General features: G+C 38.9%; 48 protein-coding genes and 1 pseudogene (1 of these 49 running past the window's edge). 37 read left to right on the top strand and 12 right to left on the bottom strand.

Going from position 1 to position 57,671, the window contains the following annotated elements; translation table 11 throughout:
* The 3 genes from FHK89_RS06125 to FHK89_RS06115 form a co-directional block, all read left to right on the top strand.
* A protein-coding gene (locus FHK89_RS06125) for an Hpt domain-containing protein (RefSeq protein WP_230658008.1) crosses the window boundary here: on the top strand, window positions 1–4,320 show its 3' portion. The gene continues 2,961 nt to the left of window position 1, outside the view; 4,320 of the gene's 7,281 nt are visible here — the last part of the coding sequence; the start codon falls outside the window, past its left edge; its stop codon occupies window positions 4,318–4,320.
* Between the two features lie 35 nt (window positions 4,321–4,355).
* The gene (locus FHK89_RS06120; RefSeq protein ID WP_230658006.1) at window positions 4,356–4,820 is read left to right on the top strand and encodes a hypothetical protein; all 465 of its coding nucleotides are present in this window, start codon (window positions 4,356–4,358) and stop codon (window positions 4,818–4,820) included.
* A gap of 78 nt (window positions 4,821–4,898) precedes the next feature.
* Window positions 4,899–5,489 (top strand): cytochrome b, encoded by a 591-nt coding sequence (locus FHK89_RS06115; protein ID WP_230658003.1) that lies wholly within the window; start codon window positions 4,899–4,901, stop codon window positions 5,487–5,489.
* A 99-nt stretch (window positions 5,490–5,588) separates the two neighbouring features.
* Here FHK89_RS06115 and minE read toward each other — a convergent pair whose 3' ends face one another.
* From minE to FHK89_RS06090, 5 genes are all read right to left on the bottom strand, one after another.
* Window positions 5,589–5,876 carry a cell division topological specificity factor MinE gene (gene minE / locus FHK89_RS06110; RefSeq protein ID WP_230658000.1) on the bottom strand — a complete coding sequence of 96 codons (288 nt, stop codon included), beginning with the start codon at window positions 5,874–5,876 and terminating at the stop codon, window positions 5,589–5,591.
* A gap of 3 nt (window positions 5,877–5,879) precedes the next feature.
* Complete coding sequence (gene minD, locus FHK89_RS06105) at window positions 5,880–6,692, bottom strand: septum site-determining protein MinD (protein WP_230657997.1); 813 nt, start codon at window positions 6,690–6,692, stop codon at window positions 5,880–5,882.
* A gap of 370 nt (window positions 6,693–7,062) precedes the next feature.
* The gene (gene minC, locus FHK89_RS06100; RefSeq protein ID WP_230657995.1) at window positions 7,063–7,818 is read right to left on the bottom strand and encodes a septum site-determining protein MinC; all 756 of its coding nucleotides are present in this window, start codon (window positions 7,816–7,818) and stop codon (window positions 7,063–7,065) included.
* Window positions 7,819–8,166: 348 nt separating this feature from the next.
* Complete coding sequence (locus tag FHK89_RS06095) at window positions 8,167–9,225, bottom strand: hypothetical protein (RefSeq protein ID WP_230657993.1); 1,059 nt, start codon at window positions 9,223–9,225, stop codon at window positions 8,167–8,169.
* A gap of 161 nt (window positions 9,226–9,386) precedes the next feature.
* Window positions 9,387–10,340: an acyltransferase gene (locus FHK89_RS06090; protein ID WP_230657990.1), complete on the bottom strand. Its 954-nt coding sequence runs from the start codon at window positions 10,338–10,340 to the stop codon at window positions 9,387–9,389.
* A 649-nt stretch (window positions 10,341–10,989) separates the two neighbouring features.
* Between FHK89_RS06090 and FHK89_RS06085 the strand changes: the two genes are divergently transcribed.
* The 9 genes and pseudogenes from FHK89_RS06085 (at window position 10,990) to topA (ending at window position 24,618) form a co-directional block, all read left to right on the top strand.
* Window positions 10,990–11,643 carry an OmpA family protein gene (locus tag FHK89_RS06085; protein ID WP_230657987.1) on the top strand — a complete coding sequence of 218 codons (654 nt, stop codon included), beginning with the start codon at window positions 10,990–10,992 and terminating at the stop codon, window positions 11,641–11,643.
* Between the two features lie 382 nt (window positions 11,644–12,025).
* A complete protein-coding gene (locus tag FHK89_RS06080) occupies window positions 12,026–13,480 on the top strand; it encodes an imelysin family protein (RefSeq protein ID WP_230657984.1) in 1,455 nt (484 codons plus the stop codon).
* A 225-nt stretch (window positions 13,481–13,705) separates the two neighbouring features.
* Window positions 13,706–15,424: a di-heme oxidoreductase family protein gene (locus FHK89_RS06075; protein WP_230657981.1), complete on the top strand. Its 1,719-nt coding sequence runs from the start codon at window positions 13,706–13,708 to the stop codon at window positions 15,422–15,424.
* Window positions 15,425–15,919: 495 nt separating this feature from the next.
* The gene (locus FHK89_RS06070) at window positions 15,920–17,089 is read left to right on the top strand and encodes an imelysin family protein (protein ID WP_230657978.1); all 1,170 of its coding nucleotides are present in this window, start codon (window positions 15,920–15,922) and stop codon (window positions 17,087–17,089) included.
* A gap of 59 nt (window positions 17,090–17,148) precedes the next feature.
* Window positions 17,149–18,846, top strand: a complete 1,698-nt coding sequence (locus tag FHK89_RS06065) for a DUF1513 domain-containing protein (RefSeq protein ID WP_230657975.1) — start codon at window positions 17,149–17,151, stop codon at window positions 18,844–18,846.
* Window positions 18,847–18,884: 38 nt separating this feature from the next.
* Complete coding sequence (locus FHK89_RS06060; RefSeq protein WP_329958691.1) at window positions 18,885–19,541, top strand: M48 family metallopeptidase; 657 nt, start codon at window positions 18,885–18,887, stop codon at window positions 19,539–19,541.
* A 799-nt stretch (window positions 19,542–20,340) separates the two neighbouring features.
* Window positions 20,341–20,997 (top strand): annotated as a pseudogene (locus FHK89_RS06055) (AAA family ATPase); the annotation flags it as partial.
* Window positions 20,998–21,195: 198 nt separating this feature from the next.
* On the top strand, window positions 21,196–21,717 hold the full coding sequence (locus tag FHK89_RS06050; protein WP_230657969.1) for a hypothetical protein: 522 nt from the start codon (window positions 21,196–21,198) through the stop codon (window positions 21,715–21,717).
* A 252-nt stretch (window positions 21,718–21,969) separates the two neighbouring features.
* Window positions 21,970–24,618: a type I DNA topoisomerase gene (topA, locus tag FHK89_RS06045; protein ID WP_230657967.1), complete on the top strand. Its 2,649-nt coding sequence runs from the start codon at window positions 21,970–21,972 to the stop codon at window positions 24,616–24,618.
* Window positions 24,619–25,015: 397 nt separating this feature from the next.
* Here topA and FHK89_RS06040 read toward each other — a convergent pair whose 3' ends face one another.
* From FHK89_RS06040 to coaD, 3 genes are all read right to left on the bottom strand, one after another.
* A complete protein-coding gene (locus tag FHK89_RS06040) occupies window positions 25,016–25,582 on the bottom strand; it encodes a superoxide dismutase family protein (RefSeq protein WP_230657965.1) in 567 nt (188 codons plus the stop codon).
* Between the two features lie 66 nt (window positions 25,583–25,648).
* Window positions 25,649–25,897 (bottom strand): YfhL family 4Fe-4S dicluster ferredoxin, encoded by a 249-nt coding sequence (locus FHK89_RS06035; protein WP_230657963.1) that lies wholly within the window; start codon window positions 25,895–25,897, stop codon window positions 25,649–25,651.
* A 17-nt stretch (window positions 25,898–25,914) separates the two neighbouring features.
* Window positions 25,915–26,433: a pantetheine-phosphate adenylyltransferase gene (gene coaD, locus FHK89_RS06030; RefSeq protein WP_230657961.1), complete on the bottom strand. Its 519-nt coding sequence runs from the start codon at window positions 26,431–26,433 to the stop codon at window positions 25,915–25,917.
* Window positions 26,434–26,744: 311 nt separating this feature from the next.
* Here coaD and FHK89_RS06025 point away from each other — a divergent pair, with 311 nt between their 5' ends.
* A complete protein-coding gene (locus tag FHK89_RS06025; protein WP_230657958.1) occupies window positions 26,745–28,703 on the top strand; it encodes a carbohydrate binding domain-containing protein in 1,959 nt (652 codons plus the stop codon).
* Between the two features lie 454 nt (window positions 28,704–29,157).
* Window positions 29,158–29,634, top strand: a complete 477-nt coding sequence (smpB, locus tag FHK89_RS06020) for an SsrA-binding protein SmpB (protein ID WP_230657956.1) — start codon at window positions 29,158–29,160, stop codon at window positions 29,632–29,634.
* Window positions 29,635–29,796: 162 nt separating this feature from the next.
* On the opposite strand, the gene rarD is transcribed toward smpB, so the two are convergent.
* On the bottom strand, window positions 29,797–30,810 hold the full coding sequence (gene rarD / locus FHK89_RS06015; RefSeq protein WP_230657954.1) for an EamA family transporter RarD: 1,014 nt from the start codon (window positions 30,808–30,810) through the stop codon (window positions 29,797–29,799).
* 245 nt (window positions 30,811–31,055) lie between these two features.
* On the opposite strand from rarD, the gene FHK89_RS06010 reads away from it, so the two are divergent.
* Window positions 31,056–31,523: an Lrp/AsnC family transcriptional regulator gene (locus tag FHK89_RS06010; RefSeq protein ID WP_230657953.1), complete on the top strand. Its 468-nt coding sequence runs from the start codon at window positions 31,056–31,058 to the stop codon at window positions 31,521–31,523.
* Window positions 31,524–31,535: 12 nt separating this feature from the next.
* Here the strand turns inward: FHK89_RS06010 and FHK89_RS06005 are convergent, their stop codons facing one another.
* Window positions 31,536–32,099, bottom strand: coding sequence for an NUDIX hydrolase (locus FHK89_RS06005; RefSeq protein WP_230657951.1), 564 nt, complete (start codon window positions 32,097–32,099; stop codon window positions 31,536–31,538).
* 309 nt (window positions 32,100–32,408) lie between these two features.
* On the opposite strand from FHK89_RS06005, the gene FHK89_RS06000 reads away from it, so the two are divergent.
* From FHK89_RS06000 to FHK89_RS05925, 16 genes are all read left to right on the top strand, one after another.
* Entirely contained in the window at window positions 32,409–33,197 is a 789-nt protein-coding gene (locus tag FHK89_RS06000) for an NUDIX hydrolase (RefSeq protein WP_230657949.1), read from the top strand.
* Window positions 33,198–33,332: 135 nt separating this feature from the next.
* Window positions 33,333–34,148 (top strand): sulfite exporter TauE/SafE family protein, encoded by an 816-nt coding sequence (locus FHK89_RS05995; RefSeq protein WP_230657948.1) that lies wholly within the window; start codon window positions 33,333–33,335, stop codon window positions 34,146–34,148.
* A gap of 396 nt (window positions 34,149–34,544) precedes the next feature.
* Complete coding sequence (locus FHK89_RS05990) at window positions 34,545–35,519, top strand: substrate-binding periplasmic protein (RefSeq protein WP_230657946.1); 975 nt, start codon at window positions 34,545–34,547, stop codon at window positions 35,517–35,519.
* Between the two features lie 197 nt (window positions 35,520–35,716).
* Window positions 35,717–36,130 carry a hypothetical protein gene (locus FHK89_RS05985; protein ID WP_230657944.1) on the top strand — a complete coding sequence of 138 codons (414 nt, stop codon included), beginning with the start codon at window positions 35,717–35,719 and terminating at the stop codon, window positions 36,128–36,130.
* 481 nt (window positions 36,131–36,611) lie between these two features.
* On the top strand, window positions 36,612–37,526 hold the full coding sequence (locus FHK89_RS05980) for a substrate-binding periplasmic protein (RefSeq protein ID WP_230657942.1): 915 nt from the start codon (window positions 36,612–36,614) through the stop codon (window positions 37,524–37,526).
* A gap of 512 nt (window positions 37,527–38,038) precedes the next feature.
* On the top strand, window positions 38,039–40,846 hold the full coding sequence (locus FHK89_RS05975; protein WP_230657939.1) for a hypothetical protein: 2,808 nt from the start codon (window positions 38,039–38,041) through the stop codon (window positions 40,844–40,846).
* A 73-nt stretch (window positions 40,847–40,919) separates the two neighbouring features.
* Complete coding sequence (locus tag FHK89_RS05970; RefSeq protein ID WP_230657936.1) at window positions 40,920–44,891, top strand: AAA family ATPase; 3,972 nt, start codon at window positions 40,920–40,922, stop codon at window positions 44,889–44,891.
* A gap of 287 nt (window positions 44,892–45,178) precedes the next feature.
* The gene (locus FHK89_RS05965) at window positions 45,179–46,180 is read left to right on the top strand and encodes a cell division protein ZipA C-terminal FtsZ-binding domain-containing protein (protein ID WP_230657933.1); all 1,002 of its coding nucleotides are present in this window, start codon (window positions 45,179–45,181) and stop codon (window positions 46,178–46,180) included.
* 181 nt (window positions 46,181–46,361) lie between these two features.
* Window positions 46,362–48,395 carry an NAD-dependent DNA ligase LigA gene (gene ligA, locus FHK89_RS05960; RefSeq protein WP_230657932.1) on the top strand — a complete coding sequence of 678 codons (2,034 nt, stop codon included), beginning with the start codon at window positions 46,362–46,364 and terminating at the stop codon, window positions 48,393–48,395.
* Between the two features lie 93 nt (window positions 48,396–48,488).
* Entirely contained in the window at window positions 48,489–48,977 is a 489-nt protein-coding gene (locus tag FHK89_RS05955) for an Imm42 family immunity protein (RefSeq protein ID WP_230657929.1), read from the top strand.
* A gap of 101 nt (window positions 48,978–49,078) precedes the next feature.
* On the top strand, window positions 49,079–49,234 hold the full coding sequence (locus FHK89_RS05950; RefSeq protein ID WP_230657926.1) for a hypothetical protein: 156 nt from the start codon (window positions 49,079–49,081) through the stop codon (window positions 49,232–49,234).
* Window positions 49,234–50,127, top strand: a complete 894-nt coding sequence (locus FHK89_RS05945) for a hypothetical protein (RefSeq protein WP_230657923.1) — start codon at window positions 49,234–49,236, stop codon at window positions 50,125–50,127. The genes FHK89_RS05950 and FHK89_RS05945 overlap by 1 nt, the downstream gene beginning before the upstream one ends.
* An 85-nt stretch (window positions 50,128–50,212) precedes the next feature.
* The gene (locus tag FHK89_RS05940) at window positions 50,213–50,512 is read left to right on the top strand and encodes a hypothetical protein (RefSeq protein WP_230657920.1); all 300 of its coding nucleotides are present in this window, start codon (window positions 50,213–50,215) and stop codon (window positions 50,510–50,512) included.
* A 145-nt stretch (window positions 50,513–50,657) separates the two neighbouring features.
* Window positions 50,658–50,903: a hypothetical protein gene (locus tag FHK89_RS05935; RefSeq protein ID WP_230657917.1), complete on the top strand. Its 246-nt coding sequence runs from the start codon at window positions 50,658–50,660 to the stop codon at window positions 50,901–50,903.
* Between the two features lie 82 nt (window positions 50,904–50,985).
* A complete protein-coding gene (locus FHK89_RS05930) occupies window positions 50,986–51,321 on the top strand; it encodes a hypothetical protein (RefSeq protein ID WP_230657915.1) in 336 nt (111 codons plus the stop codon).
* A gap of 416 nt (window positions 51,322–51,737) precedes the next feature.
* On the top strand, window positions 51,738–52,259 hold the full coding sequence (locus FHK89_RS05925; RefSeq protein WP_230657912.1) for a hypothetical protein: 522 nt from the start codon (window positions 51,738–51,740) through the stop codon (window positions 52,257–52,259).
* 149 nt (window positions 52,260–52,408) lie between these two features.
* Here the strand turns inward: FHK89_RS05925 and FHK89_RS05920 are convergent, their stop codons facing one another.
* Window positions 52,409–52,741 (bottom strand): rhodanese-like domain-containing protein, encoded by a 333-nt coding sequence (locus tag FHK89_RS05920; RefSeq protein ID WP_230657909.1) that lies wholly within the window; start codon window positions 52,739–52,741, stop codon window positions 52,409–52,411.
* Window positions 52,742–53,133: 392 nt separating this feature from the next.
* Between FHK89_RS05920 and FHK89_RS05915 the strand changes: the two genes are divergently transcribed.
* The 3 genes from FHK89_RS05915 (at window position 53,134) to FHK89_RS05905 (ending at window position 55,561) form a co-directional block, all read left to right on the top strand.
* Window positions 53,134–54,222, top strand: a complete 1,089-nt coding sequence (locus FHK89_RS05915; RefSeq protein ID WP_230657906.1) for a zinc-dependent alcohol dehydrogenase family protein — start codon at window positions 53,134–53,136, stop codon at window positions 54,220–54,222.
* Between the two features lie 142 nt (window positions 54,223–54,364).
* A complete protein-coding gene (locus FHK89_RS05910; RefSeq protein WP_230657903.1) occupies window positions 54,365–54,820 on the top strand; it encodes a GNAT family N-acetyltransferase in 456 nt (151 codons plus the stop codon).
* A gap of 288 nt (window positions 54,821–55,108) precedes the next feature.
* Window positions 55,109–55,561, top strand: coding sequence for a GNAT family N-acetyltransferase (locus FHK89_RS05905; protein ID WP_230657901.1), 453 nt, complete (start codon window positions 55,109–55,111; stop codon window positions 55,559–55,561).
* A gap of 42 nt (window positions 55,562–55,603) precedes the next feature.
* Here the strand turns inward: FHK89_RS05905 and FHK89_RS05900 are convergent, their stop codons facing one another.
* Window positions 55,604–55,831 (bottom strand): helix-turn-helix domain-containing protein, encoded by a 228-nt coding sequence (locus FHK89_RS05900; protein ID WP_230657898.1) that lies wholly within the window; start codon window positions 55,829–55,831, stop codon window positions 55,604–55,606.
* 88 nt (window positions 55,832–55,919) lie between these two features.
* Between FHK89_RS05900 and FHK89_RS05895 the strand changes: the two genes are divergently transcribed.
* The 3 genes from FHK89_RS05895 (at window position 55,920) to FHK89_RS05880 (ending at window position 57,653) form a co-directional block, all read left to right on the top strand.
* Window positions 55,920–56,186, top strand: a complete 267-nt coding sequence (locus tag FHK89_RS05895; RefSeq protein WP_230657895.1) for a hypothetical protein — start codon at window positions 55,920–55,922, stop codon at window positions 56,184–56,186.
* 283 nt (window positions 56,187–56,469) lie between these two features.
* Complete coding sequence (locus tag FHK89_RS05885; RefSeq protein WP_230656861.1) at window positions 56,470–56,781, top strand: transposase; 312 nt, start codon at window positions 56,470–56,472, stop codon at window positions 56,779–56,781.
* Window positions 56,727–57,653, top strand: a complete 927-nt coding sequence (locus tag FHK89_RS05880; RefSeq protein ID WP_329958687.1) for an IS3 family transposase — start codon at window positions 56,727–56,729, stop codon at window positions 57,651–57,653. The genes FHK89_RS05885 and FHK89_RS05880 overlap by 55 nt, the downstream gene beginning before the upstream one ends.
* Window positions 57,654–57,671 lie beyond the last annotated feature (18 nt).

Below are 57,671 nucleotides of genomic sequence, written 5' to 3'. Positions count from 1 at the left end.
CCAGATGATTTAAGTATATTGACAGAAGTGCGTCGAGGTTTTCATACCTTAAAAGGCTCTGGGCGCATGGTGGGTGCTAATTGTTCTGCCGAATTAGCATGGTCGATTGAAAATATGATGAATAGGATTTTGGATCATAGTATTGAAACCAATCCTGATATACAGTTGTTAGTCGCTGATGTGTTGGCTGCCTATCCTGATTTATTAAACTGTTATAAAAATCAGACAGATTATCCTGATAGCTTACCTATATGGATAGCATGTGCAGAATTTTATAGTAAAAATGATGCGGCAGATTTTAATTATGCTCAGATTAAGCAAAGTTTATATCATGATGACGCTGCCCAAGCTGCCCAAATAGATCAGAGTGATGCAGAAAAAGTCAGTCCTGATACTAAGCTAACAGATGACGTTGATTTGACTGATGAAATCTTGTTATCACTGAAAACTGCAAATGAACGCTTGGCAGAAGTGGCAGAGACAGAAGTGATCAGTAGTTCTGAGGATAATCAGATTAATGAAATTTTCTTAGAAGAAGCATTTGAATTAGTTGATTATATAGAGTCTTTTATTGCTCATCACCAAGATCAAAATACCATCGTTGTTGATGATGATTTTGTACGTGCTTTCCATACTTTGCGTGGTGCTTCAGGAAGTATCTCTTTGCAAGCCATTAGTGATATTAGTACCACAGTTGAACATAGTTTAAAACGGCTACAGCAATATGATGAGACAATGAATGTCAATCATTTGCAAGCCATTACGCAATCTGTACAGTTGATTAAAAAGTATATTATCGATTTTCAAAGCGCAGATGCTGCTCTTAATGCAGATCAACAAATAAACAGCTTAGAAAATACAGATAGTTATCAAGAAGTTGAAGCACTACAAGTCATGTTCAATGAGCTTACAGAGGATGAACAGACACAAGAAGCACCCTTTAGTGTGGCGGATATTTTATCACATGAAATTGATGAGCTTTTAGATGCAGAGTGGGAGCTTGAAGGTCATCTTGCGCAGTCAGATAGTAAACACAAAGCTGAGTACACACAAAGAATTGTGCAGCAGATTGAAAAAATGTCTTCACAAGTCTCAGGCTCGAAAAAGTTTATGACATTATTGACTGCATTAAAAGCAGTTTACCAAAGATTGACGGATGATCCTATACAGGCTGAAGATGAAGAATTAGTCAATGCCCTATTAGCTGGACAAAAGCAGTTGACAGGATTACTGGACTCTATTGCAGGTAGTATGGCTTTGCGATTGGATGAATCAGTAATTGAGCAACTAAATAAATTTGCAGCTTCAGAAGAAAATGAACAAGCACAGCATGCCAGTGATGCTAAAACTGTTTCAGCAGCAGAGTTGCAGCTTGAGCCAATTTCTACCGATAGTGAGCTGCTAAGCATATTCTTGGAAGAAGCCCAAGAGATTGATGCAGAAATACATCAGGTATTTGATGAATGGAAGCAGTCTCCAAGTAATATTGAACCTTTGAAAGTGTTACAACGTCATTTACACACACTCAAAGGTGGTGCTCGTATGGTGGGTATCAGCAGTATGGGGGATGTGACCCATGAAGCTGAAACCATCTACGAACAGTTTGTATCAGGCATATTATCCCCTTCAGATGCATGGGTTAATGTGATGCAAGAAGTTCAGGATATGTTGTCATTACAGCTTGATTATGTCATCAATAATAATCAATCTTTCTTCATTCCTGGCATGGTAGAGCAGTTACATGCGTTATTAAATAAGACCCAAGAGCCTGAATCTTTCCAAGTAGCGATGCCTGTGCTAGAGATTGAGCAAGAAGAAGTAGAGTCACAAGTAGAGCAAGAGCAGCCACAAGAAGAGGGCAAACTTGAACAAGAGAAGTCTGAGGTAACGCAACGATTTGAGCAATTGGTACATGATTCTTGGGATGGTAAGCTCCCTGATACAGAGATGATTACCATATTCTTGCAAGAAGCCCGTAAAATTATTAAGCAAAATATACAAGTGTTGCAAAGTTTTAGAGACAATATAAAAGATACCAATGTATTTGAGTCCATGCAGCGCAATTATCATACGATAAAAGGTGGGGCACGGATGGTGTCCTCAAACGGCTTGAGTGATTTAGCATATCAGCTAGAAAAAACCAGTGGTAAATTATACAACCGTACGTTACCTCCCAAAAAGATTATTATTGAGCTGATTGTTGCTTGCCATCAATGGCTAGAAAAAGCATTGCAGTTGCTAGAGCACAATGTTAATCCACCTGAGCCACAGCAGTTAATAGAGGCGTTACAACAGTTTAATAAAGATCCTGATGCGTTAACTGAGATACCAGAACAATCATTAGAAACTTATTCAGATATTATTTTGCAATATGAGGAGGAGCAAAGAAGTAAATTACCAAAACATGATATTTCTGAAGTTCCTCCTATGACAGGTAACTTTGAACAGGTTCAAGATAAAGCCATCTTAAATAATGAGATGATTCGTATTTCTGCAGGTCTGATAGAAAGAATGATCAACTTGTCAGGTGAGGCTGCAATCAACCGTGCTCGTATTGATATGGGTGTGAGTAGTTTGACCAATACCATCGAAGAGATGGGAGTGACAGTACAACGTCTGGCCGATCAGCTACGTCGTATGGAGACGGAGCTTGAGGCTCAGATCTTGTCACAAATTGATGAAGAAGATTTATTAAAAGACGAAGGCTTTGATCCTTTGGAGATGGATCAGTATTCTTCATTAAATCAGTTATCAAAATCTTTGACAGAGTCCGCTTCAGATTTACTTGATATTAAAACCACCATGCTCGATAAAACCCGAGATGCTGAGGGTTTATTATTACAGTTATCTCGTACTCAAAATGAGTTGCAAGATAACCTGATGAATTCACGGATGGTACCTTTCTCAAGGTTAGTACCACGTTTGCAGCGTATTGTTCGTCAAACAGCCAACGAGTTAGGTAAGTCTGTTGAATTGACAGTGATTAATGCAGAAGATGAAATAGATAGAACCATACTAGAGCGTATTACTTCACCATTAGAGCATATGATTCGTAATGCAGTGGATCATGGTATAGAAACGCCGCAGATACGTGAGCAAAAAGGCAAAAATCCTACTGGTAATGTGGTTATTGAGATACTGCGTGAAGGTAGTGAAGTTGTTATTAGTTTAAGCGATGATGGTCGTGGTATTGATGTGGATGCGGTACGTAAAAAAGCCATTGATAAAGGTTTGATTGAAAGTAATGATCAGAGTCTCTCTGACCTAGATGTTATTCAGTATATCTTTAACGCTGGATTAACCACTACCAAGAAAGTAACACAAATCTCTGGGCGTGGTGTTGGTATGGACATCGTACAAAATGAGATACGACAGCTTGGTGGTAACGTATCGGTAGACTTAGTAGAAGGAGGCGGTAGTCGCTTTTCTATGCGTGTGCCATTAACCGTAGCAATATCAGATGCTTTGGTGGTACGAGTAGCTGATCGTTATTATGCGATTCCGTTGGTACAAATTGATCGTGTAGTACGTGTTAACCCTGAGCCATTACTTGATTTTTATCGCTCTAAAGAGACTCACTTTGATATAGATGGTAGTGAATATCGTTTACGCTATCTTAATGAGTTATTGTTAGGCAGTACATTAAATCAGATGGCTATTACCAATCATGCAAGTTTGCCAGTGATTTTGGTTAAAAACCGTACAGGACAGAATATCGCCATTCAAGTGGATGAAATCTCAGGATCTCGTATAGAAGTGGTGGTGAAATCTTTAGGTAGACAGTTGTCACATACCTCTGGCATTTCATCTGCGACCATCATGGGTGATGGTTCAGTGATGCTCATTTTAGATCTCATCGCATTGATGCGTAATTCATCAACAAGAGCTGCTACCATGAAAGCAGCCTTGACTACCAAGCCGTCTGTACAGACACGCTCGACCATATTTGTGGTGGATGACTCTGTTACTGTGCGTAAAGTGACATCACGTTTATTAGAGCGTCAAGGATATAATGTTCAAGTTGCAAAAGATGGTATTGATGCCATTGAAATTTTACAGGAGTTAGCGCCTGATTTAATCTTACTTGATATCGAGATGCCTCGTATGGATGGTTTTGAGGTGGCGACACAAGTACGCCATGATCCAAGACTAAGAAACATACCTATTATCATGATTACTTCTAGAACAGGTGATAAACATCGCCAGCGTGCTCTAGAAATTGGTGTCAATGATTATATGGGTAAACCATATCAAGAGGCGGAGTTGATTGAAAAAATACAAAGTTTGATAGGAGAAGAGGTTAATCAACAAGATATCTGATTTGCACAATATAATGATGAGAGATTAATAAGATTATGGGAAAAATAAATAAACATACCTTTGAGGCAGTCAGCTTATTGACCTTAAATAAAGGTCAGATTGAGGTGACTGTCATTCCCGCACAAGATCAACCTGATTGGATCGTACCTAGCAATCTGATATTGGAGGTTGTGGAATATACGGATCGAATATGGACATATATATGGCAAGATTGTGATGTGGCTGTTTATCACTTGTTAGAAAAAGACACGCCGCCAACAAAGTTGGTTATTTTGGAAGGCAGTAATGATATTTATAGACTGGCTTTGCAAACCCAAGGAGAGTTGACCCATCGGCAAGTGGGTATCTCACAAGTAAAAGATCTGAGTGCTATAGATATAGATGAATATAGCATTGTCAATAATGATTATATTTTCCAAAAAGTACAGATTGAAGACGATGAATATATTGTGCCTGATTTAGAAGAGTTGGCACACAGGTTAGTTGATTTAGATGGTTAATTCTAGCAAATTATCATGATAAAATAAGGCATTACGGATAGGAGTGTCATAATATCCAATAATTAAGAGAGAATACCGATGCCAGTAAATGATAATCGTAGCCAGCGATCAGGCTCTCAACAAACATCAACAGATAATACCTCTATAGCAATAAATACGGCTAAAGATAAATGGTCGATATCAAGCCGCATTTTTCATTGGGGAAGTGTGGTATTGTTATTCATCACTTGGCTGATGATATTTTTTCGTGATTATGGAGAAGGGTACACCTTTATAAATTTGCATAAAGCTTTTGGTGTTAGCTTGTTGTTGTGGATGTTAGCAAGGTTGTGTAATCGCTTTGTTAGCAAAGATCCAAAGCCTGCTATTATGCCTAATTGGCAAAAAGGAATGGCACACTTTACCCATTTTTCACTATATTTATTATTGATAGCAATGCCTATTGCTGGATTGTTAATGTCTATGTATGGTGGACATGGAGTGAGTATATTTGGTTTATTTGAAATTCCAACGTTGGTTGAGACCAATCGCAGTACAGCAAGATTCTTTAATGACATACATGTGGATATTATTTGGCCACTAATAGTATTATTTACAGGGATACATATTGCGGGAGCTTTGTATCATCAATTTGTACAAAAAGATAACTTAATAAATCGTATGAAGTAGCTGTATTTTATTGTGTGATAATAAATAAAGGTTGGTAATTTTTACCAACCTTTATTGGTCTAAGTCTAAAAGAATTAAGACTAAAAATATAATATGAACTTAGCGACGATGATCTGGTAAGTTAATGTTCATCTCCAGCACATCTAGGCTGTCTTCATGGCGATGATGAATATTAACATCATCAATTTGCACACCATTAACATATTTATTGACCACCTCTAGTATTTCTCGTTTCATTTTTTCGATACGATCAGCAGTAAGGCGGTTATTTAAGCGATTTTCGCTCGCAACGATGACTTTCAGGCGTTCAGTTGCCGTATGTGCACTCCCAGATTCTTGTTCGGAGCTAGAAAATAGATTACTCCAAAATCCTTTTTTTCTAGACATCGTCTAACCTCCAAACCAGCGTTGTAAAAAGCCTTTTCTTTTCACATCAATGTGACGTAAAGGGCGTTCTTCACCAAGGAAGCGAGCAACGATATCATCAAAGCATTGTCCAGCAACTGAGTCAGTAAAATGAATAACAGGCTCTCCTTGGTTGGAGGCTTCAAGTACAGTACGGCTTTCTGGAATCACGCCAAGTAGGGGGACTTTTAGAATGTCATTAGAGATGGTATCAATATCCATCATCTCTTTGGCAGCTGCACGTTCAGCGTTATAGCGATTAATAATCAAGTGCTCACGCACAGAGCCATTGCCTTCTTTTACTTTTTTGGTCCGGCTTTGTAGTATGCCTATGATACGGTCAGAGTCACGCACAGAAGAGATTTCGGGATTGGTAACAATGATGGCTTCATCGGCATGATACATGGCTAGTTGAGCACCACGCTCAATACCTGCGGGTGAATCACAGATAATATAATCAAACTGCTTAGATAGCTCCTCAATGATCTCTGCTACTCCCTCATCCGTCAGCGCATCTTTATCACGTGTCTGACTGGCTGGCAAAATAAATAAGTTATCTAGCTGTTTGTCTTTAACCAATGCTTGATTGAGGCGAGCACTTCCTAATAAGACGTCAACAAAATCATAAACAATACGATTTTCACAGCCCATAATAAGATCAAGGTTGCGTAGCCCGACATCAAAATCAATCACGACTGTTTTGTATCCTCTTAAAGCCAAACCTGCGGCAAAAGACGCACTGGTTGTGGTTTTACCAACGCCGCCTTTACCAGAGGTAACTACAACGATTTTTGCCACAATGGACTACTCCTATTCATGTATTATGTAAATTTAATAAATATTGATAAATAATATGACAACCATTAATACAACTTAAGTGAATGTTTATATTAGCAGTGTGGCTTATTTAGTTTAGATACTGGTTATATCTTTTGTCTCACTCAATATTACCAATAAAAACTTCACCCATAATTAAAGACAGTATCTTTTTGTACATTAATGTTTGTATTTTGATTGAACTTAAATTAAGTTAAAAAATAATTGCGCTAGATTAGCATACTCAGAATAAAAGTGACAGTATGATGAAAATTAAGCATTGAAAAAAATATTAAATACATCCCTTAGTAACCAGACTTAAACTAAATTAATAACAATAGATGGTCATGGATCATGAATTATTCATGACAGTAAATATTAGCCCTTCTCCCTCTTTAAAACTAACTTGTACGGCTTTATCTATGACATTTTCAGGAATATTATCAGCCAAACAATAAGTTCCTGCCACAGAAACTAAAGAGGGATTAAAGCGTTGACAGAAGATACGGGCATTTTTATCCCCTGTTGCACCTGCTACCAGTCTTCCTTGTGCTCGACCATAGATATGTAAGCTGTTATCAGTAATAACTTCAGCGCCATTATTGACACAATTGGTTAAGATTAGGTCACCGCCTACATGGTTGATGCTTTGTCCAGAGCGCAGCATTTGATCATAGATCAGCGTGGTCATTTCATCAGAAACCAAACTGACCTCCTGCTGCTTGGCATCAGATGCTTCACTAGGCTGATTATTTTTGGCGACTGTCGTTGACTCTGTTTTTTTGATGGGACGGATACGTTCAATGCGTTTACCATCTGTAGGAAAAACAGCCAGTCGCATCTGTTTTGCTTGTTGATCGAGCACCCCTTGTATGACACCGATGGGTTGTAAACCCCATGACCAAAGTAAATCTACTACAGCAGATAAGTCTTGTGGTATATCACTGTCTATGACGATTGGAATTTGACTGGTTTTATTACTTAGCAACTCTGCTAAAGCAGTATCAATGGCGTTAAGATCATCAGTGATTAGCTTTATACGTGAAAAAGTGAGCATTTTGCCATATAAAGTGAGGGCAGAATTCGTATTTGAATGATCAGCGGTCATGGAAGCTATCCTCTAAAAAATAAGCAATAAAAGAGAGTGCTTATATATGGTGGTTCAATAGGGTTATGTAGTTAGATTATCGGCAGTAGCAGTATATTTTTTTATTTTTAACACATACTCATATTGATTTTTGTTTGTATTGTAAGTCATGTTTAATATATTGCTGTTACTATGATTAATCATTATCAAAGTGATTATGCCATTTGAGTTTTTAGTTGAGTGAATATTGTTAATTGCACTTATTATTTGAGTCCAAGCCATTAATTAACTTTAAGCCATACTTATAAAGTTAAATCTATAAAGTTATTTAATTAATTTTAAATCAACTGTAAGTAGCCATAAGTATCCCTATAGGCTAAATTCTTCATGTAGCTTCCATTGTTGTACTTTAACTTGTTGCTCAAATGCGGTCAAACCTTCTTCCGCCAATAAAAGAATTAAATCTTCTAATTGAGTAAAATCAACGTCCGTATTGGTCAAAATCTTGGTGATGGTGTCGGTGATATTCTCAACCACTTGTGGGTGAGTTAAGCGTTCAGTTAAGGCTGTGACCACATTTTCACCCACTTGTTGAGCGATGGTCTGTATTTGCGATTCAATGAGGCTACCTGCAATAGGAATCATATGAGTATAGCGATGAATCTCAGGTGTATTGGTAATGGCTTGCTGTATGGCGACGCCGACTTGATATGCCACGGTTTGGCTAATTTGTTGGGTGTTGTGTTGATTGATGGCTAAGTTTTGGTTGATAAAATCAGTCATGGTTTGGGCAATGATGTCTTGATTTTTACTAACAATTTTACCTAAGAGTTGGTGACTATCTGCTTCACTGTGCATCTGCTGTCTAAGATGACCTGTTGCGGTTAGAATGACTCGATCAGCGATTTCTTCTAATACTATATCATAATATAGCTTACCTTTTTGTATCCAACTATCAGGGATGATTTGGTAGCCAAGTTGATGCATACGTCTAACAATAACAATGGCTCGCAGCAGTCTTAAGGCTCTTAGCTGTGGAAAACAACCCAAAACTTCATACCAATGTACAAAGGGGAAGAAAAACCAGCGTAAATATTGCTTTTTGCTTACTGCTATTATCCAGCGTATGATTAACTCACTAATTAAAAATAGAGTAAAAATGCCACCAGCAATGCGAAGTTTGGGATGAATAACTGCGATATAGTATTGCAGAGGATGACTAAAATGTAACCACTGGGTTAGATGTAAAATAAAGTCACTCATCAATACTAAGTCAATGACCATGATAATAAGGTCAATAACAATCGCAAACAACATGGCAATGTCATAAAATAATTTGGCTTTGCTTGGTGGCGAACTGGTATGAAAAGTAGGCTGTTTTATGGCTGTTTGTGTATTAGTGGTATCATTTTTATAAGAGGCAGTCATAAATAAATCCTATGGGTCAGACTGAGTAGGTCGCTGATCTGTTTGTTTGTCGATGGGTGTCTTACTGCCAATAAAATATGTTTAGATCTGCCCGCTTGATGCTGCTAAGTTAATATTTACGGTACAGGTGCAGTCATGGTTTGTTTTTTGAGAGTAAAGCGTTAGGCAAATTCGCTTAACATCTGGCTAATTCTATCATCCTTTTCACGCCAGATATGATCCAGCCAAGCAAACATGGCTTGTTTGGTGGCTTCATTTTGTTCATAGCCACCTTGCTCAATAGCAGTATATAGATCCTCAGGCATTTGTATACGGCGGATATCTACGCCTAAGCGTTGTACCTCACCTTTCCATAGATCAGTATAGTTAGGGGCACCATCAGGATAGACAATGGTCATATCCAAGATACCATCTATTTGTTTACCCAATGTACGAATAGCAAGAGACAAACCACCTGCTCTAGGTTTTAATAGGTGTTGATAAGGTGAGTTTTGTAGTGCTTGTTTTTCTGCCGTAAAGCGAGTGCCCTCTAAATAATTGAGTAGAGTAAAGGGTTTATTTTTTAATAACTCACAAGCACGTTTGGCTTCGGCAATATCTTGTCCTTTTAAAGCTGGATTTTTAGCAATGGCTTCTTTGCTGTGTCGGCGCATCATGGGAAAGTCTAGAAAGTAAAATGCTTGTCCAACAATTGGAATATAAATAAGATCGTATTTGGTAAAAAAACGTGTCAATGGCAATCTATCTTGGCTGACATATTGCACAATGCTGGTATCTACCCAAGATAGATGGTTGCAAATCAGCAGATATTGTTTATTTTCATCCAAATCATCAGGCACATTGATACGCCAATCACGTTTGGGCAGTGCAATATCAATGACTTTGTTGTTGCTATTGATCCAATGTTTGGCAATTTTAATGATGGAGTCATCTGCTACCTTTGCACCAGTGATAAATTTGACCCCACCCATGGTCCATAACGGTAGGCTACCGCCAAAACTATTGGCAGCAATGACGCCAGTGGCAGTCATAAATGAGGCAGTTTTACCAAGGGTTGGTGAAATATGATGCAGTTTGGTGTAGAGTTTTTTTAGTTTTTCTTTTTGGATTATCATAAATCAGTATGTTCCATTCAAAAGTTATGCAGCAGAAGGTGCATCATATAGAAGTTAAAAATAGAATCAATACTAAAGACTATGGAGTACTGGGTATTAACTATATTGTTAACCATATCATATCAATATAAAATTCAAATGCAGAAGCTATTTATGTGACTGGCTTTTCAATGTTTGGTTGCTTGGTATTTCACATGATATTATCAATTTTAAGATTGCTCTCTATAATCATCAAAGATATGTTTTTTGTTTTTAATCAAAATTGCTTATATGTCTTTTGTCTAACTCATAATTTATTCTGTACAAAAAACTACATACAAGTATTGACAAAATATTACATATTGGCAAACTAGAATTGTCATACTTATTGTAAGTAAGTACCATGCAGGTTGATGTGTGATAGTACACAATACCATATCATATAAGTATGTAAGATATGAGTTATTTGGTCTGCTAAATAAGTGCACGATGTAGTTGTTTTATTAGTGATTTTTATTTTTTATACTTAACACAATATATAAATATAATCACTGATGGATAACCAAAATATACAGCTACTTGTTAAGTTGTATGTGTTTTTTTGAGGCAGTATCTAAAGACAGCCACTATCTGATCTTTAATTATAAATACATTACTAAGGACATATATCATGAAAAACCAATTAATGATTGCAACGTTAGCTTCAGGTTTAGCACTAGCAGGGTGTACAACCGATCCTGCAACAGGACAACAACGTATTAATAAAACAGCGATAGGTGCGCTTGCTGGTGCTGCAGGTGGCGCTGCCATCTCTAAGGCAACTGGTGGTGATCATACAGGACGAGATGCTGCTATTGGTGCCGCATTAGGTGGGGCAGTTGGTTTGTATATGGATCGTCAAGAGAAGCAGCTACAGCAACAAATGGCTGGTACAAATGTCGAAGTCAAGCGAGATCAGCAGGGTAATATTGATTTGGTCATGCCAGGTAATATTACTTTTGCTACCAACAGCACTGCCATCAATCCAAGCTTTTTTAATACGTTGAATAAGCTTGCTGCGACTATGGTGGAATACAATAAGAATACAGTCATAGTTATGGGCTTTACAGACAATGTGGGTAATGCAAGCTATAACCAAGATTTATCACAAAGACGTGCAGAATCGGTGAAAAGTTATCTGGTCAGTCGAGGTGTAGACAGCAATCGTATCATGACTTATGGCTTTGGTGAAACTCGCCCTATTGCTAATAACGATACCGAAGCAGGCCGTGCTAAAAATCGTCGTGTTGAAATTAAAATCAATGCGCCACAAAGTGTGAACTAATTCATTCTATTTTTACTTTAGCCATAGCTGCTACTAAAAATTGAATTAGATAAGTACTTAGATTATATGAAAAATAAGCCAGTTTAAACTGGCTTATTTTTTTCATTAAAAATAATTTATAAACTAAATAAAAATTAGATTTGATAATAATTATCAATAACTTTATAATAACGAATTAACATATATCCATACAATTAAACACATACTGTATAATTGCCTACATATATGCCATTTGTTTCATAAACACCATATTAGTAAGACATTTGTAGAGACTTTTTTTTGTATGTGAATGACTGCAAGCATAAACATATTCACATACGATAACTTTTTTTAGTAATCTCTTCTTTTTGTCTTTGCTTGTTTCTTATTAAAGGATACATCCATGCGTTCTCAATCACGTCCATTTTTCTATACCTCATTATCTATTGCAATCTCTGGATTGCTTTTTTTATCGGGTTGTCAAAAACCAGCTGAAGATGCAGCAGCACCCACTGATGCAGATGCGACAGAGCAAACAGAAGTTGTTGTCGTTGATGATGCTAATCTAAATGATGAGCAAAAACTGCTAACCAGCTATGCCAATATGGCACAAGCTGCTTATCAGGATTCACTAGACGGGGCAAAAAAATTACAAGCAGCAATTGATACTTTTGTAGCAACACCCACTCAGGCAAATTTAGATGCAGCAAAAGCAGCTTATAAAGAAGCTCGCCAACCATATTCACAAACAGAAGTGTTCCGTTTTGATGAAGGTTTTGTCACTGCCGATGATAAACGTGCCATTGAAAGTGTTGATGGTTGGGAAGGACAAGTCAATGCTTGGCCATTAGACGAAGCATTGATTGATTATGTCTCTGATAGTTATGAAGGTGAGTATGATGCAAAAGATAACATCATCAACAGTAATGAAATTACCGTTGGTAGCATCAAACAAGATACCAGCAAAATTAGCCCTGAATTATTGGCTGAAATGAATGAAATTGGTGGTAGTGAAGCGAATGTAACGACTGGTTATCACGCCATTGAGTTTTTACTATGGGGTCAGGATACTAATGGAGTTGGTGAAGGTGCTGGTAATCGTCCTGTTAGTGACTACGATACTGAAGAAGGCAAATGTACCAGTGGGGATGTGGTTAATGACTCAGCTGCGATTTGTATTAAACGTGGAGAGTACCTCAAAGCAGCTGCACAGTTGTTAGTAAATGATTTGTCAGATATGGTTGCCCAGTGGCAGCCAGACACACCAAATACGCTACGTAGTGATTTGATGGCACGTGCTGATAGTAATGCCATACGTCAAGTGATGTATCAAATGGGTAGCTTAGCATTAGGTGAGCTTGCTTCTGAGCGTATGCAGGTGGCATTTGTGACGGGTTCTACCGAAGACGAGCATGAGTGTTTCAGTGATTTAACTCACTTAAGCTATGCAAACAATGCTCGTGGTATTGATAATGTATTCCATGGTCAGTACAAAACAGTCGCTGGTGATACTGTTGGTGGATATGGAGTACAGCAATATCTTGTTGATAAAGGGCATCAAGGTGAAGCTGATGACCTAAACAATGAGTTTGGCAAAGTACAAGAGTCATTTGATGTAATTGTTGATCAAGGTGAAAACCAAGGCGTTAAAGTTGATCAGATGATTGCCACTGTTGGTCAAGCTTCTAAGCAAGGAGTGAGTGCAGAGGAGCAGAATACTCGCCGCGGTTGGGTTGAGTCTGCCATCACCAATCTACAAGAGTTAACTGCTTCAATTGAAAAAGCAGCAAGCTCTATTGGTATTGATAACCTAGATGCAGATACTGGTTCACAGTTTTCAAATAATTCAAACAGCTAATTTTGTTGGCTATTTGGACATGATGTTACCATCAATAAAACTAATCAGTTGATTCTGAATAAGAATCGTTTATAACTGACAAGGTTAGTAGTACAATAAACACACTATTCCACAATTTGAATAGTGTGTTTTTTTGTTGTGATTGCTATGGATTGATTGTAAAGCAGTCAGCAGAATTTTTTTAAAGCAGTGTTTGAGAAAAGCTGTAAAACAGTAGGTAATGATATGTCAAGATATTCCCCAGTTTATCTTTTATTTGCTAGGCATGTATCGTCTTATAAGCAATTATCTCATCAACATCGATATCTACCACAGTGCATAAAACAAGGCTTAATGGTAGGCATGATGGGTGTGCTAGCAAGTAATGTGCTAAGTGGCTGTCAGCCGATGGATGATGAAAAGCAAGAAACACAATCTACAGAGCAAGCTCAAGCTACCAGTAGTGACAATGAACAAATGCAGCCGCCAAGTAGTGAGCCTAAGGATAAGCGGACACAGATGATAGAGGAGCTATCGGGTACGTCACTACAAAAACTGGCTACGTTTGATCCACGTGAAGTGAAGCAAGGTGGTGATACAGGTATTAATATTACCTCGTCAGAGAGTTATTCTAAACCGTCTTCAAACATTAGTGCTTCTCGAAAAGGTAATTTTTTTATTGGTAATGCTTTTTTTAAGCAGCCTTGGGTGGTTGCACCTTCTAGCACCGACAGTCGTGATGGCTTGGGTGCATTATTTAATGTCGCAGCATGTCAATCCTGTCATATCAAAGATGGACGTGGACATGCACCGATGCATGCCAATGATGATGCCGATAGTTTATTGATACGTTTGGCACTACCTGCAACAACAGAAGAACAAAAACAACAGCTACAAGCTTCTAAAATTGAGAAGATTCCACACCCCGCTTATGGTGGGCAGTTACAAGATCGGGGTATTCAAGGTGTGCCTGCTGAAGCAAAAATTGAGGTGTCATGGGCAGATGAACCAGTCACCTTTGCAGATGGGCATGTGGAGACGTTGCGTAAACCAACATTTAACTTAACGCAGCCAGGTTATGGTAAATTTGATGATGATTTGATGATATCCCCTCGGGTGGCTCTACCGATGATTGGTCTTGGGTTACTTGAGCAAATTTCGGCAAAGGATATCAAAGCACAAGCAGATAGTGATGATAGTGACAAAGATGGTATTAGTGGCAAGTATAACTGGGTTACTGATCCAGTAACAGGTGAGTTGATGGTAGGACGCTTTGGTTGGAAAGCAGGACAAACACGGTTACTTACTCAAAATCAAAGTGCGTTTAATGAAGATATGGGATTGACCTCACGAGTTCGTCCTATTGAGTCATGTACAAAATTACAAAAAGCTTGTCTGGCTGCACCAACAGGTGCTGAGGATCAAGGTGATGGTAAGCCACCAGTTGAAGTCAGTGATGAAGTGGCAAAATTTGTGGAATTTTATACACGCAACTTAGCTGTACCTAATCGTCGCAATGCCAATGATAAAATGGTGTTGGCAGGTAAGAAGCGGTTTTATGATATGGGTTGTATTGCTTGCCATACACCTCGCTATCAGCTAGCTAAGACTGATGATGATCGCATTGAGCAGCATGGACAGATTATTTATCCTTATACTGATATGTTGTTGCATGATATGGGTGATGATTTGGCTGATCGTACCATTGCTGGTAAGTTGCCAGCAAAAGATGCGCAAGTTGAGTTTTTGGCGACATCGTATGAATGGCGCACACCAGCACTGTGGGGTATTGGCTTGGCGCAAACGGTTGATTCACAAGCAACCTTCTTGCATGATGGTCGTGCCAGAAGCCCAATGGAAGCGGTACTTTGGCATGGTGGTGAAGCTGAGGAAGCAAAGCAAAAGGTTTTACAGCTTGATAAACAAGGTCGAGCTGAGTTGACAGCATTTTTGGATTCATTATAGTGCTGAGCAGTTTAAGCGAATTATAAGTATAGTCTGCCTACTATAAATCCACCACAGTGTTAACCTCGCTAGATGGACTACGTGTACTATCTTCACTCGGTTGCCTTGTGGTGAAATTATATTAGATTGACTATAGTATAATCAGTAAAATTACTTGTTTTACAAGCAAATTGTTATCAGTATATGGTGGTAATTTAGTGAGGTAAAGCGTACTGTAGGGGATTAATGAACAATATATCAATGAACAATATCATTAACTATCATATTTATGATGGCTATTAAATTAAGGGTAGTGTTTCAAAAGTATGCTGTGGTTATTTTTAATGAATTACCATAGTTTCAGCCCTCCCCCTAGCCCCCTCCTTGTAGGAATTTCTATTTAAAGAAATTCCCTTGCGAGGCTAAAATTGCAGTGCAATTTTTTAACGCCTCTCAGGGAGGGGGTAGCATACTTTTTAGAACACCACCAAACTAAGACAATAAGTAGAGATAATTATGAAAAAACATCAATTAGCAGCCATGGTATTATCTGCCTTAAGTGCAGGTTTTTTGATTAGCTGTGCAAAAACCAATGATACACAAACCAATGAAGAGACATCTACATCAAGTCAAGAAGGTGATACAACTACAAGTGTAGAAAACGCTGTCATTGAAACAACCACGGCTCAAGATGCAAGTGCTACTAGACCTGAAGCGGTTACACTACAACCAGAAGCGCTACAAAGCTATCTACAACATGTGGTGGATCAACAAATCATACCTGCCTATGCGCAAGCGACCAAACAAAGCCAAGCTTTACATAAAATTGCAACTGAGCAATGTCAACAAGCACCACTACAAGGTGACAAATTACAACAGCTGCGTGAGCAGTGGCTACTATTAGCACAGGCATGGGCAACGGCAGAAATGATTAATTTTGGTCCTGCAACAGATAGCATGACCGATTTATACATTAACTATTATCCTGATGAGCGTGGTTTGGTACATCAAGGTGTGATTGATTTAATTGCTGCCAATCCTAAGCTACAAGAAGATGCGCTGTTACATGAAAGTGCGATTGTGCAGGGTATCCCAGGGCTTGAGGAGGTATTGTATGCCAATGATACATTGGATGCAGCACAGTGTAACTACATTATTGGTGCCAGTGCTGCCTTGACGACACGCCTAAAAGCCATTGAAGATAACTGGCGTGATAATGGCACTCAGCTATTAAATGCAGGCAGTGATGCGGATACTAAAGCAGGGCTTAACCGCTGGATAAACTCATTATTGTCTTTGGTTGAGACCACTAAATCAACTGCTTTGGATAAACCACTTGGGCTAACAGGCTCTAAAAAAGGTCATTTACCTGCTGCGGCAGCGGGACAAAGCCGAGCCATTATGACGGCGAAGGTAGCTGCTTTAAATACAGCATTGACCGACCCTGTATTAACTGCCATGTTAGCGCAGCAGGAGCAGAATAATCCTGTGGGAGAAGAGTTATCAACTGAGCTGTCTAAAACCACCACTTTACTGGCACAAATGCCTGAGAATATCGCAGATGCTGATAAAGCAACGCAGCAGCAGCTTTATGATGATCTCACTAAGATTACCCAATTAATCAAACGTCAACTGATACCTACCTTGGGTATACAAGTTGGCTTTAATAGTACGGATGGTGATTAATCAAATGTTGGTTAAATTAAGTCATACTGTTCTCAATGATTGGTTTGGAGTAGGTTAAGTTGTCGTATCATCAAGATGAAAGTCATCATAATGTTAAACACTCTACCCCAATACTTGCTATGACCATAAAAACACTGGGCTTGGCAAGCTTGGGTACGGGTGCTTTGGTGACGATACATCATCAGTATCGTAAGCGTCATCATGCTCAAGCACAGTTACAAGATTATGTGGTTGGGGTAAAAGCGCAGCTACAACGCTTACACCATGCTAATACACAAGCCATCAATAGTGCACAGCAAACATGGCTTGCTGCATGGCAAGCAGCAGATAGCAATACCAATTCAAAACCTCATCAAAGTTGTCAACATAGCTCAAACTGCCAAGATAGCGATTCTCAAAGTAATAGACAAAGCAAACAAACAGCGCAAGCAAGCACCGTAGATATTGCTACAAACAATGCTATTCATCATACTAAAGCCGAAACAGTGGCATGGGTAAGTGGGGTAGGAGATCTAAGCAAGGGTGAGTTTGCGGTTGTCGGTATTGCTGATAATGCAGCCAAAGATATCTTGTGGCAGACTCCGATGCCAGAGCGGGTGCATGATATTGTGGTACAGCCAGTTGGCATACATAAAGCAACCACAACAATAAACACAGCAACAACAGCGACTAAATTGGCAGTAGATACTCATCAGCATGTGGTGGTGATGGGACGGCGACCTAGTGAGCACTTTTGGGTATTGGCAGTGGCAACAGGTGAGGTCATTTATCGCATCAAAGCTGCCTGTCAGCGGCATTTTTATGGACATGCTTGCTTTAGTCTTGATGGACAAACTTTATATGTGACCGAAAATGATACGGTCAGTCTGACGGGTAAGATTGGTGTGTATGCAGTTAATCAGCAATATAAAAAGATTGCTGAGTTTGCCACCCATGGTATTGGACCACATGAGTTGTTAGCGCATCCCGATGGTGAAACCTTAGTCATCGCCAATGGTGGTATCAAGACCGAAAAAGCCTCTCGAGAAGAGCTTAACTTGGATAGTATGCAGCCTTCTTTGGTATATTTAAATCGCCATGATGGTCGCTTACTTGAGCAAATATATCCTGAGCATAATCAAATGAGTGTGCGCCATTTATCCCTGCACCCTGATGGTTTGGTGGCGATAGGTATTCAGTTTCAAGGAGAGCGGCATCTTAATGTGCCACTGGTTTTGACGCATCGCCGTGGTGAAGAGGCGTTTACTGCTTTGTCGATGCCACAAGGTCAATGGCAGCAGTTTCATCACTATATTGCCAGTGTTGCAATCAATGCCAAAACGAATTTATTATGTGCCAGTAGTCCTATTGGTGGTTGTGCAGCAGTGTATGATTTACAATCAGGACAAATGATTCAATCAGCTAAGTTACCTGACTGTGCTGGCGTGGCAGTAGCTTTGACACAGGATAATCAGTCTCAATGTCAGGCTGATACTAACACATTGCAGACGCAGGGCTTTATTGTCAGTGATGGTCAAGGAAATTTGACCCAGTTTACAGTAAATAGCGATTTTATTGAACATGGTGGAAAAGTGGCTAATAGTAATAAAGTGGCTAGTGATAAACAAGAGCAAGCAAATAACGCTGTCAAGCCGCTACATGTGACTCAAGTACGCCATGCGTTGGCATTTGATAATCACTTACAAGCGGTAGCATATCCTGCACTATTTTATGCTGCTGTCACCGCATTAACAGTAAATATCGAGCATAATTGCTAACCATTGCCAAACGTGGTTTGTTTTGATTGAGCAGTATATTGACTACTTTTTTTAATGCCTCTCCCACACCTTCATTAGATGCTATGCAGCAGCAGTTGGCGCAAGCAGGTATCAAGCTTTGCGTTACTCGCAAACGGGTGAAAAATTTTAACTTTCGCCTCAAGCCGATGCTGCTTAGTATGTCAGCGCCTTTATTTACCACGGATAAACACATTGCGCATGCGCTACAACAACGGCTGCCGTGGGTCATCAGTCAACATGAGCGGCTGATCACTCAGCAGGCACAAAGCCAGCAACAGCAAGATGGTGCTTTTTTATTATGGGGTGAGCCGCAGTCAATAAGCCAAAGTCAAGCAATGAGCGAGGCACAAAAGATTGAGTATTATCGGCAAGCATTAGCACAGGTCATGCCAGCATTATTTGCAAAATGGCAGCCCATTGTTGGTGCAACTGCCAATGAAACCCGTATCAAAAAAATGCGTACTCGTTGGGGGAGTTGTAATACTCAAGCCAAACGTATTTGGCTGTCAGCGTATCTACCTGCCTATCCTATTGAATGCAGCGAATATGTGATTGTGCATGAGCTATGTCACTTGCATCACCCCAATCACAGCCCTGAGTTTTGGAAGGCGGTCAAGACTGCCATGCCTGAGTATCGACGTTGGCATGACCAACTGGCAGGTAAGCTTTGTTGATTAAACTCTGTTAATTAAGCTTTGTTGATTAAGCTTTGTGCATAGTGTCAAAGAGCGACTAAACAGCAATGAGGTTACCCTTATTTGCACTACAAAATAGACACCTGCAACTGGCTTTATTGTCATCGTATTATCTACCTCACTCTCAACTTCAACCCCCTCCTAGCCTCCCCCCTTTTTAAGGGGGAGTGTAGTGGTTTTTAAGTCCTCCCCTTACTGCAAGGGGAGTATTTGGGAGGGGTCATATATCAATTTAGTAAAATAAGTTGAGAGCGAGGTATTATCTTGAATCAACCATAGCACTTCTCTAACATAACCTATCTAACTTAAAGTGATGGCAAACTCGCTTAGCCCATGATTTGTAATACTTGTCCTCATTTTCTTCGATTGGTTTATGAGTGAAAATGGTATTATTTTTACTGATTAAAATAAATCCCTTTAATTTTTAGGGATATTTTCCTAGTCTAGACATATCTATCGTCTGTTTTTTTTGTTATTCTAGTTTGTGGTTATTTATAATCCGTTATGGCAAAAGCAGAGAACCTCTGTTGCAGTGATGCGGGTCATGGGCTTTGACTTGACTAATATCTAAGATTGGATATGAATAATCCTGTAAATAAAACCATCATAATCTGATTGAGTTAGCTTATCATGATGCTTATTTGCTGCTCAGTTGAGTCAATCAAGGATATGAGCAACATTATACGTTATAAGGTGTCATAGATTGCTGATGACATGGTGGTGAATGAGCCTGACTATTTTCTCAACTGTTTTTCTCAACTGTTGCTAGGAAAAATTTATGAATACTGTGCTGATTGCAAATCAAAAAGGTGGTTGTGGTAAAACGTCTGTTGCAGTGACATTGGCTGCTGCTTTGGCAAATCAGGGACAAGTTGTGGCTTTGGCAGATGCTGATCCACAAAAGTCCAGTTTAAAATGGTTAAAACAGCGTCCTGATACAGCCGCTCCAATATTGGCAGTAGACTGGCGACAAGAAGATGATATTGGGGATTTGCCAAAAAAAGCAGCAAAAAAACTGGGCAAAAAGGATTGGTTAATTATTGATGCGCCCGGATCGCTGTCAGGCGAGCGTGCCGAGTCACTGATCAGTGAAGCCAAAGCCATTGTTATTCCTGTATTGCCTTCAGTATTTGATGCCGACAGCACTAAGCAATTTTTAAAATCCATTCAAGATATGAAACGCATTCGTAAAGGTAAAGTTGAGATATATTTGTTGGCAAATCGAGTGCGTGCACGTAGCAGTACCAATCAAGGTCTGACTAATTTTTTTACCAATATTGGACAGCAGCCGTTAGCTTGGATTACAGAGCGTAGCTTATATCCACAAATGGCAGAGCAAGGTTTGGCAGTATTTGATAAAACCCAAAAACGCTACCGTGATGTGCAGGCACAGTGGCAGCCAGTGATGGACGCCTTGATGCCAAAGGTGGCTCAAGAGTATGAAGCACAGCTTGCTGACATTAGCATACCTGCCAGCTTATCACAGCTACAAACAGTAGCCACAAATGAGAAAACTAAAAAATCAGATGATGCAGCGAAGCCATCTACTAAGAAAAAAAATAACTCGACATGGTATGAGTAAATCATCTACTCTGCTCATCAAAATAAATATATTGTGACATTGAGTGAGGGTATGATGGGGTTAGGTGGTTGGATTGCAGTTGCAATCGTATTGTTTGTATTGGGTAGTATCATGGCACTAAAACCCAGTGGTGTCGAACAGCGGCTTGATAAGCTGCGTATGACAGCACGGCGACTGGAACTCAACCCCAAGCTGATTGCTTGTCCTAGCTGGATACGAGGCAAGGATAATGAATATGGTCGAGGAATGATCGCGCAATATGCCATTATTTTATCTGATATTAAGCTACCAGAAACTCGTTATCAGGTGGTGGACAATCAATTGCGACCAGATACGACAGATAACACAGTGACAGCCAATTTTAGCTTGGATAAATTGCCATTAGATTTACCTGAGTCGGTACAACCTTTTGTTAAGGCCGTCTATAGCAAGGCAAATAGTATGGTGATCTTTTGGGACGACAGCGCTTATGTCAAACCCAATAGTAATCCTAATTATCGTAGTGAGGATATTGAGCCTGATTTATTACAAATAAAACGCCAGCTTAATGAGTGGGCGCAGCGGCTCAGTTAAGAGCAGTGAAAGTTAACAGTTAAGTCAAGTTAAGACAACAGTCAACCGAGCTAATAAGTGAATTTTTTAAATTGTTTTTATTATTAGTCATTTGTGTTACCTTAATTTAACTTGTTTTGATACACTTGTATACTCAAATAACCAGCTCATATCTTATTTGCTGGTTTTATTTATATTGATTTTATTTTATGTAAAACGTCACAATAGTTTTTATTTGATTTTAATTTTTTATCTATTAGGGTGTCATCTTATATGGCAAAAACCACTCGCAATACAGCTACTAAATCCAAAACGACCCAAGCGACTGCAAAAGGTAAGTCATTGGTCATTGTGGAATCACCAGCCAAAGCAAAGACCATCAATAAATATCTCGGCGATGATTTTATTGTCCGCTCTAGTATTGGTCATGTGCGTGATTTGCCTGTTAGCGGTGCAGGTAAAGCTAAAAAAACGACCAAAGCTGATGCAGCATTGAGTAAAGAGCAAAAAGCACAGCAAGCCTTGGTACGGCGCATGGGCGTAGACCCTGAGCATGACTGGGCAGCGGTGTATGAAGTCCTGCCGAACAAAACCAAGGTCATCAAAGAGCTAAAATCGCTGGCAAAAGATGCTGATAAAATCTATCTGGCGACCGATTTGGATAGAGAGGGAGAGGCAATCGCTTGGCATCTACGTGAAGTCATTGGTGGTGATGATAGTAAATATCAGCGTGTGGTATTTAATGAGATTACCAAATCTGCCATTCAAAGTGCCTTTAAACAGCCTGCTAAGCTTGATATCGATCGGGTAAATGCACAGCAAGCACGGCGGTTTTTGGATCGTGTGGTTGGTTTTATGGTGTCGCCACTGCTATGGCAGAAAATCGCCCGTGGCTTATCCGCAGGTCGAGTACAGTCTGTCGCCACCCGCCTTGTGGTGGAACGTGAAAAAGAAATTAGAGCCTTTATCCCCGAAGAATATTGGCAGATACATGCAGACACGACCGTTAAATCAGATGCGTCAACACCGATTCGCTTAGAAGCACTTAAACAAGCAGGAAAGACTTTAAAGCTGAGTAATAAACAGCAGACCGATGCAGTATTAGACGTGTTAAAGTCAGCAGACTTTGTGGTTAAGACTCGTGAAGAAAAACCGACCCAATCTCGTCCAAGTGCGCCTTTTATTACCTCAACCTTGCAACAAGCTGCCAGTACACGCTTAGGTTTTTCGGTGAAAAAAACCATGATATTGGCACAAAAGTTATATGAAGCAGGGCATATCACTTATATGCGTACCGATTCGACTTTCTTGTCTGCCGATGCGCTGGCGAGTGTGCGTGACTATATTGACAGTAACTTTGGTAATAAATATCTGCCCGAAAAGCCTAATGTTTATGGTAGTAAGCAAAATGCTCAAGAGGCACACGAAGCGATACGTCCAACCAATACCAAAATGAAAGCAACTCAGCTCAAAGGGGTAGAGCGTGATGCCATACGTTTGTATGAGCTTATCTGGCGTCAATTTGTGGCGTGTCAGATGCCCCCTGCCAAATATCTGTCGGTGACATTGATTGTTGACGCCAGTGATGTTGAGCTAAAAGCACGTGGGCGTACCATGACCTTTGATGGTTATACCAAAGTGTTGCCACCAGCAAAAACCGATGATACGTTGCTGCCTGAGGTCAAACAAGGCGATCATTTAAACCTTATCAAGCTTGATCCCAGTCAGCATTTTACTAAGCCACCTGCGCGTTATACTGAAGCCAGCTTGGTCAAAGAGCTTGAGAAAAAAGGTATTGGACGACCTTCAACCTATGCAGCGATTATCTCAACCATTCAAGATCGTGGTTATGTGAAATTAGAGAATAAACGCTTATTTGCTGAAAAAATGGGTGATATTGTCACTGACCGTTTGACAGAAAGTTTCCCAGATTTGATGGACTATGCGTTTACCGCAGGGCTTGAAGATAAGCTTGATGAAGTGGCACAAGGTCAGCAAGACTGGAGGTATGTGCTGGATAACTTCTATGGTGATTTTAAAGTCAAGCTGGATCATGCCAAAGATAAACAAGGCATGCGCCCCAATGATCCGACTGATGTGCCTGATGTGCATTGTGATTTATGTGATCGTCCCATGCAGCTACGCAATGGCTCTACAGGTGTTTTCTTAGGCTGTACAGGTTATAACCTGCCACCAAAAGAGCGTTGTAAGGGCACAAAAAATCTGATGCCAGTCGAAGCTTTTGCCAATCTTGATGAAGGTGAAAATGATGAAGTGGCAGAAGTTAAAGACTTGATGGAGAAAAAACGCTGTCCAAAATGTAGCACAGCGATGGACGGCTATATCGTTGATGGTGGTCTTAAGCTGCATGTGTGTGGTAATAACCCAGACTGTGATGGCTATGTGTTAGAAGAGGGCAAGTTTGAAGTCCCTGGCTCAGACGCCCCTACCATTGATTGTAATAAATGTGATGGGCAGATGGCTCTAAAAACAGGACGTTTTGGTCCTTATTTTGCTTGTGAAAAATGTGATAATACACGTAAAGTACTTAAAAATGGTGAGCCTGCACCACCACGTATGGATCCCATCGACATGCCTGAGCTAAAATCTAGCAAACACGATGATCACTTTATCTTGCGTGAAGGGGCAGCAGGCATGTTCTTAGCAGCGTCTAAATTCCCCAAAGTACGTGAAACGCGTGCACCCAAACTGGCGGAGCTGCGTCCCATTCAAGATCAAATGGAAGCCAAATTTCAGTATTTATTTAAAGCCCCTGATGAAGATCCAGATGGTAATCCGACGATACTGCGCTGGTCACGTAAGCAAAAAGAGCAGTATATTGGTTCAGAAAATCAAAAAACAGGCAAAGCAACCCGTTGGGGACTGTATTGGCGTAAAGGTGAGTGGGTAGAGGAAGCTTAGACTGTTAGCGTATGCGTTAACAGATAAAGTTTTCGTTCTACATTCTATCGTGTTAGTAGGTTTTACTAATTAGAACCTGTATTCACAACCCATAATGGTAGCTTTTTGCCTAAAATAGACGTACTACGGCGTTAAATTTTGGGTTAAATAGAGTGACTATTCGCCCCAAAATTTGCCTTGTATTACGCAATTTTAGTTTAAAACTCCCCTAATTTTGGATTATGAATACAGGTTCTTAATTTTTGCAAGTAGACACAATTAAAAATCCCCCACTGTTTTGACAACAGTCGGGGATTTTTTGTGGTGCTTGATTAGGGTTTTAGGCTATATATAGTCAGCGAAGTTATAAAGTTCGTTGACTATATCTATAGCCTAAATGGAGATAAGATAGCATTGGTTAGTTTTTTTCAATCACCCCACAGGCGATACGTTCGCCAGAATCACCAGAGGGCTGAGTTTGATAATCATCAGCACCCGCATGTAAGATAAAAGCACGACGATAGACACTATTATCTGCACCCATATCCACACTAATGCCTTGTTTAACATAGTTCATGGTAGCGACACCATTGGCATCGGCAGTGATATTGGGTAAGTCACCTGCATGACTATTTATGTCGTCAGGGTTACCATGAGCGGTGTTGTTGGGGTTAAAATGCCCCCCCGCTGTTTTTCCAGCATTATTACAACTGCCTGTTTCATGAATGTGCAACGCATAAGTTGCATTTGGTTGTAGTCCATTGATTTGACCATAGACTTGCACCCCATTATCAACTTGGCGTAGATACATTTCACCAATGTTACTATGATTGCCATCAACGCTTTGAATGGTTGATTTTAGCTGAGGTTGGTTAAAAGGGTTGCCTGTTTTCATTTGTCCTTGAAGACTTTGGCAACCTGATAAAGTAGTGGCAGCCACAAGTGTGCTAGCAAATAATAGAGAGGTAAGTTTTGCTATTTTCATCGTCATTTCCTTATCATGTTATTAAGCAGGTAATAAAGTGAGCTGAGTCAAAGAGGCGTAATTGGCTTATTGATTGGTGATTTGCTTAAATTTTGCCATTAAGTCGCTTTGACTCTCTTCGTGATTGGGGTCTTTGGGGATACAGTCAATGGGGCAAATCTCGACACATTGCGGCTCATCAAAATGCCCCACACATTCGGTACACAGGTCAGGATTGATGACATAAATATCATCACCTTCTGAGATGGCATCGTTTGGGCACACAGGTTCACAAACGTCACAGTTGATACATTCATCAGTGATGAATAGTGCCATAATTTTCTCCCACAGGCTTATTGCCAGTTATTTGCCCGTTTTTTGGCAAATTCGGCTAACACACAGTCAGGAACAAACTTGGAGACATTACCACCTAACTTGGCTACCTCACGAATCATGGTCGATGAGATAAAAGAGTAGTCTTGCGAGGGGGTTAAAAATACCGCTTCAAACTTATCATCGAGCTCACGGTTCATATTGGCAAGCTGAAACTCATATTCAAAATCAGACATCGCACGCAATCCGCGTAAGACTGCCGTGGCGTTTTGCTCACGCATAAACTCAACCAATAAGCCTTCAAAACCAACCACAGATACTTGGGGCAGATGCTCAAATACTGTTTTTACCAGTTTGACACGTTCTTCAAAATCAAACATTGGCTTTTTATGATGCCCCAGTGCGACGGCAATCACCACTTCATCAAACAGCTTGACGGCACGGTGTACCAAGTCGATATGACCATTGGTAATCGGGTCAAATGTACCGGGGTAAACGATTCTGGTATGAAGATTTGGGGCATGAGGGTTGGCAGACATGAGCGAGAAACCAGTAATTTTAGAATGCCTATCCTAGCAAATTTTCAGCAATTATTAAACTGTTCATCGTTATCTGTTGATTCATAAACATGAGTGTATTTATCTATATGGCTGCTTATTGAAAGCTTTATTTTCTTGGCAGTAGCAAAGATTTTTATTAAAAATTTATGTCATATATTTGTCAACGAATGTTCATAAAAAATTCATCTTTTATTGAATTTTTTTCATTATGCTATTGTTTATTAAGTACCTGAATATAAAGGGAAAAGTAATAAATTTACTCAGTGGAAGACATAAAAATGGTGACCTAAATGAAAATTAAACAGTCTTATCGTCAGCATACGTATTTAAGCAATCGTCTACCTGTAAACCCCTTAAAAATGAGTGTCATTGCGTTTAGCATTGCCATATTGACTGCTTGTGGTGGTAGCAATGGTAGCGATTCTGGTGGCAGTAGCAGTACCATAGATCCAAAACCGAGCAATCCCAAACCAAACGACCCTAAACCAAACAATCCTAAGCCAAATGATCCTAAGCCAAATGATCCTAAGCCAAACGATCCTAAACCAAACGATCCTAAACCAAATGATCCTAAGCCAAATGATCCTAAGCCAAATGATCCTAAGCCAAATGATACTAAGCCAAATGATACTAAGCCAAATGATACTAAGCCAAATGATACTAAGCCAAATGATACTAAGCCAAATGATCCTAAGCCAAACGACCCCAAACCAAAGCAAGCCGTTTATGACGCCAAACTGGTTGTCGCAACGACCACACCACAAAATTTAATTACTAATGGTGATTTTGAGCAAAAGGTGGGCTGGGAGTCATGTGGTGATATTAAGTTTACCCAGTCTAGCAAGTACAAAGGTAAACAGGCACTTGCTATTAGTCATTCAAAATCCTGCTCAGAAAGTTCTTATGACAGTAAAATTCAGCGTCCAGTTAAACTTAATAAAAATGCTAAGAGCTATACGGTCAGCTTCTTTGTCAAAAGTACAGGCAATGAAGGTGCGTTTGAAACCACTCAAATTGGCTTTGCCAATGGCAATGGTGCATACCCTGAAACAGCTTATAAATTTCTGACCGCAGACTATAAGGATTGGACGCAGGTTAAGTATGTGTTTGATCATGATGAGTTGCAAAAGGAATTGGGTAGTCTGGATAATGTTTATTTTTATATCTACCAATCTGATCATGATGCAGGAAATCATACCTACTATATTGATGAGCTGAACATTTATAACGGTGATATCAGTGTCAATAACATGATAGCCATGCCAAGTGACTTGCGCAACAATAATCAACGCATTACCTTTAAAAACTTTGATGCTAAAGGTGGTGCTCAGATATCAACAGTCAGTGCAGGCGGGCAGGCACTAAAAGACCATAAACTACGACTGACAAATGCAACCTTTGATGATGATCAAAAGGTATATGAGTATGCTGATGGTTTTATGGGAATTGATGGCTATCTAACCCCCAGTATTGCTAAAAATAATGAAATAACGGCAATTAGCAGACGGTTGTTTTACTTCCCTAAACAGGGTATGAATGCGGGTATTTTGAAAAAAAGCTATACAGGAATACCTGGCTACTATCAAGCTGGTAGTAGTTTAAATAAATATAGTATTAACTATGAGCTGTCAAATTTTGATAGTAATGCTACCCAAGATCGTAGCGTGGTTTCCTATTTTGTGTTTAATAAAGGTGGTGCGTTTGATCAATTGGTTGATGGAACAGTTATCTCACGTATTGATATTTATAATCATGACTTAACTGCCACTATTAAAGAAGGAATTGATGGCTCTGTTGCAAAAATAGCCAATGATGGCAAAATCGCCTATTTAAAATACGATAATGATGGAGAAACTCTATTTATCACAGATAAAAATGGTAAACAGTTAAAAAGAGTCGTTTTAGAGAATAATTTAGACTATGAGGCACAGAGTATCGCATGGTCAGCAGACAGCCAAAAAATTGCCATTTTATCTAAGGGTGTATTTGGTAGGGGCGTAGATGCTAAAGGTGACTCGTATGCGTATTCTGCTATCTTGATTTATGATCTAAAAACTGGCAAGTTATCGCACAGCTTACTCATAGATAAGGGTGAGGCAGTTGGCGGTTTGCAGTGGGTTGCTAATACCCCTTATGTGCTTTATAGTAAGAAAGATGAGAAGGGAGCGACTCGGATATATTGGCATAATACCAATACTCGCAGTACTGGGGTGATGACCAATCTTATCCAAGCAGGTTTGTTGCCTTAAGCCTGTTTGATAAGCAATTATCCAAAATGAATAGCAGCAATTTAATAAAAAAAGACGGCTTATGCTGTCTTTTTTTATACATCAATCTCAACCCCCTTCCTCCCTATTAACAACAAGGAGGAACTGGCTTTTAAGAAATTTCCTTACTTCCTCCTTAGTTCAAGGGGAGGGTATGGGAGGGGTCATATATGTCTTTAACTATAGGACTGACGCAAAAGTACGATATTTGTCTTAATCAAGCGGCTGGGAATTATTTACGAAGCCTCTGCAACTACGTACAGCCAGCGAGTAAATAATTACCAGACGCTAATAATCTATGAAACTGTGTAAGTCCTAAACTATAAAGATAAAAGTCAGCACGGTTGTTTTGCATAAGTCCTATAGTTAATTTGTAGCTATTTGCTTATAATAGTTAGTTCGACTCAAAACATTGAGGACTAGGAGACACCATATTATGGCAAAAAAAGCAAAAAAACCTGACAATCAGATTTGTGCTAATAAAAAGGCACGACATGAATACTTTATTCAAGAGACCTTTGAGGCAGGATTAGTGCTTGAGGGCTGGGAAGTGAAAGCCATTCGTGCAGGTAAAATGAGTATTACCGAAGCCTATGTCGTCTTTCGTAATGGTGAGGCGTTTTTATTTGGCGCACATATTCAGCCGTTGTTATCAAGCTCTACCCATGTCAATCCAGACAATATCCGCACCCGTAAACTGCTGTTAAACCGTCGTGAGATTGATAAGCTCTTTGGGGCAGTCAATCAAAAAGGCTTTGCTTGCGTGCCTTTATCTTGCTATTGGAAAAAGTCGATGGTGAAATGCCAGATTGCTTTGGCTGAGGGTAAAAAGTTGCATGATAAACGCAAAACCTTAAAAGACCGTGATTGGGAGCGTGACAAACAGCGTGGCTTTAAACAGCATTTGGATTAATGTCGTGTTTTTGCGTAAGTCCTATATTAAATAAGTTTGGTGGCATAAAAAAGGCGTGTTGTAAGATAACAACACGCCTTTTTATATTGACAACCACTTTAGGTGATGGTTTTTAATCGGCTATTTGCACAAGGTAGTTTTTCGATAATTTAGCTAATATGTTTATGCTGCTTTTGCTAACGTCGCGGTGGTATTAGCATCGCTTTTGTTCTGTAGCTTTTTATGATTGTTACGAAAGCTGCTGATGCCATGCCAAATTAAGCAAGCAATACCTGACCAAATCAAGCCATAACTTAATAACATACCTTGTTCAAATGGATTGCCAAGTACAGTAATGGCAAGCATAAATAATAGCGCAGGCTCTAAGTAGCTGAGCATACCAAAGACATTGACGGGCAGTTTTTGGCTGGCACTGACATTGGTCTGCATCGCCAGCACACTAATCACCCCAAGCCCGACCAATAACAGCATCAAAGTCGCTGAGCCTGCAACGGTGGTCACTGCTGTGGGGGCATATAATACCAAGTAGCCGACTGCAAAGGGTAGTAAAATAGTCAGGTCAACCAATAACCCTGTCAATGCTGAGATGCCTTGCTTACGGCGCATGATGTAGTAGATGGGGTAGGTTGTGCACACCCATAATGTCGCCCATGATAGACTTTGAGTACGAAACAGCTCGCTAGTCACTCCAAGCGCAGCTAAGGCAACGGCGACCCATTGTAGCTTGGATAGTTTTTCACCAAAAAACACACAGCCAAAGATGACCATCATGAGTGGGAATAAAAAGTAACCCATGGCAGTTTGTACGCCTTGTCCGTTAATCGGTGCCCACATAAACAGCCAAAATTGGCTGGCAAAGATGGGCGTAGGTATCAGCAACCATGCCCATTGCTTGGCAGTTTTGAGTGATTGCAACGTATGCAGACTCTTTTTTATGCCGCCTGAAAAACTCATAAAGCTGACAATCGCCACCCACATGGCGATGATGCGCCATAAAAATACTTGTGTACCTGATAAAGGCGCAAGCCAACTGCTATAAGTATATAACACACCAAATAACACATTGGATAACACGGCTAAGCCAACCCCCATAATCAAGGTTTGTTGGCTGCTGTCATATTTACTAAGCCATGCAGGTAATGTTAGTTGAGTACGGTCACGGACTAAAGTGGTCATAGTTTTTTCTTATTCATAGTTGTTGAATTTTGAATTAATGATGACCAGTTTAATGGATAGTGATGATATTTTTTATCTAATAACAGTGATATAAGAATTTAATTATCATAAAAACGTTTTTTTTGATATAAATTACAATATATTAAAAATTATTGATAATTTATATCAAAATCGTATGGCAACAGTGATTTATAACCAACGATAATAGTAAGACAATAAATAATATAAACGGAGAAACCATAAGTATGACGCATCAATTAGACGATACAGACAAAGCCATTTTAAATTTATTGCAAGATGATGTGACATTGCCTCTCAAAGTGATTGCTGAAAAGGTGCATGTTTCGGTTGCCACGGCGCAGCGACGCGTGCAACATTTAATAGAAACAGGCGTGATTAGCAAGCAGGTTGCCATTGTTGACCCCACCAAAGTAGGCTATGGGCTGACCGCTTTTGTGATGATAGAAATGGAGCGTTCCAATACTTCGATGCAACATCGCTTTGAAAGGTTGATGCATGACCAACCACAGGTGATGAGCTGTTATGAAGTATCGGGTGATTTTGATTTTTTATTGGTGGTCAATGCCAAAAATATGAGCGATTACCACCGTTTCACCCGTGATACTTTGACCTATGAAAACAATGTGCGTAATTTTAAAAGTCAGTTTGTGATGAACTTTACCAAAAGTGGCACAAAAATTACTTTGGATTAGAATTACTTGACCCTAATAACGCTTGATGCTTTTATCTTTGGCAATGGTTTCTTGATGCAATGGGAAGTCATTGTGAGCTTGCCAGTGTTGGCGGTCAGCAAAATAATGGGTTAGGGTGCGTTTTACCGCTTCAAATGCAATCTCGTCCCATGGGATATCCTCTTCGCTAAATAACGCACATTCTAGGCTTTCAATACCTGTACCAAACTTGCCATCTTGTAAATCGGTGAGGTATAAAACATAAATCTGCCCAATATCAGGAATGTCATAGATGCAGTATAAATGGGGATTGATGGCGATGGCGTCGGCTTCTTCAACAGTTTCACGCGCTGCCCCCTCAGCGATGGTTTCGCCAATTTCCATAAAGCCAGCAGGCAGTGTCCAGTAGCCATAACGCGGCTCAATGGCGCGGCGGCATAGCAATACTTTGTGCTCATATATCACCAATGCACCACAGATAACTTTGGGGTTTTCATAATAAATATAGCCACAATCGGGGCAAACCAAGCGGGTATTGTGGTCATCTTCTGGGATTTTATATTCTGCTTTGTGTCCGCATTGTAGACAGTACGCCATTGTTATGCCCTTATTACTTATCTATATCTTTGATTGATATTGTTATATTTGAATGCCAATAATAGCATGGTAGTTGTGGTGAGCGGAACGCTTTATCATTTATGATAGCTTGCCTATTTGCTATCAAGTCAGCAAAGAATCATTCAGCAATAACTATTGCATCAGTAAAATTTAGCCTGTGTTTCTTTATCAAAACCGTATCAAAAGTCAGCATAAAAAAGGTGCAAGTGGTTACATTTTACGGTAGGCTAGCGGTTGATAAAATACTTATTTAGCCTGTCAAACTGACTCATATTGTTGTAATTACTCATGTCAAAATCAAAAGATAATCTTTATATTCATCTAGAAAATACGTTGCGTTCTGCCCCTCATTCACTGCGTTTTGATGAGTTGGCGGTGGTGTTGCCAGCACACATTCAACCAGCAAGTTTGCGTCAATTGGCACAGCAATTACAAAATGAGCTGATTGGCAATATTGATGATGTGTCTATAAAAAGTGATACAGCCCAAAATCATGATATTCAAACAGCCAGTCGTATTTTATCTGCTTTAAAAAATACCCCCATTGCTGATGCGTCCGTGTTGGTTGCCATCACTCATGAGTCAAAGCCGAAGTTATTACTCACAAGGCGGGCAGGGCATCTAAAATCACATGCAGGGCAAGTGTCGTTTGCAGGTGGCAAATATGAGCCGAGTGATGGTAATAACATCGTGACCGCACTACGAGAAGCGTGTGAAGAGACTGCGCTGCCACCAAGCCAAGTACAAATCGTTGGGCAACTGCCCATACAAACCTCCAAGGCAGGCTTAAGCGTGCGTCCGATTGTCGCTTTGGTTTCCCCTAATGTGACCTATGTGCCTGAGCTTGGCGAAATTGAGCGTATATTTTGGGCGGATTTTGAGACGCTGATGACTCAGCCTACGGTAGATTATGTTTTTACCTATAAGCAAAATGAACAATCGTCTATGGTGGCAACACCAAGTTGGATTATTGATAACGAGACAGTGTGGGGGCTGACAGGTAAAATCATCGCCAGTTTATTAAAGATAGGCTTTGATAGGCAGGTAGAATGGTATTATCGTATGGCAGATGAATAAGTTTTTAGGCTATATCTGCTGTATTTATGCAACCTAAAGCCGCTCGATTGGCGGTTTTATTTTTTTTAATAGGTATCAGTTTTAGTTTGTTTTTATTAGAGCAATTAAAGCGATGAGAGCGATTAAGGATAAGTCATGACAATGTTGCTATGGTTTGTATTGGCAGGCATGTTTGCAGGAGTATGTGCTGGGCTATTTGGGATTGGCGGAGGCATGATTATTGTGCCTGCGTTGGTATGGATATTTACTGCTTATGGCTATTCACCAGAGGTGGTGGCTCACTTGGCAGTGGGGACATCATTAGCAACCATCATTGTGACCTCGATTAGCTCACTGATGGCACACAATAAGCGTGGTAGTGTGCGCTGGGATGTATGGAAGTATATGGCGGGTGGGTTAGTGATTGGTAGTGTGTCAGGAGCAGCCATTGCAGATCAAATCAATGGGCAGATGCTGCAAGCAATGATTGGTGCGGCAGCATTGTTGGTAGCCTTTAAAATGCTGTTTTTGTCTAATAAGGAGCAAGTGGGAAAACCACTGCCCAAACCACCAGTACAGTTTGGTGCAGGCACAGGTATCGGGCTTGCCTCAGCAATATTTGGTATTGGTGGGGGGAGCTTAACCGTCCCCTTTTTGAATTGGTCCGGACTGCCCATGCGTCAATCTGTTGGTACATCAGCGGCATGTGGCTTACCGATTGCGGTGGCAGGAGCGTTGGGCTTTGCGTGGTTTGGGCAAGATGTGGCAAATCTACCTGCTGGCACAATTGGTTTTGTTAATATTACAGGTTTTATTTGTATCTCTATTGCCAGTTTTATCACCGCCAAACTTGGTGCAAAATGGGCACATCAACTACCAGCGGCAACATTAAAAAAAGCGTTTGGTGTATTACTAACCTTTGCTGGCGGACAGTTATTGTGGTCGGGACTGGCTGGTATGGGAATTTTATAGTCAAAAAACGATTATAGTCAGCGAGTAAATAATTCCCAGTCGCTGACAATCTATAAAATTGCGTAAGTCCTATTGAGGATACTGATGGCTTTTATGATGGTAATATTAATAAAGTAGGTTGGTTATCCTAATAAAATTTGATTGAGCAGATAACGCTAGTGAAGCAATGAATAATTTACTCTAATAATTATAATATAGTGTTAAATATAACTTGCAATTTCAATAGCTAAGATTTAATATTTTCTAGGAATTTATACATTCATACTTTATAAATAATAGAATATATTTATTTGGATAAGTATATTTTGTGTTTGAGAGTTTAATAAGTTATTGATTTTTAATGGATATAAATGCAAAGTCATAATTTTGGAAATCAAAACTTAGTGAAGTTAGAGTTTGAAAAAAGGAATTGTACAAAAACATCATAATCTGGAATTTTGGAAAATAACTATGAAACCTATTTTGTCTTTTATATTACCTATTTTTTTTGGTTTAAGCCTAGTAGGTTGTAATCAAAAAAATGATGTCAATCAAACACCTGAAGCACAAACAGAAACCACAACAGAAGTGGCTACTGAGACATCAACACCATCTGATAATGAAGCGACAGTTAGCAGCTTACCCGATGATGCTCCAACCCTAATTGTTGGCACAGATGCAAACTATCCTCCTTATGAATTAAAAGATGATAAAGGTAATCCTATTGGTTTTGATATTGACTTAATTCATGCCATTGGTGAAAAAGAAGGGTTTAAAGTTGAAATTTTAGATAGTCCATGGGAAGAAGTGTTTACGAATCTTGAAAATGGAAATCGTGATTTAATAGTAGCAGGTATAACTCATAGTGCAGAACGTGAGTCTAAATATTTATTATCTTCCCCTTATGTGCCTCTACCAAATACTATTGCTTATTTAAATGATAATCTTAAGATTAATAATGTCGAAGATCTGAAAGGCTTAAAATTAGGTGTGTTAGAAAGCTCATCACCTTATCGCTTTTTTAGTGCTAACAATCCTGGTCTAGCAGCCATTGAACAATATCCAACTATTTATCTGACAATACAAGCAATGCTTCAAGGTAAAGTTGATGCTGTCGCAGGTGATTCAGGTGTGATTCGCTATACTTTAAATAATATGGATTTGGGTGATAGTAAGCCTAAATACTTTAATTATGAAGGGTTAGAAGAAAGTGGCGCAAGAAAAGTAATGATCATCAAAAAAGATAATCCTGAGTTATTAGTACAAATAAATGAAGGATTGGCTGCAATCAAAGAAGATGGTACTTATGCAAAATTAACAGAAAAATGGTTTGGTTACGATTTGACGCCAGAGCTAGATAAGCAAGAGCAAATACTAAAAACTGCACAATAATAAGCTTCTAATCTTTAGTATGCTTTAGTCAATCTAGTATTATGGTTTATGACATTATAAAAATCCCTCATTTTATCAGTGAGGGATTTTTTTGTTTATGGTGGCTGCTAAAGATAAAGGTGGGTGAGGATACAATGCTAAATAATTTGAATATAGAATCGTTCAACCTAATTGGCATAATGATTGGTGTTTATTTTATGGTTTCTGCTTTATGGGGCTTATGGGTGTTATACCGTTATCCGTATCGTCCTAAAGTGGGCGTAACTTGCCATTGTTATGACATATTAAGCAGAAAAGTCGGTTGGTCATCAGCAAAATATTATTACTATATTGATGGTCAATTTAGCTTTACATGGCACGACAAACAAATTACGCAACAAGGTACAGGTTTTGAGCCAAGTTTTTATCAATTTTTAAGTGAAGCTGAGGCAGAAAAAAGATTTGAAAATTGGCAAAAAAGAGGCTGTATTGGCTTTGTTGATACTTGCAAACAAAAGGTGATTTTGGATATTCCTATTAATAAAAAAGAGCAGCAAATTCAGTGTTTAAAAGATATTATTTTTGCTGTGGCTGTCCTTGTTTCAGTTTATACGGGCTCAATCCTAGCTTGATAGCTCATTAAAATTAGGCAGAAGACGCCACTTCTTTTCTGTTGTTTCTATTTGTATTTATCTGTGTTTATCAATCATTATTTCAATGAATTTTTCTACAAAAATAGTGGCAGTCAAAAAATCCATCATTTTATTTTGTATGTGATAAAAATTAACAATAAAAATATATCTAATTGATTTTATTATAATAAATAATATTATTCTATATCCATGCTAGTAATAGGGTAAATTTTACTTGCAATTTATTTGTTTACATTTTATTGTGTGTAAAGTGTATTTTATATTACAAGATAATGACATACATGATATTAATTAAATAATTCATTAATAAAGATATATTTTGCGACTAATTTTTTATAAGTTTTGGTTTGCTATTGCAAAAAGGATTCTCAAGATTTGCAATTGTAATATCAGCAAAATTGGAAAGTAAAAAAAGAAAAATCATAAAAAGATATCATCATATAGATTTTAGGGAAAAACTATGAAACCTGTATTATCCATCATATTGCCTGTTGTTTTGGGTTTGAGTTTATTTGGCTGTAATAAAAAAAGTGAAGTAAATCAAATAGCTAAAGTAGAAACAGAGACCACAGCTGAAGTCGTTGCTGAGCCAGAAACTCAAAGTGATACTCAGATACCTATAAGTAATTTACCTGATGATGCCCCTACTATCATTATTAGTGCCGATGCTAATTATCCTCCTTATGGGTTAAAGGATGACAATGGACAGGTGACTGGTTTTGATGCTGAGTTGATTCGAGCCATTGGTGAAAGAGAAGGTTTTAAAGTTGAAATTTTGGGTGATCCATGGGAAGAAACCTTCGATAAGTTAGATAGTGGTAATCGTAATTTAATTATTGGTGGTACAGTATACAGTGATGAGCGTAATGCAAAATATATACTATCAGAACCTTATGCACCACTGCCAAATACCATTGCTTATATAGATAATAATATTACCATTAAAGATGTAGAAGACTTGCAAGGATTAAAATTAGGTGTCTTGGATAGTTCCGCACCTTATCGTCATTTTAGTGCAGACAATCCTGGTTTGATAGCAATTGAACAGTATCCTACCATTTATTTAGCGGTACAATCTATGGCCCAAGGAAAAGTTGATGCCATCGCAGGTGATTCTGGTGTTATTCGCTATACTTTAAATAATTTGGATTTGGGTGATGTTAAATACTATGATTATGGCAAGCTTGATGATAATGGTGCAAGAAAAGTTATGATTGCCCAAAAAAGTAATCCTGAGCTAATTAAAAAAATTAATTTAGGATTGCAGACAGTAAAAGCTGATGGTACCTATACAAAGCTAACACAAAAATGGTTTGGTAAAGATTTAACAGCAGATTTAGATAAGCAGAATCACATGTTGGATACGGTGCAGTAATAATATTTATAAGAATTTAGTGTTTAATATATAGTCGATCCAATAAAATATTAATGATATTATAAAAACCCCTCATTTTATCAGTGAGGGATTTTTGTATTTATGGTGGCTGCTAAAGATAATGACATATAGCGCAAACCTAATTTAATAGTGCACTAAAATTAAGTAGAGTCTGTTGAACTTTCACCCCGTCAGGCTAATATCCACAAAGGATATAACTACTTTTTACTTTCATGTAAAAATTGGCTAAATTTGTATGATAAAGCGTTAATGAACTGGTAACTTGTTAATATCCTGCTGTTATTAACAAAAGCTACCTGCATTCATTGCCTTGACTAAGACACTATTTGTTAAAATCAGTATCTCAATTTTTCCTATGAAGATAAATGTTCAACAGACCCGAGAAATATTTAAAATTTTTTATATGAAGATGTCATGGTTTAAATCATGGACATGCTAATGGAATCGGTTTTTATTGATATTACTGGTACATAAACTTTAATGAGCTAATTATGGCAACCATTGATTTTTTAGCACACAAACAGCCCACCTTAGCAACGGTGCAAGCCTTAAAATGCTTGCACTCTTTTTTTACAAATAATGTAGAAGATGATGAGTTTGCTTTTACTAGCCAATTACAGCAATGTCGTTTAGATTATAGTTTAAATAGTCTCAAACGGCTTGATGTGTTGCTAGATAGCTTGCGGACACAGATATTTGTAAATATTGAGACATTTATTCAACAACCCAAGTATTATAATTTTTTGCGATTGCTGGCATTTTATTGTGGCGAAGTGGTAGGGCGGGCACGTCAGCAAGCACCCATTTGGTATGATACGACTATTGATATAGCTGAAAGTCCTACCTTTGAGTCAACTTATGCTCCCCAGTTTAGCCATGCTTTTATTTGTCGTTTTATCACCTATGATAACTTTAATAAAAAGACATGCGATTTTTTGCCATTAGTGGCTATTTATGAATGCTTATTTAGTGATGCACCAAAAACAACGCTTTTTGCCAGTATTGCCTATTTTATTCCTGATGATATAAATCCATCTGAATCACTGCCTGAGCCACCCCCACAAAGATTGGCATTTTTGGGCAAACAAGCTTTAATGCAGACCCCTGCTCATCATCTTGCCTATCTACAAATACTGCCTTATCAATGGATATTAAGCGACCCACTTTATAAACAAATGCAATCTTTGGGGAGTTTATACCAACAGGGGCGGGTAGTATGGGCAGCGTTGGTACAAGCCAATAATGGGCTATTTGAAGTAGGAGAGTATCAGTCTTACCCTGCTGAAGTGGTGTTTGACCCCAGTGGACGCACCGATGTACAAACTTTACGCAAGGTGGCAAAGCGTTTATTTACTCTCAAAGGCAGTCAGCCTGTAGAATCTGACAAAGCCGAATATGCTGAGCATATTACTAAAGAATATACAAGGTTATTTGGTCGTGTTCCCAGTGGTATGACCCACATGCCATTATGTGTGGCGAGTATCTTTATTTGGCGACCACATCTGCCCAACGGTATATTATCCCATAATTTGTTTCCTATTTTAATTACTAACAATAGTTCAGCAGTGACTGTATTACCTGCCCGTTATTGGCAACATACTGAGTTTTATCAGCAGTGGTTAGCCATTAATAGGCAGACTGACATCTCTACCAATTCTCAAGGTACTCAAGAGACAACAAATGCCTTTATTAGCTTATTAGAGCAAGATGCAGATTTTTGGCACGGGTATACTGAGCTTTTATATCCGCAAGCTGAAGAGTTACCCGATTTGGGTAAATCAGCCCAGCAGGTTATTTATAGTCAACCAGTTAATGAAGATAATCAATGGTTTATCAAACGCTGTGCTGCGAGAAGTCAATCTAATTATCGGCGTTTTTATGAAGAACGTCCTGATGAAGCTGACATTCAAAACTGTATGGCTCAGCTACAAAGTGGGCATGGCACGCATTATAATAAACAGGTGCAAAAATATGCGACTTTACGTTTGGCAGATTTTAGTGAGTTATTGGCAGAGCTGAGCAATGAGCAATACAATCAATCCTTACAGCAATCTGCGTTGCCCAAAGTTGCCAAAATTTTACAGCAACCTCAAATCAGACCATCACAAACCATAAAGTTAATTCGGTATTTGACGCTGCAAGCCAATAAGGGACTGATGGCGTATAAACGCCAACCCAATGACTTCAAGGCAAATGATAAGCAGACGCAACAGCCATTACGTAGTAGTACTACTGCCATGCTGTATTTGAGCTATCTGTATTTGGTGGGCAAATTTGTATCGCAATTTATTGAAGAAGCAGGATTTTGGCTAAATTCTGCTTTAAATATGGGTGATTGGCGAGCGAATCGTTGGGTAGCAGAAATTTTATTGATTTGTCCAGCGGTAGCGAGTGATATTTGGCAGAATCGTGTTTCTAGTGAAACGAGTTATTTGTGGTTGAATGTAAAACATTATAGCAATAGCGATATGACAATGTTTGATGAGCAACAGCACGCCTATCTACAACATCGCCCAGCCGTGTTAGAAATAGTACGCAATCAGTTGGTGCAGGCAAGTGACAAAGGTCACCCTGTTGCACAAAGACGTTTACAACAGCTTATTGATGCACAGATTTTGCCTGTGAGTATCCCTGAAGAGCGATTGCGTAATGCTGAAGCGTGGATGCTTGATTATCTTAATCAGCACACTGATGAGCAATATATCATCTCAGATGATGGCACGATTAATAGCGTAGAAACGGTTAATAATACTTCATGGTTGTCCACCATTGTGCAATGGGGAATAATCATTGGCATATTATATGCGGTTTGGCGGTTGTTTGTTGCTGACAGTGCTGATGATACAACATATAACATTGAGCCAACCAATAGTAGCCAAATGGTTGCTCAACAAGATAGCAGTACTCAAGATAGCAATACTCAAGATAAGAACAGCACTGCTGATAATGAAAAAACGGCTAAAAGCGATAACCCCACAACTTCAGCAGCCAATACCACAACAGATACTGCCAACCTACAAAAAGCGGTTTCCCAAGTACGCCAACATATTCCGACTACTTTTAGTTTAGATTCTAATATGCGTATAACGGGCATTGAGCAGATGAATAATAAGGTAATTATTGATATTACTTTAGCTCAAGAAGTGATGGTCAGTATTCAAAATGCCCAGTCATTATTTTGTTATGAATCTTTATTACAAGTGATTAAACAAGAAAATCCAGCAGTCACATTAAGGTTTCAACGTCCAAATGGTGAGCATTTTTATGATATTGATATACAGCCAAATGAATGTCGATAAAATTTAAACCTTATTGCTGTTTTCGGTTAAAATACCCTTCTATTTTTCTCTTAGTTCTTCATATATTTAACTCATGCGTCTAAAATCCCTCAAACTGGCAGGCTTTAAATCTTTTGCCAATCCGACCACCTTTACCTTTAAGCATGGCATTACTGCCATTGTAGGTCCTAATGGTTGTGGCAAATCTAATGTCATTGATGCCATTCGTTGGGTATTGGGTGAAACCTCTGCCAAGCAGTTGCGGGGTGGGGCGATGAGTGATGTTATCTTTGCAGGTACGCAGGATAAAGCGGGCAAAAGCCTTGCCAGTGTTGAGCTGACCTTTGAGCATACCCAAGATGAACACACTGGCATACGCCATGAGCTAAACCTATATCACGAACTGTCAGTGCGTCGTCAGGTTAATAAAGAGGGCAAATCCGACTACTTTATCAATGGCACACGCTGTCGTCGCCGTGATGTGATTGATGTATTTTTGGGAACAGGGCTTGGTTCACGTAGCTATGCAGTGATTGAGCAGGGTATGATTGGGCGGATTGTTGACTCAAGCCCCATGCAGTTGCGTGAGTTTATCGAAGAGGCAGCAGGGGTGTCACGCTATCAAGCCCGCCGAGAAGAAACGCAAAAAAAGCTGGAAAAAACCGCAGAAAACCTAGCCCGTCTTAATGATGTCAGCAGTGAGCTTACAAAACGACAAAAAACGCTTGCCAAACAAGCCGAAAATGCCAAGCGTTACCAAACTATTCAAACTGAATTAGAAGAAGTACAAAAACAGCTTGCCATCACTCAACTGGTCAATGCCAAACTACAACAACAACAGCACAAAGCCCAATTTGATAGCTTACAACAGCAAATCAATACTGAGCAACAACAAATCAGCAGTCAAAAAACCAAACTGGCAAAAATAAACGAACGACTTGCTGAATCAGAATGGCTTAAAGACAATGCCAACGAGCGACAGCACCAGCACCAGCTTGCCCTACAACAGCAACAACACCAACTACAAAGCCTACAAAATGAGCTAGAGCAGGACGAACGGCGTTTGCAAAATCTGCTTACTAAGCAACAGCAAAACGTCAAAGAGCAAGCTGAGCTAACCGACAGTTTGCAACAACAGCAAGCCCACCTTGATAAGTTGCAACCACAATTTGACACCCTACAACAACAGCTAAACGACCAAAACCCTGAACAAAACAGCCAATCACTTGCCAAGCTAGACAAACAATGGCAACAAGTGCAACAACAGCTAGGAGTATTGCAAGATAGCGAGCGACAACTTGAGCAACAGCATGCCCTAGCCAAGCAAGCGCAAGAGCAAATCAACAATCAGCTGAATAGATGGCAACAAAAACAGCAACTCTGGCAACAGCAGTGGCAGGCTTATCAACAAGCCAATCAGCAAACGAGTGAAGTCAGTGATGACAATCCCAACCTGCCTTTTGCTGAGCAGATTGAGCAACTTAACGTACAGATTGCCAGCCTAAACCGTCAGCAAGACAATATTGCTGATGAAAGAGAGCTACTACAACCTAAGTTTTATGAGATTAAACAGCAATTATTAAACCAGCAAAACAGCCATAACGGACTAGAGAAACGTCATGCCAGTTTATCAGGTCAGTATGATGCCCTGCACCGTATTGTTTACCCCCCAAAGCCTCAAACACCACAGCAAACCCAAGCAACACAAAACAGCCATAAACAAAATATAGCCAATCAATCTAACCAACCTACAAACAACTGGCTATCTGAGCTATCTGAGTTATATAAGCTACCAAAACTCAGTGAGCAAATTGCATTAAGCCAACAAGGTAAAGCATTTGCCAATACTCTGGATATGTGGCTTGCAATGTGGTTAGACAGTCGGGTGTTTGCTGATTTTTTTAATGATGAATTAAATGGGACGGTAGTAAAAGATAAAATAAATTTTGCGGTATTAGCACAACTTAGCCAACAAATACACAGCCAAACAGACAAGGGTACTGATACAAAGGCGGATAAAAAATCAGGTAAAAAAACGGATAAATCTAAGCAATCTAAGCAATCTAAGCAATCCAATCAACAAGCTGATAACAAAGCTCAATCCATTAATCAGCCCATTAATAGTATCTGGTTTACTCAGTCTGAAAGTAATAACAACTTGTTAACTGCTGATAAGCAACACGCCTTATCCATCGTGCCACTCTCTGAACTGATTGCCAAACCACAACTGGCAGTGTGGCAACAGTGCTATTTATATATTGGTGATGATAATAATGCTAAACCGACCACGCATACTTTGAGTGTATTATTAAAAAATCTATCTTTGGGGGCGATTGTTTTAACCAAAACAGGGTGGCTGATTAGCCAAGTTGGGGCAGTGCATATCAGCAAATTGGCAGATAAGAATTATCAAAATAATGCCAATCAAGCCCACTTTTTAAGCCAACGCCTAGAAAAAGAACAGCAACAAGCACAGTTAGCACAGCTTGAAGAGGAACTTGAGCAATTAGAAAGCCAACTAGATGATAGCAATCAACTTAGCAAACAACTCTCCACTGAGCATGACCATCTTAGCGTTAACCTAGAAGAGTTAACCGCCCAAGCCACTGCATTAACCCAAACACAGCACCAAACACAAGGGCAACTGCGTGAGCTACAAAATAAATTTGAACGGCAACAAAGTGAGCAAGCTCGTTTGCAACAAGAGCGTGAGCAACTTGAACAAGAAAAACAAGAATTAACCACTGAGCAAAACAAGCTAACTGACAAACTAACAAATGTCACCCAAGACTTAGCAGAGTTACAACCCAAACTGAGCGACTGTCAACAACGCAATGAGCAACTGGCAGAGCAAAGAGCGACTGCCCAACGTCAACAGCAAGAAAACGCCAATGCCCTGCAAGCCTTACAGCTTGAAATACAACAAAGTAAATTGGCGATACAACACCAACAGCAACAGCTTGAAAAGCTACAAGTGGAAGCTGAGCGTTTACAGAGCAGTGAGCAAAAAACTCAAGCTTATTATCAAAGCAAACAACAAAAATTGCCCAAACTAGAAAAGGCAGTAAAAACGGCTAATCAAGCCCATCATGAACAGCAAATCGCCTTTGAAGAACATCTTGCGAGCGTTAATGGGTTAAAAAATGAGCAGGCACAGCACCAAGCTTTGCTTGATGAGTGGCAAAATAAATTAACCCAGATTCAGCAGGCATTTAGTGAGTGTCGTAGTCAGCTTGCCGTTGCCAATGAACGTATCACCGAGGCAAGTGAACGCTTGCAAGCCTTAGATAGTGGCATTAGTCCCTCCACCATTTTAGCAGAGATGATTGCTCATGGCGGTGAGCAGTGGGCAAAACGCCATGCCTCTAATAGGAATAACTTAGAGCAACTACACCAGAAAGAAAGTCAGCTAAAACAACAGCTTGATAAAATTGGGGCAGTGAATTTAACCGCCGTTGCCGAGCTTGAGGAAGTTGATGCCAGACTTGCCCCATTACAGCAACAGATTGATGACATTCGCCAAAGTATGGACACGTTAACCGATGCCATCGCCACCATTGATAGCAAAACTAAAACCTTATTTATGCACACCTTAGAGGCGGTCAATCGTGATTTGGCAGAGTTATTTACCAAAGTGTTTGGCGGTGGTCATACCAGTTTAACTTTGCAACAAGATGATAGCTTGAGCAAAGCTGAGCAGTGGCGGGCGGGCATTGAGCTAATGGCTCAGCCAAAGGGTAAGAAAAATAGCCGCTTGGCGGTGTTGTCAGGAGGCGAGAAAACCTTGACCGCATTAAGCCTGATTTTTGCCATTTTTAAACAGCACCCAGCGCCATTTTGTGTGCTTGATGAGGTTGATGCCCCCTTAGATGATGCCAATGTTGGACGTTTTACCAACCTGATTCATGAGCTAGCAGGTGAGGTGCAGTTTATTTTTATTAGCCATAATAAACTGGCGATGCAAATTGCCGATGAGCTAAAAGGGATTACCATGCCAAATGCTGGCATATCGACATTGGTCAGCGTTACTTTAGATGAGGCAGAGCAGTATTTGACTGCCTCATAAATAGATAAAATAAAGTGATGATGTCATGAGTTAAGGGCAGGTGAATGGATAATTGCTTGGTGGATAATATAAGGCAATTTATTTCATTTTCTATTAATGACGATGATTGCTAACCATGCTAGACTACAAATATTCATCCGTATTTGCATATTTCTGAGTCAATACAAATAGTTTAATATACTACGCACTATCACTGTGGCATCACTGTATAGTCATAAAAAGGGTTATCGCCCGTTTGCTCAGTATACTTGTTTTATAGCTGTTTTATTTATAGAGGCATTGTTATCATGACCACTACCCAAATTATTTTAATTGTTGTTGCTGTTTTTGTTATGTTGGCAGGGTTATATTTTATTTACCGTGGTATCAAGCGTCGTGAAGTAGAAAATGAGCAAGCGTTGGTGCGTGATAAAAATGGCATTCCCATTTTGCCCCGTCATGAGCGTAATATTGTTGATCCGCCAGATTTTGATGATACTGTGGGTGGTGAGACGGTCATTACTCCAGACCGTAGCCACTTAAAAGCCGTGGTTGATGAGGATGTGAATCATTCAGTGACTGCTGCTGATACGCAAGATTTTCCATCAAACACTTTAGATGAACCTAATGTAGATGTGCAAGCCACTAATAATCAACCAACCTTTCAACAAACTGTTACCCAGCCTTCTACTGATGAACAACATCAACAGCCCGATGCTTTAGAAAATACACCTGATTTGTTCTCAAGTTTGGCTTCAGCCACTGCCAGTATCACCCCTGTTGTTGAAACAGCTGATGAGCCAGAGTTTAAAAAAAATAGCCCTGTATTAGATAAACATTTACTCAGCACGGCTGAGCAAGATCAAAATAGTCCACTTAATAATGCCACTGAAAACGTCAATATTACCCTTGCACCAGCAGATGGTACTACCGGCATTAGTGGGCAGACGCTGCTTGCCATTGTTGATAAATTTGGTATGAAGTATGGTGCAATGAATATGTTCCATCGTTATCAAAATAAAGATGGCACAGGAATTTTGTGGTTTAGTATGATGGGGGTGACCGAAGAAGGTGTTGCACCTTTTGATTTAAATACTTTGCCAAAATCTACTTATGATGGTTTGGTATTATTCCTATCACTACCTCACCCCAAAGCATTACATGGTTTTGATACCATGATCAGTATTGCTACATTAATGGCAAAACAATTAAATATGGTATTGCTTGATGAGCACAATGAGCCTTTAACCACAGAGCAAAGACATCAACTTAGATTGCAAGTACAGACTTATCAACAAAATCAGCATTAGAGTGGTTAAGCAAAAACCAGATCAGTGCTTAGTATACTAATTATCCCAGTCAATATATGGCTGGGATTTTTATTTGCTATTTGATAATAGATATGTACGACAGTCACACACGTATCTATATAATCTTGCTATCATAACCCTACTTTTTTTTCTTTAAAAACTTAACAAAAAGATGGCGATTATGAGCAAGCAAACTTCTACCAATTCACAAATTATCCAGCAAATGCGTACCCTAATCAAAGAGCTACGCACCCATAATAACGCCTACTATGTGCTAGATAATCCTACCATCAGCGATAATGAATATGACCAGTTGCGTTGCCAACTTGTTGACTTAGAAACCCAGCACCCCGAGCTTATCCAAGCTGATAGCCCCACCAATACAGTGGGTGATAAACCTTTGCCATTTTTTACCCAAGTGACTCATGATATCGCCATGCTATCACTGGGCAATGTCTTTAATCGTGACGACTTGGGTGAGTTTATGCGACGGGTCAATGATCGTTTAAGCGATGCCAAGCAAAATCCAGAATATGAAATGGAGCTAAAACTTGATGGCTTGGCGGTGTCCTTAAAATATGAAAATGGACAATTTGTGCAAGCGGTAACTCGTGGCGATGGCAAAGTGGGTGAGGACATCACCCAAAACGTCAAAACCATTCGAAACTTACCGTTAATCCTCGAGCAAGCCAATGATATTGAGCTACTAGAAGTACGTGGTGAAGTGCTTATGCCCAAAGCAGGCTTTGAGAAGCTCAACCGAGAAGCCGAGCAAAAAGGTGATAAAACCTTTGCCAACCCTCGCAATGCGGCGGCTGGTAGCCTACGCCAACTTGACCCCAATATCGCCAAAACCCGACCTCTTGCTTTTTATGCTTATTCGGTTAATCAGGGCTTGCCAGAGTATATCCATACCCAAACGGACGCACTGTATTGGCTCAAAGATTTGGGCTTTACGCTAAGTGATGTGCAAATCGTCAAAAATCTTGATGAAGCACAAGCCTACTATCTATCGGTTATCGAAAAACGTCCTGATTTGCCGTTTGAGATTGACGGTACGGTGATAAAGGTTAATGACCTTGACTTGCAAGCACAGCTTGGCTTTTTATCACGAGAGCCACGTTGGGCGACTGCTTATAAATTCCCTGCCGAAACTGTGATGACTCGGCTAAATGCCATTGAATGGCAGGTTGGACGTACAGGGCAACTCACCCCAGTTGGTAAGTTAGAGCCTGTGCAAGTCGGTGGGGTCACTGTTAGTAACGTTACCTTGCATAACTTTGGCGAAATTCAGCGATTAGATGTGCGTGCAGGCGATACCGTTAGCGTACATCGGGCAGGGGATGTGATTCCTAAAGTCACCCGAGTATGGGAAGAGATGCGTCCTGATGACAGCCAGCCTGTGACTTTGCCTAAGCAATGCCCTGTCTGTGATTCGCCAGTGGTATTGCCTGAAGGTGAAGCATTGGCACGTTGTAGCGGTGGACTGTTCTGCCCTGCACAGCAACAAGAGGCGTTAATCCACTTTGTATCAAGACGGGCGATGGATATTGATGGCTTGGGTGAGCGTTGGCTGATTAGCTTTTTTGAACAGGGACTTATCAAAACCGTTGCCGATATTTACCATTTACAAGAACATCAAGAAGACTTGGTAAACTTCGAAAAATTGGGTGAAAAATCAGTGCAAAACATGCTGACTGCCATTGAGAACAGTAAAAAAACCACTTTGCCTAGATTTATCTATGCTTTAGGGATTCGTGGCGTGGGTGAAACCACCGCACAAAATTTGGCACAACAATTTGGCGATTTGCCTGAGCTGATGTCTGCCAGTATCGAGCAATTACAACAAACCCCTGATGTCGGTGATATCACTGCCGAGCTGATTTTTGACTTTTTTCGAGCCGAGCATAACATCGAAGTGATTACTGCATTGCAAAATGCAGGCGTGCATTGGGATAAAGTGGAACAAATCGCCAATGCAGACTTGCCATTAGATGGGCAAACGTGGGTGATTACAGGCACACTAACCAGTATGGGACGAGATGAGGCAAAAGCCAAACTGCAAGCGATGGGTGCAAAAGTATCGGGCAGTATTTCTGCTAAAACAACCGCTCTGCTGGCAGGTGAAAAAGCAGGTTCAAAACTTACCAAAGCAGAAAAGCTAGGGGTGAAGGTAGTGGGTGAGGAAGAGTTTTTGGGATTGGTGGGGGAGTAGGTTTTTATTGAGGGGCAAAGTGGGTGGGTTCGGGACTTGCTAACCCACCTTTTGTTACTAATGATATAAGCAAAAATATTAGAGAAAAAAGAAATGATTTTTGGTAATCCTGATAAATTTGCAATATATATAGATGAGGTAAAGGACTGGTCATATCCTGATTTTAAGGAAGGGATATTTGCCTATATTATAAAAAATCAGATAATACCAAATAATTGTTTTGGCATCTCAAGCACTTTAAGTAGTTATTGGAGTGAGTTAATTTTACATTATAATTCTAATCAAGATTTATCTAGAGAAAACCAATATATTTTTGAGCTTGATGATATTGAGGCATATAATTTATTAGATAAAATGCGTTTTTCAGATGTTGATAATAGTCAGGCTTGGACATACTCATTATTAGTAGGAGATATGATTGATGACAGTAATGAGGTATATTTAGTAACTTTTAATGATAAAGAAAAAATATTCTTTAAGGCCAAGGATACAGGGTTTATCACTTGTTTAGAATTATCAAAAGGTACTATTGATAAAGTATTGTTAGATACTTATCACTGGTGCTTGGATAATTTAAAATAAGAAAGTTATTAAAACTAGAAAAATCTGTATCTTTGGGGTTTATTTGGGTCTGAGTTAAATATTTGGTATACAAGTATTTATAATTTTAAGGAGTCATAGATATGGAAAGAGAAGTAGTAATATATTCACAAAAATATAAAATTTGTAGCTTTCTTGGTAAAGTTGTTGATACCAGTCGCCATAGCGAAACAGAAGTTTATGGAGATGCTGATAGAGTAAACGCAAGTGTAACAGTACATGATGAGTTTTTAAAATAATGACCTCAACTCAAGCTCCAACTCATTATATCTATCAAACATTTACTTATATCAGCCTATTTGTATTGATAGCGGTGATGACGCAAATTTTTATTCCTATGCAAGGCTTGGGGTTTGTTTTATTTATAGTCGCTTATGTTATTTATTTTTATTGGCAAGGTTATTTTAAAGATATCAAAGCCTTTTCAGTTACCATGATTTTGCCCTTCATGTTATTGGCGTTTACGGATATTGGTTCAGCGGTTGGCTATATCGCTATCTTATTGGTTTTTGCTTTTGTGTTGTATTTGCATTATCAACAAAAACGCCATGCCCCTGTATTACCTAGCTTATCTGATTTATCAGCGATAAAGTCTGCAGAGCAGTTACCCGCTATTAAAATTCAAGGCAAAAGATATGACTTATTAACCGTCATAGTGATACTGTTTTATGTCCCCAGTTTGTGGTTAGGGTTATATTGGATAATGGGTGAATTAAGCAATATCATTTTGCAAAAAAGCAATCTGGATTTAGGGATTATTTTATTAAGCATGTTGCCATTGGGTTTTGCTGTATTGTGTGTTTTAGCTGGCAAAAATTTGGTAGAAAACAATACTGCCAAAGTAACGTCAGTATCGTTAACGCTAACGGCTGATAAATTAATCATTCAAGATGAGCAAGGTATTCAAGAGATTACATGGCACAATATCTATGATATACACTTTAGAAATCTACATAATCATAAAAGTCGCTATTTAGTTATTAACTTTTATCAGGGTAGTCATAACCCTAATAATCAGCAAGAATATCAATTTTATCTAGACCCACTTCCTTATGATGGCAAAAATATTACAGAGTTGGTGCAACAGTATTTCTATAAAGTACAAGGGCGAGAAGTTGCGACTATTTTGTAGATTTTAAGGTATGCTATCGCTAACCCACTCTATGCTACTGGTTTAGCGGGTGCTTCTGATGGTGTGTATGGAATTAGGACATAGTGTGAAAAATACTGTAGTCAAATCTATTGTTTTAATACTTATTATCATCGTTGTTTACGCTACCTATCCTTTTATATTTTTAACTGAAGATGTTAAAAACTTTTGTAAAGACTTGGAAGCTTCAAATCAAACATTAAGTTTTGACATTATAATAGACAAAGCAGAAAATAAAGGTTTTAGATTTTATAAAAACGAAACAAAAAGAACCTTGCTAATAAGCGACCCAAGAACCATAGGAAAGTTTACTTGCACCATAAAATATGAAAATAATATATTGCAGTATACTTATCTTGATAACTAAAACAAATAAATGTGAAGATCTATATGATATTTGGATTTTTATAAATCCAAAAAATACAAGAATGGGAAAGTATCAAATGGTCAAATTAAATAAAATATCGTCAATCTTTATCCTTATAATTATTTTTATTGGAGTAATAATATATATGTTTAATAAAGACGACTATGGTTTATTTCGAAAAGCTTATTATAATGCCTCTTTAGAGAGGTATGAGTATAAACCATTAAATAATAATGAGAAAAAACAGATGATAATATTTTTGGACACTCGCAATATTTCTTATGAATTACGACAAAATGAGGTTTTTGTTGAACGTGATATTGCAAATAATCCCGACCTACTCGCCAAATACACAAAAGATTTTGAAAATGAATACTTGCAAGATAAATAATAAGAGTTGCAACGAAAAACTGAACAACAATGAATTTGATGCTACAGATTATTGGAAAGCATAGATTACAGACTATAATCCATTGAGTGAATTAGCCTATCTATTAGGAAAATCTTTATTAGATGGTGAAGTGAAGTTGAAAGCTAAAAAATCTGGAACTAATTATAGTTTGACTGGGACTGTTAATATGCTATGGCATGATCCGTATGACGGGTATGAGGGACAAAGTTTCTATATACCAAGATCAGGTGAGCGACAAGATAACAATGCTATATTTTTAGAGAGACATGGAGGATCTAAAAGCTTTGAGCTTAGGTCAGAATGGAAATTAGGTTTCAAAGGAGAATATAACTCAAAAAAAACAAGAATGGGAAAGTGTCAAATGCTCAGATTAAATAAGTCATGTAGGGCGTATTAGCGACTGCATAACGTGCCAATTTTTTATGTGGGTTATGCCATCGTTAGCCTACCCTGCATTTTAACCATACATTACTAAAGCTAAAAATTAGATTATAAATCTAAGATATAAATATATATACTCAAGTATTATAATAGCTATCGAAAGTAAAAATTGAATAAAAAGTTTATACAATACTTCCCATCTATCTAATTTGTTAAGTTTTATAATGACGGTGACAAAATACGCATTATCAGAGAAGTATCAGAACGACAAAGTATCAAAATAGAAAAGTAAGGCAGAGTTTTTGCCTAATGACGCGGAGAGTAACTATAAATTGAGCCAATACCTGTAACAAAAGCTAAGATAATTTTTTAACACTTATCTAGGAAAAAATTGTTTAAATACAGCATATCCAATTCAATAGGACTTCACTAGTGAAATTAGAAACCAACTTAGGAGAAATTAATTTAAATCCTAAAATAATTAATGACATAATTTTGGATATTAATTATTGGGCTTTAGATAATCCAGACTTTGATTATTCAATATTAGATATTATTACTTATTGTATTCAAAATTCCCTTATAGAAAGTACAAATTTTGATTTTGTCATTGGGCTTGATGCCTCGATATTAGGGACATATAAATATGATTTTTCAACTTGGATTTCTAGTTTGCCATTTATTTTAAATAATATTAAAAATTTAAAAAGTTTTGAAATACAATTTCCAACACGCAAGACTGGTAAAATATTTATATTTGAATATAAAAATAATACCTATGCAATAACAACTAATTGTAATAAGAATTCTAAAATTATAAATATAATTGAACGTATTGGGGTAAATGACTTAGAGAAAGTATTTAGAAGTTTTAAACTTTTATATATTAAGTTTGTTAAGGCAAATTTTGAGTTGCAATTATCTAAATATATTAAATTACTAGAACTTATCTAAAATTAAACACAGATTTATGCGTTTGTTTGGAGTGGTTCAAGGTATATCATCATTGACCCTAATACAGGTGCTGGTGCATATATGATTGGGGGTGGGATTGATGGTAGCAGTCATAGAGCCGTATCAGATGCCCTCCCTATAGTCAAAACCTACCCCTCAACAATCACCATACCTGCTGATTTTGCCCCTCTTGTGCCACCAGTCAGCACCACAATATCACGACTGTTATCCAGCTCATTTAACATATTTGCAAATCTTGGTGCTTTGCTACCACCGCCACATAGCACATAAATTGTGCCTTCGCTTGCGTCTAATAAATCTTTATTTACACTATCATTAACAGGCTGATTAACCGCCCCCTCAATATGCCCTGCCTGATAAGCCTTAGGGTCACGCACATCATAAATGGTGGCAGTTTGCACAGTTAACTTATTATCTGTCAATTCTTGAGCAAGCTTAGTGACATGAATCTCTCTAATCATGGGGTTTCCTTAATATCTGCATACTGGGTTATCTAATACTAAATTGTCTGGTGGATAATGGTGGCAGAGATAATAGTGATAAGCAACAGCATGATTGACCTGATTCATATCAGACCATCATTCTTATAATAAAATTATAATATTTAATTAATAAAAATTAATAGTATTTTCTCAGTATTATTCATTTTTTACTAACTTAATTATCAGTTTATATGACATTCTTATGACTAATGTTATGTTATAACATGTTGATTATAAAAGAATTTTTATCCTTAATATAATTGTGGATTACAAAGAAAAAGTGTATAATAAACCCATAGCAAAAGAAGCTTCTAAGCTACAAATAACAAATAAATTTAACCTAAAATTTAATACAATAATAGGAGCTAAAAATGAGCGATAAAATGCAAGCAATGGTTTATTATGGCGGTGACGACATTCGTTTTGAAGAGCGAGATAAACCCACCATTTTGCAACCCACCGATGCCATTATCCGTATGACCAAAACCACCATTTGTGGTACAGATTTGGGTATTTGGAAAGGTAAAAATCCAGAGATTGAAGAAACCGCCAAAGCCGAGACTGGTGAGTGGAATGGTCGTATTTTAGGGCATGAAGGTATTGGTATCGTTGAAGAAGTGGGCGATAGTGTACGCAACTTTAAAAAAGGCGATAAAGTCATCGTATCTTGTGTTAGCCGTTGTGGCTCGTGTGAAAATTGCCAAAAACAACTCTACGCCCATTGTGAAAACAAGGGTGGTTGGATTATGGGCTATATGATTGACGGCACACAAGCCGAATACGTGCGCACCCCTTATGCCGATAACTCTTTATATAAGCTACCTGAAGAGCTAGACGAAGAAGTGGCGGTATTCTTATCCGATGTGCTACCAACAGGGCACGAAATCGGGGTGCAGTATGGTGATGTCAAACCCGGTGATAGCATTGCCATCGTTGGTGCTGGTCCTGTCGGTATGGGCGTGTTATTGACGGCACAATTTTACTCACCTGCCAATATCATCATGATTGACCTTGATGACAATCGCCTAGAAATGGCAAAAGAAATGGGGGCAACGCATACCATCAATTCTGGCTCAGATAATGTTATTGAGCAAGTGTTAGAGATGACTGGTGGTAAAGGCGTGGATTGTGCCATTGAGGCAGTGGGTATTGCCCCAACGTGGGATATTTGCCAAAAAATTGTCAAAGCAGGTGGTCATATTGCCAATGTCGGGGTACATGGTCAGCCCGTTGAGTTTGAAATCCAAAAACTATGGATTAAAAACCTAACCATTACAACGGGTCTAGTCAATGCCAACACCACTGGTATGCTACTGAAGTCTTGCTGTTCGGGCAAATTGCCACTAGACAAATTGGCAACACACCATTTCAAATTCGCAGAAATGGAAAAAGCCTACGATGTGTTTAAACACGCCTCAGAAGAAAATGCGATGAAAGTGATGATTGATTTTGATGAATAATTTATCGTTATTCTAGTTATTCGTTATTTAAAAAAATCCCCGATATTTATTATTGGGGATTTTTTTTGTGGTTTGATTTATAACGCTAACTCTATATGATGGATAGCCTGTATTTTTATAAGTAGCGACTAGAGATAATAAAATGATTGATATTGATAAAGCCGAATTAAGTGACGTAAAAAGTATTATTCAAGTGATACACAATAGTATTTTATCTTGTCATGCTGACCATCATAATAATCAAGCCAGTATTGATGCGTGGTTAGCCAATAAGACAGAGGAAAACCTAGCTTTATGGATAAAGCATAATTATTCACTTGTTTGTAAACAGGTGGAGAAAATCGTTGGGTTTTTGCTGATATCAGCAAAAGGCGAGATATTATTAAATTATGTAGAGCCAAACCAACAGCAACAAGGTATTGGCAAACGTTTATTAGATACTGCAAAAGTACATTATCACAATCAAGGTATTAATGAGCTAAGTGCAGAGTCAACCATTACCGCCAAAGCGTTTTATCAAAAAAATGGCTTTGAAGTGATAGATGAGATAGCCGAAGAGGGTAAGCTGGTGGCTTATCGTATGGTTTGTAAAATTTAAGCGTTTTAAAAGAGAGAATATTCTCTGCTTATAGGGTCTGTTGAACATTCATCTTCATAGGAAAAATTGAGATTAAATTTGTCTTAGTCAAGGCAATGAACGCAGGTAGCTTTTGTTAATAACAGCAGGATATTAATAAGTTCATTAACGCAGGATAAGGTAAATTTAGCCAATTTTTACATGAAAGTAAAAAGTAGCTATATCCCTTGTAGGTATTAGCCTGACGGGGTGAAAGTTCAACAGACCCTAATAAGTGTGTCAAAATTCACTTCACTCAAAGGAAATCCCATGCCCATTATCAAACCCTTAGCACCTAACGACCATGAGCATTGGCTTAGACTATGGCAGGGCTATCTTGACTTCTATCAAACCACGCTAAGTGATGCGGTGATAGACAATACTTGGCAACGTATTATCAGCAATGACAGCGATATTTATGGCTTTGGAGCGTGGATAGATAAAGAAGACGAGTCACTCTTAGTCGGCCTTGTGCATGTGGTATTGCACCCCAATACATGGAATGCCAGTGATTGTTGCTATTTAGAGGATTTGTACGTTGGTGAGTGTGTGCGAGGGCAAGGTGTGGGTCGGGCATTGATAGAGCAGGTGTATACGTTTGCTCAATCCAAACATTGCAATCGGGTGTATTGGGTAACGCAAGCGCACAATACCACCGCCCGCAAGCTATACGATACACTGGCGACAAAGACCGATATGGTGCAATATCGCCATGATTTATAGGACTAATTATATGGTTGTTAACTTTAGTATCTCTACTAATGTCTAACAAACAGAGTTAATGGTGTCGCCTGCATTGATACCTAGGATAGTACAAATTTCTATATATTCAAGTACATCCAATTTTCGCTCAAAACCTTCAATTTTTGCGATAAAAGATTGAGGTTTATCAAGTTTGTCTGCAATTTGTTGTTGTGTTAAACCCCCATCTTTACGTGCTTTGACTAATACTTGAATGAGTTGTCTGTACGTTTCATTGTAAATTGTTTTCAAGAATAACCACATTTATTTAAAAATATGATTGCTATTTTTATCCTTTTTTAGGATAATCCCATTTTAGGATATTTTGAAGGAGATAATTATGCGGTCTTTATGGATAAGTTCATCAATAATATTGTTATTAACAGGTTGTGCTAGCTCAGCGGAGCGTCAATTCATGCAAGGATGTACAGAGGATATGGGAGCTATGAGTAGCGGAAAGAAAGTTTGCGCCTGTATTTATGAAAAGTTAGAAGATACCTATGGAGAGGAGTCTTTAGAACGTATGAACGAAATGGGATATTTACCAGAAAGTTTTGGTGAAAATGCAATGAAGTTTACTGAACAGTGTATGGGGATATCAAAATAGAACTGTAGAAAAAATTTCAATTTTTGAAAAAGGGTTTCATACATGAAGAATATTAAAGCGTTCTTATTAACGGGTTATGTCTCCATAGGCTTTATCTATGCAATTTATAGTAATTTTTTTGGACAATATCAGTATAAAAGTTTTGCCTATAACATTGGTAGAGCCTTAGTGTGGCCCGCATCAATGTTTCCTTCCGTTGGCAAGTTTTTAGGTGGGATTGTAGTGTCATAATAAAACTGGACAGCAACTAAGAGGTTATACTAACTTAAAAAAGGAACTTAGTATGACCAAACAGCGTAGCAAATTCACCCGAGAATTCAAACTTGAAGCCATTAGTGCCGTTATTGACGAAAACCGTAAAATCAAAGAAGTGGCCAACTCTCTGAACATTGGTATCTCAACGCTTGATAACTGGGTGCGTAAGTATCGTCAAGAACAGCAGGGTATTGGACCAGTCAAAGGCAATGCTTTAACTGATGAACAAAGAGAACTTCAGCAACTACGTAAGGAGAATAAACGCTTACGGATGGAGCGTGATATATTAAAAAAGGCTTCCGCTCTGCTAGCATTGGACAACCTGAAAGACTATCGCTAATTACTAAGTTATCAGAGCAAGATAAACAAATTAGTAAAAGCCAACTGTGTAACTTACTTGGTATTGTCAGAAGCAGTTACTACTACAGCACTAAGATTAAGCCAATCGATATCGAAGCTATCAAGGTTAAAGCGTTAATTCGCCAGATATTTAATGACTCTAATGGCTCAGCAGGTACGCGCACTATCACAGCTATCTTATGGCATCAACACGGTGTTAGGTTGTCTCGTTATAAAGCAGGTAAGTTTATGAAGCGTATGGGGCTTATCAGCAGACAGCTTAAGCAACCTAAGTACAAACACTGCGATGAGGGTCACAAGATTCATGACAATACCTTAGAGCGCAAATTTAGTCCCATAGCACCTAATCAAGTTTGGACTGGGGATGTGACTTATATCCGTATCAAGGGTGGCTGGTGCTACTTAGCAATCGTTTTGGATTTATATGCTCGGCGCATTGTAGGCTTTGCTGTGTCAGATTCACCTAATAGCTTATTAACTGGATCAGCTTTAAAGATGGCTTATCACACTAGATTAAACCCTGCTGGGGTAATGTTCCACTCCGATCAGGGGAGTCATTATACCAGTCTTGAGTTCTCTATCTATGTGAGTGAGTGCAGTGATATGACTCACAGTATGAGTCGCCGTGGCAATTGTTGGGATAACGCTCCTACTGAGAGATTCTTCAGAAGTTTTAAGACTGAATGGATGCCAAAGGTTGGCTATGAGAATATTAAGGAAGCTAAGTGTGCTATTAATGAGTATATTTGGGGTTATTATCAAACCATCAGACCACATACTTTCAACAATTATCTGACCCCATTAGAGAAAGAGAAACGTTACTTCAATCGAAACCTCTTATCTGTTGTCTAAATTTAGTTGACCACTACA

The organism is Psychrobacter sp. I-STPA10, from assembly GCF_021012795.1.
Lineage (GTDB): Bacteria > Pseudomonadota > Gammaproteobacteria > Pseudomonadales > Moraxellaceae > Psychrobacter.
Note: the sequence above shows the minus strand (reverse complement) of the source record. Positions and strands in the feature narration are given on the sequence as shown.

Coding starts and splice junctions, on each gene's coding strand:
- FHK89_RS06120 (WP_230658006.1), top strand. CDS start 4,356: ATGGGAAAAATAAATAAACATACCTTTGAGGCAGTCAGCTTATTGACC.
- FHK89_RS06115 (WP_230658003.1), top strand. CDS start 4,899: ATGCCAGTAAATGATAATCGTAGCCAGCGATCAGGCTCTCAACAAACA.
- minE (WP_230658000.1), bottom strand. CDS start 5,876: ATGTCTAGAAAAAAAGGATTTTGGAGTAATCTATTTTCTAGCTCCGAA.
- minC (WP_230657995.1), bottom strand. CDS start 7,818: ATGACCGCTGATCATTCAAATACGAATTCTGCCCTCACTTTATATGGC.
- FHK89_RS06095 (WP_230657993.1), bottom strand. CDS start 9,225: ATGACTGCCTCTTATAAAAATGATACCACTAATACACAAACAGCCATA.
- FHK89_RS06090 (WP_230657990.1), bottom strand. CDS start 10,340: ATGATAATCCAAAAAGAAAAACTAAAAAAACTCTACACCAAACTGCAT.
- FHK89_RS06085 (WP_230657987.1), top strand. CDS start 10,990: ATGAAAAACCAATTAATGATTGCAACGTTAGCTTCAGGTTTAGCACTA.
- FHK89_RS06080 (WP_230657984.1), top strand. CDS start 12,026: ATGCGTTCTCAATCACGTCCATTTTTCTATACCTCATTATCTATTGCA.
- FHK89_RS06075 (WP_230657981.1), top strand. CDS start 13,706: ATGTCAAGATATTCCCCAGTTTATCTTTTATTTGCTAGGCATGTATCG.
- FHK89_RS06070 (WP_230657978.1), top strand. CDS start 15,920: ATGAAAAAACATCAATTAGCAGCCATGGTATTATCTGCCTTAAGTGCA.
- FHK89_RS06050 (WP_230657969.1), top strand. CDS start 21,196: ATGATGGGGTTAGGTGGTTGGATTGCAGTTGCAATCGTATTGTTTGTA.
- topA (WP_230657967.1), top strand. CDS start 21,970: ATGGCAAAAACCACTCGCAATACAGCTACTAAATCCAAAACGACCCAA.
- FHK89_RS06040 (WP_230657965.1), bottom strand. CDS start 25,582: ATGAAAATAGCAAAACTTACCTCTCTATTATTTGCTAGCACACTTGTG.
- FHK89_RS06035 (WP_230657963.1), bottom strand. CDS start 25,897: ATGGCACTATTCATCACTGATGAATGTATCAACTGTGACGTTTGTGAA.
- coaD (WP_230657961.1), bottom strand. CDS start 26,433: ATGTCTGCCAACCCTCATGCCCCAAATCTTCATACCAGAATCGTTTAC.
- FHK89_RS06025 (WP_230657958.1), top strand. CDS start 26,745: ATGAAAATTAAACAGTCTTATCGTCAGCATACGTATTTAAGCAATCGT.
- smpB (WP_230657956.1), top strand. CDS start 29,158: ATGGCAAAAAAAGCAAAAAAACCTGACAATCAGATTTGTGCTAATAAA.
- rarD (WP_230657954.1), bottom strand. CDS start 30,810: ATGACCACTTTAGTCCGTGACCGTACTCAACTAACATTACCTGCATGG.
- FHK89_RS06010 (WP_230657953.1), top strand. CDS start 31,056: ATGACGCATCAATTAGACGATACAGACAAAGCCATTTTAAATTTATTG.
- FHK89_RS06005 (WP_230657951.1), bottom strand. CDS start 32,099: ATGGCGTACTGTCTACAATGCGGACACAAAGCAGAATATAAAATCCCA.
- FHK89_RS06000 (WP_230657949.1), top strand. CDS start 32,409: ATGTCAAAATCAAAAGATAATCTTTATATTCATCTAGAAAATACGTTG.
- FHK89_RS05995 (WP_230657948.1), top strand. CDS start 33,333: ATGACAATGTTGCTATGGTTTGTATTGGCAGGCATGTTTGCAGGAGTA.
- FHK89_RS05985 (WP_230657944.1), top strand. CDS start 35,717: ATGGTTTCTGCTTTATGGGGCTTATGGGTGTTATACCGTTATCCGTAT.
- FHK89_RS05980 (WP_230657942.1), top strand. CDS start 36,612: ATGAAACCTGTATTATCCATCATATTGCCTGTTGTTTTGGGTTTGAGT.
- FHK89_RS05975 (WP_230657939.1), top strand. CDS start 38,039: ATGGCAACCATTGATTTTTTAGCACACAAACAGCCCACCTTAGCAACG.
- FHK89_RS05970 (WP_230657936.1), top strand. CDS start 40,920: ATGCGTCTAAAATCCCTCAAACTGGCAGGCTTTAAATCTTTTGCCAAT.
- FHK89_RS05965 (WP_230657933.1), top strand. CDS start 45,179: ATGACCACTACCCAAATTATTTTAATTGTTGTTGCTGTTTTTGTTATG.
- ligA (WP_230657932.1), top strand. CDS start 46,362: ATGAGCAAGCAAACTTCTACCAATTCACAAATTATCCAGCAAATGCGT.
- FHK89_RS05955 (WP_230657929.1), top strand. CDS start 48,489: ATGATTTTTGGTAATCCTGATAAATTTGCAATATATATAGATGAGGTA.
- FHK89_RS05950 (WP_230657926.1), top strand. CDS start 49,079: ATGGAAAGAGAAGTAGTAATATATTCACAAAAATATAAAATTTGTAGC.
- FHK89_RS05945 (WP_230657923.1), top strand. CDS start 49,234: ATGACCTCAACTCAAGCTCCAACTCATTATATCTATCAAACATTTACT.
- FHK89_RS05935 (WP_230657917.1), top strand. CDS start 50,658: ATGTTTAATAAAGACGACTATGGTTTATTTCGAAAAGCTTATTATAAT.
- FHK89_RS05920 (WP_230657909.1), bottom strand. CDS start 52,741: ATGATTAGAGAGATTCATGTCACTAAGCTTGCTCAAGAATTGACAGAT.
- FHK89_RS05915 (WP_230657906.1), top strand. CDS start 53,134: ATGAGCGATAAAATGCAAGCAATGGTTTATTATGGCGGTGACGACATT.
- FHK89_RS05910 (WP_230657903.1), top strand. CDS start 54,365: ATGATTGATATTGATAAAGCCGAATTAAGTGACGTAAAAAGTATTATT.
- FHK89_RS05905 (WP_230657901.1), top strand. CDS start 55,109: ATGCCCATTATCAAACCCTTAGCACCTAACGACCATGAGCATTGGCTT.
- FHK89_RS05895 (WP_230657895.1), top strand. CDS start 55,920: ATGCGGTCTTTATGGATAAGTTCATCAATAATATTGTTATTAACAGGT.
- FHK89_RS05885 (WP_230656861.1), top strand. CDS start 56,470: ATGACCAAACAGCGTAGCAAATTCACCCGAGAATTCAAACTTGAAGCC.